At 70.2% G+C, this 57671-nt stretch carries 49 protein-coding genes and 3 pseudogenes (2 of these 52 cut by a window edge); 29 read left to right on the top strand and 23 right to left on the bottom strand.

The window, feature by feature from the left end; genetic code table 11:
- Positions 1 to 1588 carry the 5' portion of an acyl-CoA dehydrogenase family protein gene (locus tag ACWCPN_RS20340; protein ID WP_451207913.1) on the bottom strand. 350 nt of this gene lie to the left of the window's left edge, so 1588 of the gene's 1938 nt are visible here — the first part of the coding sequence; the start codon lies at positions 1586 to 1588; the stop codon falls past the left edge of the window.
- Positions 1589 to 1900: 312 nt separating this feature from the next.
- Between ACWCPN_RS20340 and ACWCPN_RS20335 the strand changes: the two are divergent.
- Positions 1901 to 2107 (top strand): annotated as a pseudogene (locus tag ACWCPN_RS20335) (LacI family DNA-binding transcriptional regulator); the annotation flags it as partial.
- A gap of 156 nt (positions 2108 to 2263) precedes the next feature.
- Here the strand turns inward: ACWCPN_RS20335 and ACWCPN_RS20330 are convergent.
- The 3 genes from ACWCPN_RS20330 to ACWCPN_RS20320 all read right to left on the bottom strand — a co-directional run bounded on the left by ACWCPN_RS20330 (position 2264) and on the right by ACWCPN_RS20320 (position 7685).
- Positions 2264 to 3709, bottom strand: a complete 1446-nt coding sequence (locus ACWCPN_RS20330) for an aldehyde dehydrogenase family protein (RefSeq protein WP_199212204.1) — start codon at positions 3707 to 3709, stop codon at positions 2264 to 2266.
- Positions 3710 to 3847: 138 nt separating this feature from the next.
- Positions 3848 to 5419, bottom strand: a complete 1572-nt coding sequence (locus ACWCPN_RS20325; protein ID WP_365129474.1) for a PucR family transcriptional regulator ligand-binding domain-containing protein — start codon at positions 5417 to 5419, stop codon at positions 3848 to 3850.
- 139 nt (positions 5420 to 5558) lie between these two features.
- Positions 5559 to 7685: an ATP-binding protein gene (locus ACWCPN_RS20320; RefSeq protein ID WP_451207910.1), complete on the bottom strand. Its 2127-nt coding sequence runs from the start codon at positions 7683 to 7685 to the stop codon at positions 5559 to 5561.
- 287 nt (positions 7686 to 7972) lie between these two features.
- On the opposite strand from ACWCPN_RS20320, the gene gabT reads away from it, so the two are divergent.
- Positions 7973 to 9307 (top strand): 4-aminobutyrate--2-oxoglutarate transaminase, encoded by a 1335-nt coding sequence (gene gabT / locus ACWCPN_RS20315; RefSeq protein ID WP_451207907.1) that lies wholly within the window; start codon positions 7973 to 7975, stop codon positions 9305 to 9307.
- Between the two features lie 376 nt (positions 9308 to 9683).
- A pseudogene (locus ACWCPN_RS20310) lies at positions 9684 to 10343 on the top strand (phosphatase PAP2 family protein); the annotation flags it as partial.
- Here the strand turns inward: ACWCPN_RS20310 and ACWCPN_RS20305 are convergent.
- From ACWCPN_RS20305 to ACWCPN_RS20270, 8 genes are all read right to left on the bottom strand, one after another.
- A complete protein-coding gene (locus tag ACWCPN_RS20305) occupies positions 10285 to 12099 on the bottom strand; it encodes a chitinase (protein WP_451207904.1) in 1815 nt (604 codons plus the stop codon). The pseudogene ACWCPN_RS20310 and the gene ACWCPN_RS20305 overlap by 59 nt on opposite strands.
- 69 nt (positions 12100 to 12168) lie before the next feature.
- On the bottom strand, positions 12169 to 12642 hold the full coding sequence (locus tag ACWCPN_RS20300) for a hypothetical protein (protein WP_451207902.1): 474 nt from the start codon (positions 12640 to 12642) through the stop codon (positions 12169 to 12171).
- A 122-nt stretch (positions 12643 to 12764) separates the two neighbouring features.
- Positions 12765 to 14195, bottom strand: a complete 1431-nt coding sequence (locus ACWCPN_RS20295; RefSeq protein WP_451207899.1) for an NAD(P)/FAD-dependent oxidoreductase — start codon at positions 14193 to 14195, stop codon at positions 12765 to 12767.
- Positions 14196 to 14218: 23 nt separating this feature from the next.
- Positions 14219 to 15019, bottom strand: a complete 801-nt coding sequence (locus tag ACWCPN_RS20290; protein WP_451207896.1) for an ABC transporter permease — start codon at positions 15017 to 15019, stop codon at positions 14219 to 14221.
- A complete protein-coding gene (locus tag ACWCPN_RS20285; RefSeq protein WP_451207893.1) occupies positions 15020 to 15949 on the bottom strand; it encodes an ABC transporter permease in 930 nt (309 codons plus the stop codon). It lies immediately after the preceding gene.
- Between the two features lie 2 nt (positions 15950 to 15951).
- The gene (locus tag ACWCPN_RS20280) at positions 15952 to 17115 is read right to left on the bottom strand and encodes an ABC transporter ATP-binding protein (RefSeq protein WP_199212200.1); all 1164 of its coding nucleotides are present in this window, start codon (positions 17113 to 17115) and stop codon (positions 15952 to 15954) included.
- Complete coding sequence (locus ACWCPN_RS20275; RefSeq protein WP_451207889.1) at positions 17112 to 18359, bottom strand: ABC transporter substrate-binding protein; 1248 nt, start codon at positions 18357 to 18359, stop codon at positions 17112 to 17114. Before ACWCPN_RS20275 ends, ACWCPN_RS20280 begins: the two co-directional genes overlap by 4 nt.
- A 49-nt stretch (positions 18360 to 18408) precedes the next feature.
- The gene (locus tag ACWCPN_RS20270; protein ID WP_451207886.1) at positions 18409 to 19947 is read right to left on the bottom strand and encodes a gamma-aminobutyraldehyde dehydrogenase; all 1539 of its coding nucleotides are present in this window, start codon (positions 19945 to 19947) and stop codon (positions 18409 to 18411) included.
- A gap of 237 nt (positions 19948 to 20184) precedes the next feature.
- On the opposite strand from ACWCPN_RS20270, the gene ACWCPN_RS20265 reads away from it, so the two are divergent.
- Entirely contained in the window at positions 20185 to 20748 is a 564-nt protein-coding gene (locus tag ACWCPN_RS20265; RefSeq protein ID WP_451207883.1) for an NADAR family protein, read from the top strand.
- 37 nt (positions 20749 to 20785) lie between these two features.
- On the opposite strand, the gene ACWCPN_RS20260 is transcribed toward ACWCPN_RS20265, so the two are convergent.
- Positions 20786 to 21556 (bottom strand): DUF4190 domain-containing protein, encoded by a 771-nt coding sequence (locus ACWCPN_RS20260; RefSeq protein WP_451207880.1) that lies wholly within the window; start codon positions 21554 to 21556, stop codon positions 20786 to 20788.
- Between the two features lie 123 nt (positions 21557 to 21679).
- Here ACWCPN_RS20260 and ACWCPN_RS20255 point away from each other — a divergent pair.
- Positions 21680 to 22836: pseudogene (locus ACWCPN_RS20255) on the top strand (adenosine deaminase).
- Positions 22837 to 22898: 62 nt separating this feature from the next.
- Positions 22899 to 23585 (top strand): glycerophosphodiester phosphodiesterase, encoded by a 687-nt coding sequence (locus tag ACWCPN_RS20250; RefSeq protein ID WP_451207878.1) that lies wholly within the window; start codon positions 22899 to 22901, stop codon positions 23583 to 23585.
- 12 nt (positions 23586 to 23597) lie between these two features.
- Here ACWCPN_RS20250 and ACWCPN_RS20245 read toward each other — a convergent pair whose 3' ends face one another.
- Positions 23598 to 24122, bottom strand: coding sequence for a hypothetical protein (locus ACWCPN_RS20245; protein WP_451207875.1), 525 nt, complete (start codon positions 24120 to 24122; stop codon positions 23598 to 23600).
- 210 nt (positions 24123 to 24332) lie between these two features.
- Between ACWCPN_RS20245 and ACWCPN_RS20240 the strand changes: the two genes are divergently transcribed.
- Positions 24333 to 26732: an ATP-binding cassette domain-containing protein gene (locus ACWCPN_RS20240; protein WP_451207873.1), complete on the top strand. Its 2400-nt coding sequence runs from the start codon at positions 24333 to 24335 to the stop codon at positions 26730 to 26732.
- Between the two features lie 83 nt (positions 26733 to 26815).
- The gene (locus tag ACWCPN_RS20235; protein ID WP_451207870.1) at positions 26816 to 27949 is read left to right on the top strand and encodes an acyltransferase family protein; all 1134 of its coding nucleotides are present in this window, start codon (positions 26816 to 26818) and stop codon (positions 27947 to 27949) included.
- Between the two features lie 54 nt (positions 27950 to 28003).
- Here the strand turns inward: ACWCPN_RS20235 and ACWCPN_RS20230 are convergent, their stop codons facing one another.
- Positions 28004 to 29191: an ABC transporter substrate-binding protein gene (locus ACWCPN_RS20230; protein WP_451207867.1), complete on the bottom strand. Its 1188-nt coding sequence runs from the start codon at positions 29189 to 29191 to the stop codon at positions 28004 to 28006.
- Positions 29192 to 29363: 172 nt separating this feature from the next.
- Positions 29364 to 30803, bottom strand: a complete 1440-nt coding sequence (locus tag ACWCPN_RS20225) for a gamma-aminobutyraldehyde dehydrogenase (RefSeq protein ID WP_199212194.1) — start codon at positions 30801 to 30803, stop codon at positions 29364 to 29366.
- A gap of 205 nt (positions 30804 to 31008) precedes the next feature.
- On the opposite strand from ACWCPN_RS20225, the gene ACWCPN_RS20220 reads away from it, so the two are divergent.
- The 7 genes from ACWCPN_RS20220 to ACWCPN_RS20190 all read left to right on the top strand — a co-directional run bounded on the left by ACWCPN_RS20220 (position 31009) and on the right by ACWCPN_RS20190 (position 37775).
- Positions 31009 to 31530 (top strand): Lrp/AsnC family transcriptional regulator, encoded by a 522-nt coding sequence (locus ACWCPN_RS20220; RefSeq protein WP_351664264.1) that lies wholly within the window; start codon positions 31009 to 31011, stop codon positions 31528 to 31530.
- On the top strand, positions 31515 to 32897 hold the full coding sequence (locus ACWCPN_RS20215; protein WP_451207863.1) for an aspartate aminotransferase family protein: 1383 nt from the start codon (positions 31515 to 31517) through the stop codon (positions 32895 to 32897). Before ACWCPN_RS20220 ends, ACWCPN_RS20215 begins: the two co-directional genes overlap by 16 nt.
- A gap of 209 nt (positions 32898 to 33106) precedes the next feature.
- Positions 33107 to 33847: an ABC transporter ATP-binding protein gene (locus ACWCPN_RS20210; protein WP_199212192.1), complete on the top strand. Its 741-nt coding sequence runs from the start codon at positions 33107 to 33109 to the stop codon at positions 33845 to 33847.
- On the top strand, positions 33829 to 35232 hold the full coding sequence (locus ACWCPN_RS20205; RefSeq protein WP_451207860.1) for a hypothetical protein: 1404 nt from the start codon (positions 33829 to 33831) through the stop codon (positions 35230 to 35232). The genes ACWCPN_RS20210 and ACWCPN_RS20205 overlap by 19 nt, the downstream gene beginning before the upstream one ends.
- A gap of 111 nt (positions 35233 to 35343) precedes the next feature.
- Positions 35344 to 35751: a VOC family protein gene (locus ACWCPN_RS20200; RefSeq protein ID WP_199212191.1), complete on the top strand. Its 408-nt coding sequence runs from the start codon at positions 35344 to 35346 to the stop codon at positions 35749 to 35751.
- A 44-nt stretch (positions 35752 to 35795) separates the two neighbouring features.
- Complete coding sequence (locus ACWCPN_RS20195; protein ID WP_451207857.1) at positions 35796 to 36923, top strand: LOG family protein; 1128 nt, start codon at positions 35796 to 35798, stop codon at positions 36921 to 36923.
- A gap of 159 nt (positions 36924 to 37082) precedes the next feature.
- Positions 37083 to 37775 (top strand): LAETG motif-containing sortase-dependent surface protein, encoded by a 693-nt coding sequence (locus ACWCPN_RS20190; RefSeq protein ID WP_451207855.1) that lies wholly within the window; start codon positions 37083 to 37085, stop codon positions 37773 to 37775.
- 178 nt (positions 37776 to 37953) lie between these two features.
- Here the strand turns inward: ACWCPN_RS20190 and ACWCPN_RS20185 are convergent, their stop codons facing one another.
- The 4 genes from ACWCPN_RS20185 to rlmN all read right to left on the bottom strand — a co-directional run bounded on the left by ACWCPN_RS20185 (position 37954) and on the right by rlmN (position 43029).
- The gene (locus tag ACWCPN_RS20185) at positions 37954 to 38976 is read right to left on the bottom strand and encodes an ABC transporter ATP-binding protein (RefSeq protein WP_451207852.1); all 1023 of its coding nucleotides are present in this window, start codon (positions 38974 to 38976) and stop codon (positions 37954 to 37956) included.
- Entirely contained in the window at positions 38976 to 40577 is a 1602-nt protein-coding gene (locus ACWCPN_RS20180; RefSeq protein WP_451208055.1) for an ABC transporter permease, read from the bottom strand. The genes ACWCPN_RS20185 and ACWCPN_RS20180 overlap by 1 nt, the downstream gene beginning before the upstream one ends.
- A 47-nt stretch (positions 40578 to 40624) precedes the next feature.
- The gene (locus tag ACWCPN_RS20175; protein ID WP_451207849.1) at positions 40625 to 41710 is read right to left on the bottom strand and encodes a thiamine ABC transporter substrate-binding protein; all 1086 of its coding nucleotides are present in this window, start codon (positions 41708 to 41710) and stop codon (positions 40625 to 40627) included.
- A 212-nt stretch (positions 41711 to 41922) separates the two neighbouring features.
- Positions 41923 to 43029, bottom strand: coding sequence for a 23S rRNA (adenine(2503)-C(2))-methyltransferase RlmN (rlmN, locus tag ACWCPN_RS20170; protein WP_199212186.1), 1107 nt, complete (start codon positions 43027 to 43029; stop codon positions 41923 to 41925).
- Between the two features lie 808 nt (positions 43030 to 43837).
- On the opposite strand from rlmN, the gene ACWCPN_RS20165 reads away from it, so the two are divergent.
- On the top strand, positions 43838 to 45181 hold the full coding sequence (locus tag ACWCPN_RS20165) for an AAA family ATPase (RefSeq protein WP_451207845.1): 1344 nt from the start codon (positions 43838 to 43840) through the stop codon (positions 45179 to 45181).
- A 639-nt stretch (positions 45182 to 45820) separates the two neighbouring features.
- Here ACWCPN_RS20165 and ACWCPN_RS20160 read toward each other — a convergent pair.
- Positions 45821 to 46495 carry an HNH endonuclease family protein gene (locus tag ACWCPN_RS20160; protein WP_451207842.1) on the bottom strand — a complete coding sequence of 225 codons (675 nt, stop codon included), beginning with the start codon at positions 46493 to 46495 and terminating at the stop codon, positions 45821 to 45823.
- Positions 46496 to 46664: 169 nt separating this feature from the next.
- Here ACWCPN_RS20160 and ACWCPN_RS20155 point away from each other — a divergent pair, with 169 nt between their 5' ends.
- Both ACWCPN_RS20155 and ACWCPN_RS20150 read left to right on the top strand, forming a co-directional pair.
- On the top strand, positions 46665 to 47021 hold the full coding sequence (locus ACWCPN_RS20155; protein WP_451208052.1) for a DUF6233 domain-containing protein: 357 nt from the start codon (positions 46665 to 46667) through the stop codon (positions 47019 to 47021).
- Between the two features lie 324 nt (positions 47022 to 47345).
- Positions 47346 to 48926: a hypothetical protein gene (locus ACWCPN_RS20150; RefSeq protein WP_451207839.1), complete on the top strand. Its 1581-nt coding sequence runs from the start codon at positions 47346 to 47348 to the stop codon at positions 48924 to 48926.
- A 524-nt stretch (positions 48927 to 49450) separates the two neighbouring features.
- Here ACWCPN_RS20150 and ACWCPN_RS20145 read toward each other — a convergent pair.
- Together ACWCPN_RS20145 and ACWCPN_RS20140 are read right to left on the bottom strand one after the other, a co-directional pair.
- Positions 49451 to 50116, bottom strand: coding sequence for a YdcF family protein (locus tag ACWCPN_RS20145; RefSeq protein WP_451207837.1), 666 nt, complete (start codon positions 50114 to 50116; stop codon positions 49451 to 49453).
- Entirely contained in the window at positions 50116 to 50907 is a 792-nt protein-coding gene (locus ACWCPN_RS20140; protein ID WP_451207834.1) for a GntR family transcriptional regulator, read from the bottom strand. The genes ACWCPN_RS20145 and ACWCPN_RS20140 overlap by 1 nt, the downstream gene beginning before the upstream one ends.
- A gap of 162 nt (positions 50908 to 51069) precedes the next feature.
- On the opposite strand from ACWCPN_RS20140, the gene ACWCPN_RS20135 reads away from it, so the two are divergent.
- The 11 genes from ACWCPN_RS20135 to ACWCPN_RS20085 all read left to right on the top strand — a co-directional run.
- Complete coding sequence (locus tag ACWCPN_RS20135; protein WP_451207832.1) at positions 51070 to 51399, top strand: SCO3933 family regulatory protein; 330 nt, start codon at positions 51070 to 51072, stop codon at positions 51397 to 51399.
- Positions 51400 to 51401: 2 nt separating this feature from the next.
- On the top strand, positions 51402 to 52742 hold the full coding sequence (locus tag ACWCPN_RS20130) for an FtsK/SpoIIIE domain-containing protein (protein ID WP_451207829.1): 1341 nt from the start codon (positions 51402 to 51404) through the stop codon (positions 52740 to 52742).
- Between the two features lie 12 nt (positions 52743 to 52754).
- Complete coding sequence (locus tag ACWCPN_RS20125) at positions 52755 to 53420, top strand: DUF2637 domain-containing protein (RefSeq protein WP_451207826.1); 666 nt, start codon at positions 52755 to 52757, stop codon at positions 53418 to 53420.
- A gap of 20 nt (positions 53421 to 53440) precedes the next feature.
- On the top strand, positions 53441 to 53626 hold the full coding sequence (locus ACWCPN_RS20120) for a mobile element transfer protein (protein ID WP_451207824.1): 186 nt from the start codon (positions 53441 to 53443) through the stop codon (positions 53624 to 53626).
- A 15-nt stretch (positions 53627 to 53641) separates the two neighbouring features.
- Positions 53642 to 53950 (top strand): SpdD protein, encoded by a 309-nt coding sequence (locus ACWCPN_RS20115; RefSeq protein WP_451207821.1) that lies wholly within the window; start codon positions 53642 to 53644, stop codon positions 53948 to 53950.
- Between the two features lie 3 nt (positions 53951 to 53953).
- Complete coding sequence (locus ACWCPN_RS20110; protein WP_451207819.1) at positions 53954 to 54499, top strand: GGDEF domain-containing protein; 546 nt, start codon at positions 53954 to 53956, stop codon at positions 54497 to 54499.
- 93 nt (positions 54500 to 54592) lie between these two features.
- Entirely contained in the window at positions 54593 to 54772 is a 180-nt protein-coding gene (locus ACWCPN_RS20105; RefSeq protein ID WP_451208049.1) for a hypothetical protein, read from the top strand.
- On the top strand, positions 54772 to 54978 hold the full coding sequence (locus tag ACWCPN_RS20100) for a hypothetical protein (protein ID WP_390654004.1): 207 nt from the start codon (positions 54772 to 54774) through the stop codon (positions 54976 to 54978). Before ACWCPN_RS20105 ends, ACWCPN_RS20100 begins: the two co-directional genes overlap by 1 nt.
- A gap of 4 nt (positions 54979 to 54982) precedes the next feature.
- Positions 54983 to 56401 (top strand): replication initiator protein RepSA, encoded by a 1419-nt coding sequence (repSA, locus tag ACWCPN_RS20095; protein ID WP_451207816.1) that lies wholly within the window; start codon positions 54983 to 54985, stop codon positions 56399 to 56401.
- A 2-nt stretch (positions 56402 to 56403) separates the two neighbouring features.
- Positions 56404 to 56601, top strand: coding sequence for a helix-turn-helix transcriptional regulator (locus ACWCPN_RS20090; RefSeq protein ID WP_384212255.1), 198 nt, complete (start codon positions 56404 to 56406; stop codon positions 56599 to 56601).
- Positions 56601 to 57671, top strand: partial view of a tyrosine-type recombinase/integrase gene (locus tag ACWCPN_RS20085; RefSeq protein WP_451207812.1) — the 5' portion only. The gene runs 192 nt beyond the window's last position; the window shows 1071 of its 1263 coding nt (coding positions 1-1071); it begins with the start codon at positions 56601 to 56603; its stop codon lies off the right edge, out of view. The genes ACWCPN_RS20090 and ACWCPN_RS20085 overlap by 1 nt, the downstream gene beginning before the upstream one ends.

Below are 57671 nucleotides of genomic sequence, written 5' to 3'. Positions count from 1 at the left end.
TGGTCTCCATCCGGCCCTGCCAGCGGGACATGGCGTAGAAGGTGGAGCGGGCCAGCTTGCGGGCGTGCCGCTCGACGTAGCGCAGATGGCCGGAGAGATCGACCTCGCGCTTGAACTCGCCGTACGAGGACGGCAGCTGTCCGGGACCCGCGACCAGCTTCGGCAGCCACTTGGCGTAGAAGACGCCCGCGTTCGCGCCTGCCCTCGCCTTGTCCGAGAGGGTCTTCTCGGGGTCGATGAGGTCACCGGCGACCGAGAGGTGGGCGTCCACGGCCTCGCGGGCGATCAGCAGGTGCATGATCTCCGTGGAGCCCTCGAAGATGCGGTTGATGCGCAGGTCGCGCAGCATCTGCTCGGCGGGGACGGCCCGCTCGCCGCGCGCCCTGAGGGACTCGGCGGTCTCGTAGCCGCGGCCGCCGCGGATCTGGACCAGCTCGTCGGCCATCAGCCAGGCCATCTCGGAGCCGTAGAGCTTGGCGAGGGCGGCTTCGATGCGGATGTCGTTGCGGTCCTCGTCGGCCATCTGCGAGGACAGGTCGAGCACGGCCTCCAGGGCGAAGGTGGTGGCCGCGATGAAGCTGATCTTGGAGCCGACGGCCTCGTGCAGCGCGACCGGCTTGCCCCACTGCTCCCGCTCCGCCGCCCACTGCCGGGCGATCTTCAGGCACCACTTGCCGGCTCCGGCGCACATCGCGGGCAGCGAGAGCCGGCCGGTGTTGAGGGTGGTGAGCGCGATCTTCAGACCCGCGCCCTCCGGGCCGATGCGGTTGGCGGCGGGCACCCGGACCTGGTGGAAGCGGGTGACGCCGTTCTCGATGCCGCGCAGCCCCATGAAGGCGTTGCGGTTCTCGACGGTGACGCCCTCGGCGGTGGCCTCCACCACGAAGGCGGTGATGCCGCCCTTGTGGCCCTCGGACTTCGGCACCCGGGCCATGACGACGAGCAGGTCGGCGACGACGCCGTTGGTGGTCCACAGCTTGACCCCGTCGAGGACGTAGTCGTCGCCGTCGGGCACGGCCGTGGTGGCCAGGCGTGCCGGGTCGGAGCCGACGTCCGGCTCGGTGAGCAGGAAGGCGGAGATGTCGGTGCGGGCGCAGCGGGGCAGGAAGGCGTCCTTCTGCTCCTGGGTGCCGAAGATCTTCAGCGGCTGCGGTACGCCGATCGACTGGTGGGCGGAGAGCAGGGCGCCGACCGCGGGGCTGGCGGAGCCGGCCAGGGCCAGCGCCTTGTTGTAGTAGAGCTGGGTCAGGCCGAGACCGCCGTACTTCGGGTCGATCTTCATGCCGAGGGCGCCGAGTTCCTTCAGGCCCGCGATGACCTCGTCGGGGATGCGGGCCTCGCGCTCGATGCGGGCGGAGTCGACCGTCGACTCGCAGAAGGCGCGCAGTTCGGCCAGGAACTCCTCGCCGCGCCGTACCGACTCGGCGTCGGGGAGCGGGTGGGGGTGGATGAGGTCGAGCCGGAAGCGGCCGAGGAACAGTTCCTTGGCGAAACTCGGCTTGTGCCAGTCCTGTTCCCGGGCGGCCTCCGCCACCTGGCGGGCCTCGCGTTCGGTGACGTTGGTGCGTTGGGTGGTGGGGGCGGACATTGAGGCTCACCTCGCCGCGAAGAGGGATCATTGAGGGTCGTTCGTTACCGACCGGTGCTACTGGATCGTTGGTACCCGAAACGGGGCGACCCCACCACCCCTCGCGCGCCGTTCAGGTGGAATGTCCACCGAAGGCCGGTGACGGCGAGGTGTAATGGTTTCGGGCGGCACCTGCCCGTCGATGCATCGCTGTCGGAGCGCTTCGACGGTCCGTGGGCCTCTCCTCCCACTGCGGCCACTGTCGTACCACCCGCACTCGCCGTTGTCGGCACCGCGCCGTGTCGAAGCGCTTCACGGGGCCTGGAAAGCCGGATGGTCACTCTCGCCGAGGTCGCCAAGCACGCCGGAGTCTCGGCGAGCACGGTGAGCTACGTCCTCAGTGGCAAGCGGTCCATCTCCGCCACCACCCGGGAACGGGTCGGGCAGAGCATCCGGGAGCTCGGCCACCACCCGAACGCCGGGGCCCGCGCCCTGGCGAGCAGCCGGTCGAACATCGTCGCGCTGATGGTCCCGCCGCGCAGGCGGTCCTCGCGGCCCTGTGCCCGGAGGGAACGGCACCGCACGCGTGCCGCGTTCCCCGGTTCGCCGGCTGAGCCCGCTTCCGGCCCGGGGAAGCGAGACGGCCGGAGCCCCCGCACAGTGGGCTCCGGCCGTGTCGCCGACCTGTTGGTCAGGTCAGAGCGCGAGCCCGGTGAGGACCAGCACGCGCTCGTATGTGTAGTCGTCCATCGCGAACCGCACGCCCTCGCGGCCGACACCGGACTGCTTGGCGCCGCCGTAGGGCATCTGGTCGGCGCGGTAGGACGGCACGTCGCCGATCACGACGCCGCCGACCTCGAGGGCGCGGTGGGCGCGGAAGGCGACCTGCAGGTCGTGCGTGAACACACCCGCCTGGAGGCCGTACTTGGAGTCGTTGACGGCGGCGAAGGCCTCGGCCTCGCCGTCCACCTTCCGCACGGTGAGGACCGGCCCGAAGACCTCCTCGCAGGAGATCGTGGTGTCGGCGGGCACCTCGGTGAGGACGGTCGGCGCGTAGGAGGCGCCGTCGCGCTCGCCACCCGTGAGGAGCTTCGCCCCGGCGGCGACGGCCTCGTCCACCCAGGCCTCGACGCGCTTGGCGGCGTCCTCGCTGACCAGCGGGCCGACGTCGGTCTTGGCGTCGGACGGGTCACCGGTGACCTGGGCCTCGACGGCGGCGACGATGCGCGGCAGCAGGCGGTCGTACACGGCGGCGTCCGCGATGACCCGCTGCACGGAGATGCAGGACTGGCCGCCCTGGTAGTTGGAGAAGGTCGCGATGCGGGTCGCGGCCCAGTCCAGGTCCTCGTCGCTCGCGAAGTCGCCGAGCACGACGGCCGCGCCGTTGCCGCCGAGTTCCAGGGTGCAGTGCTTGCGCGGCACCGAGTCCATGATCGCGTAGCCGACCTTCTCCGAACCGGTGAAGGAGATCACCGGCAGGCGCTCGTCCTGGACGAGGGCGGGCATGCGGTCGTTGGCCACCGGGAGGATCGACCAGGAGCCGGTCGGCAGCTCGGTCTCGGCGAGCAGGTCACCGAGGATGAGGCCGGACAGCGGGGTGGCCGGGGCGGGCTTGAGGATGATCGGGGCGCCGGCGGCGATGGCCGGGGCGATCTTGTGCGCGCACAGGTTCAGCGGGAAGTTGAACGGCGCGATGCCGAGGACGACGCCCTTCGGGAAGCGGCGGGTCAGCGCCAGCCGGCCCTGGCCGCCGGCGTCGGTGTCCAGGCGCTGGGCCTCGCCGCCGTTGAAGCGGCGGGCCTCCTCGGCGGCGAACCGGAAGACGGAGACGGCGCGGCCGACCTCGCCCCGGGCCCACTTGATCGGCTTGCCGTTCTCGGCGGAGATGAGCTGGGCGATCTCCTCGGTGCGCTCGGCCAGACGCCTGCTGACGTGGTCGAGGGCGGCGGCGCGCACGTGGGCCGGGGTGGCGGCGAAGTCCTCGCGGACGGCGTACGCGGCGGCCACGGCCTCCTCGACCTGGGCCTCGGTCGGCACGCTGACCTTGCCGACGAGACGGCCGTCCCACGGGGACGTGACGTCGAAGGTGTCCTCGCCGGTGGCCTGGCGGCCGGCGAGCCAGAAGGCGTGGGTGGAAGTCATGTGAGTCGTCCGGCCCTTCCGCGTTGTGGGTGTGCTTTCGGTTCGAGGTCCACGGTAGGGCGGGGGCGGGCGGGGGTCGCTTGTCCGAGTCGTAGCAGTCGGGGATCGGGGTGTGCCGGTTTGGCGCGGTGGAGCCTGTCACTCCGTCGACGTCGTCTTCAGGGCCAGCCACAGTTCCATGCGGACGTCGGGGTCGTCGAGGCTGCGGCCGAGGATCTCCTCGACCCTGCGCATCCGGTACCGCAGCGTGTGCCGGTGGACACCCAGGTCCGCGGCGGCCGCGTCCCACTGGCCGTGCCGGGAGAGCCAGGCGCGCAGGGAGGCGACCAGGTCCCCGCGCCCCGTCGCGTCGTGCTCGTACAGGGGACGCAGCAGCCCGTCGGCGAAGGCCCTCACCGCGTCGTCGGCCAGCAGCGGCAGCACCGACCCGGCGGCCAGCTGGTCGTGCTCGACGAGCACCCGGCCGCGCCGCCGCGCCACCGAGAGCGCCTGCTCGGCCTGCTTGTAGGCGGCGGCCGCCGCGATCGGGCCGGCCGGCGCCGAGAGGCCGACCACCAGGTCCTCCTCCTGCGCCGCCCCCGGCTCGGGCACGGCCCGCGCGCCCTCCAGGGCCGACGCGTACCCGGTGCACGCGGCCACCGCCGCGCCCCCGTCGGCGACCAGCACCACCAGCCGCTCCCCCTCCGGCACCACGAGCACCGCCTCACCGGCGCGCGCCGCCGCGGCCTCGACCGTCTCCGCGAGCGTGCCCAGCGGGTCGCCGCCGGAGACGGACTCGGCGACGATCATCCGGAACGGCGCGTCGAGCAGCCCGCCGTACAGGTCGCCGGCGACCGCCCGGGCGTGGTCGGGCTCACCGGCGAGCAGCATGCGCAGCACCGCCGCGCCGATCCGCTGTTCGGCCGCGTGCAGCGAGCGGGAGCGCTCGGTGGTGAGGGTGAGCAGGGCGATCGCCGAGTGCAGCGCGTAGCGCTCGGCGGTGCCCAAAGCGGCCGCCGTCCCCACGGCGAGCGCGTCCCGCGGGCGCTTCCCCGTCCCCAGCGAGTGCAGCTCCACCCGGTCCTCGTTCTCCGGTCCGCCCACCACGGCGGAGGCCGGCGCGGGCCGTTCCCGCAGCCGCTCCACCTCGGCGGTGAGCCGGGCGGCGCGGCGGCCGGCCCACTCGGGCGCGGCGGCGACGACGGCGCCCGAGGCGTCGTACAGCGCCGCCCAGCCGTCGATCTGGGCGGCGAGCGCGGCGAGCAGTCCCTCGGGGCCGGCGGTCAGCGCCTGCCGGGTCAGCTCGCGCTGGGCGGCGAAGCCCGCCGTGACGGCCCGGTACTGGTCGGCGGCGATCGCGGCGGAGACGGCCTTGCTGATGGCGAGGAACGGGGTGCGGCGGGGCACCTCCAGCAGCGGCAGCCCCTCCTCCTCGGCGGCGTCGACGAGGGCCCCGGGGATCTCCTCGTAGTTGACGCCGACCGCGAAGCCGAGCCCGACCACGCCCGCCCCGGCCAGTCGCCGCACGTACCGGCGCATGGCCTGCGGATCCTCCGCGTCCAGCTTGAGCGCGGTGATCAGCAGCAGCTCGCCGCCCTCCATGTAGGGCACGGGGTCGGCCAGCTCGCTCACGTGCGCCCACCGGACGGGTACGTCGAGACGGTCCTCGCCCGCGCGCACGGTCAGCTTGAGCGCGGAGTGGTGGACGAGCGAGGCGAGGGTCGGGGGCATGGGGCCTTCAGGTCGTGGTGCACCGGTCGGACGGGTGTCCCGGTGACGGCCGGATCGGGATCATTTGGCCGCCGCGTATGAACAGCCTATGCCGATTCTGCCGCACCGTACGGTCCGCCGAGGGCCGTTCGGCCCGCCCTCAGCCCCGCAGGTCCACCAGCAGCGGCGGGGCGTGCTCACCCCGCACGGTCGTCAGCGACAGCACCGCGTGCCCGGGCGGCACCCCGTGCGCCAGCTCGGAGGCGGACCAGCGCTCACGCTCCACCTGGCGGACGGTGACGGCCCGGGCCGTGGGCGCCTGCCCGGTGATGACCCGGCGCAGCATGTGCACGGCCTTGCCGGCCGGGGTCTCGGCGATGATCTGCCGGTCGGTGACGTCCCGGGTCTCGGTCCACTCCTTGCCCCACACCTCGGCGAAGTCCTGCCCGTCCCAGGGGGTGAGCCCGGACAGCGCCATCCGGCATCCGGCGGAGCCGAGCAGCGGGCCGCGCAGCGGCCGGGGCACGTCGTCCAGGGTGCGCAGCGTCAGGACGGCGCCCGCGCCCGCCGACCGCAGCCGCTGGATGCCGCGGACCGCCTCGGGGGTGACCACGCCGGAGGCGTCGTCCAGCAGCAGGCAGGCGAAGAGCGACCGGTCCTCCCGCGCCGTCACACTGGCCGTGAACTGGGCGAGCACCAGCCGGGCCAGGATCCGGGAGGCGTCGGCGTGGCCGCGCTGCGGGAGGTCGATACGGACCCGCACCGGGTGGTCCAGGGCCTTCAGCGAGAACGGCCGGGACCCCCCGGAGGTGTCGAAGAAGGCGGCGAAGGCGGGCCGGTCGAGCAGCGCGACCCGGTCGGCGAGCACCGCGCCGACATCGCCCGGGTGGGCCATCTGGCGCTCGCGGGCGTCCAGTTCGCGCAGCAGCGAGGCGTGCCCGGTGTCGGTGAGCGCCTTGCGCAGGGCGGCCAGCGGGCCGGGGGTGCCGTCGAGGAGCTGGCGCAGCTCGGGCACGGAGGGGAAACGGCCGTGGACGGCCTGGAAGGGCCCGAGGAGCTGGGCGAGGACGGTGGTGGAGCGGCGGCTGTCGCTGCCGGGGTGCGGGTCGGCGAGGTCGCCCACGAGGGCCTCGGCGAGTATGGCGGCGGCCTCGTCCGGGTCGGTGGTGCCGCCGTACAGGTCGAGGTCGTAGACGGAGTCGGGGTGCCCGACCCGCACGACGACGTCGTAGGAGCCGTCCGGCCCGAGCCCGGCGCCCGCCGCGCCGACGACGACGAGCGCCGCCTGTCCGGCGAGCGCGTGCAGGCACAGCGACTCGGCGAGCGGCCGGACCACGGAGCCGGTCTTGCCGGAGCCGGCCGGGCCGACGGCGAGCAGGGAGGTGCCGAGCAGCTCGGGCCCGAGAGCGAGTCCGGCGCCCCGGTAGTGGTAGGGGTTGCGCGGGTCGTCGGCGGTGGTGCCGAGGCGCACCTGGCCGGTGACGAGGTCGTGCCGGGCCTGCCGGGCGGGCAGGTCGCGCTCGCCCGAGGGGTGCGGGCAGGCGGCGGCGCCGTCCTTCAGTACGGCGCCGGTGAAGGCGGCGAGGCTGTGCGCGCCGGACCGCACGCCCTGCCAGGCCCGGCTGATCCGGGCGTGGTCGACGTCGCGCATCAGCCCGGCCCGCGCGTCGGCGGCCAGCCGCGCCGCGGCGTCGTGCGCGCCGGAGGCCCGGAGCTGCGGCCATTCGGCGGGGTCCTGCTCGGGTGCGGGGGGCTGTTCGGTGGCGGGCGCGGCCGGGCGCCAGGCGGGCGGGCCGTAGCGCCGCCAGACCTCGCCCCAGCGGCCGAGCCGGCCGACGACGAGCATGATGACGACGGCGATGAGCGTGTAGTACGAGTACCAGAGGACGGCGTTGCCGACGGCGCTGTTGCCCTGGCGCCAGGAGTCCGGGGTGAACAGTTCGAGCGGCAGCACCCACCAGCCGCCGAGGTAGCCGTTCCACAGCAGGGACCACACCAGCCAGCCCACCAGGAACGCGATCAGCGCGCCGCTCAGCAGCTGCCGGGCGGGGATCAGCTCGGGCTCCTGCTCGGGTCGCGGCCGGTGCCCGAACCGCCACACGCCGGGCGCGGCCTGCGGCCTGGACGCCCGCAGCCAGGCGAGGAAGGCCGAGCCGTCCGGCCGCGGCGGCGCGCCCGGCGGAACCGGGGGCATCGGCGGCAGGGCGGCACCCTCCGGGGGCACCGCCGGACGCGGCACCGGATTCGCATGCGTGCCGCGCGCGTCCCGCGTCGCGTCGCTGTCCATGGCCGTTTCCCCCTGACCTGCCGTTCCGTCCACCGTCAGCGAGCCAATCTAACGCCCCGGGAACGGGAGTTCACCGCTTACGCGGCCGGGCGGACGGACGGTCCCGGCACATCCGTCACCCCTTGCTATGTCCACCACGGACAACGGGCTTCCCCGACAACGCCCACATGGAGCATGCCCACACCCCTTTGGCGGCCCTAACCTGCGAAGAAAGAGACAAGCGTCCGAAAAACGCACCGTCCGGAACCCCCGGGAACACCCGGTACGCAAGATCACAGGGAGCCCCCATGACCGCACTTCCGCAGGAGCGCCGCGTCGCCACCGCCATCCCCGGCCCGAAGTCGCAGGAGCTGCAGGCCCGCCGCACCGCCGTGGTCGCGCAGGGCGTGGGCTCCACGCTGCCGGTCTTCGTCACCCGCGCCGGCGGCGGCATCATCGAGGACGTCGACGGAAACCGCCTGATCGACTTCGGCTCCGGCATCGCCGTGACCTCGGTCGGCGCGTCCGCCGAGGCCGTGGTGCGGCGTGCGGGCGCCCAGCTCGCCGACTTCACCCACACCTGTTTCATGGTCACGCCGTACGAGGGCTACGTGGCGGTCGCCGAGGCCCTCGCCGAGCTGACCCCGGGCGACCACGCCAAGAAGTCGGCGCTGTTCAACTCCGGCGCCGAGGCGGTGGAGAACGCCGTCAAGATCGCGCGTGCGTACACCAAGCGCCAGGCGGTCGTCGTGTTCGACCACGGCTACCACGGCCGTACGAACCTGACCATGGCGCTGACCGCGAAGAACATGCCGTACAAGCACGGCTTCGGGCCGTTCGCCCCCGAGGTCTACCGCGTCCCGGTCGCCTACGGCTACCGCTGGCCGACCGGCCCGGAGAACGCCGGCCCCGAGGCCGCCAAGCAGGCCATCGACCAGATCACCAAGCAGGTCGGCCCGGACAACGTGGCCGCGATCATCATCGAGCCGGTGCTCGGTGAGGGCGGCTTCATCGAGCCGGCCAAGGGCTTCCTGCCGGCCATCCGCCAGTTCGCCGCCGACAACGGCATCGTGTTCGTCGCGGACGAGATCCAGTCCGGCTTCTGCCGTACCGGCCAGTGGTTCGCCTGCGAGGACGAGGGCATCGTCCCGGACCTGATCACCACCGCCAAGGGCATCGCCGGTGGTCTGCCGCTCGCCGCCGTCACCGGCCGCGCCGAGATCATGGACGCCGCGCACGCGGGCGGCCTCGGCGGCACCTACGGCGGCAACCCGGTGGCCTGCGCCGGTGCGCTCGGCGCGATCGAGACGATGAAGGAGCAGGACCTCAACGCCAGGGCGAAGAACATCGAGGCGGTCATGAAGGCCCGCCTCGGCGCCATGGCCGAGAAGTTCGACATCATCGGCGAGGTACGCGGCCGCGGCGCGATGATCGCCATCGAGCTGGTCAAGGACCGCGCCACCAAGGAGCCGAACGCTGAGGCCACCGCGGCACTCGCCAAGGCCTGCCACGCCGAGGGCCTGCTGGTGCTCACCTGCGGCACCTACGGCAACGTGCTGCGCTTCCTGCCCCCGCTGGTGATCGGCGAGGACCTGCTGAACGAGGGCCTCGACATCATCGAGCAGGCCTTCTCGCGCATCTGAGCGACCCGGTCGCACCTCTGCACAGTTCCTGCGGCAGGCCGTGTGAAGAAGGTGTGCGAGGTGGATGGCGGGACGCGATTGCGTCTGCCCAAGCGCCCCGGCCTGCCGTAGGTTCTACCCAGATGAGAGATACACCCCGCCCACAGGGGACTGTGGGCGATCTCAGGACGGGGCCTCCCCAGCTTCGACCTGGTCGTGCCCTCGCGCACACAACCGGGGCCTGACGGCTCCGGGATCTCCTCACCGATCGGACGGTCGCCGCCCCAAACCCCCCGGGGCGAGCGACGTTCCGGTCCGGACGGCCGCCCCGGAACCACCCCCCCTGTTCCTGGGCGGCCGACCTCCTTCCCGGCCGAAACCTGCCAGTCTGTCCCTCATGACTGTGCTCCTGGGTCTGTGCCTTCTCCTTCTCCTCCTGTTCGCGGCGATCACCTGGCAGGTCGTCGCCGGCGGTCCCCTGACACGGATGGACGAGCGGCTGAGCCGGGCCCTGGTCCACCCGGACCGGTTCTCCGCGGGCCTCTCCGACCTCGGCAACGTCGAGGTGGCGGTCCCCGTGCTGCTCCTGGCCGTCGGGTACGTCGCCTGGCGCGGCCGCGCCTCGGGCACGCACCTGTGGTGGCTGCGGCCGGCCGTCGCGGCCGCCCTGATGGCACTGGTCCCGGCGATCGTGGTCCCGCTGAAGGAGTGGACGGACCGCCCGGGAACACCCGTGGTGCCCCCGGGGACCGGCTACTTCCCGTCCGGCCACACGGCGACGGCGGCGATCGCGTACGGCTCGGCGACCCTGCTGCTGCTGCCCTGGCTCCGCACCCCGGCCGCCCGCCGGTTCCTCGCCGGCGGCTGCGCGGCCCTCGTGCTCGGCGTTTCCTACGGCCTGGTCCGCCGGGGCTGGCACTGGCCGCTGGACGTGGTGGCCAGCTGGTGCCTGAGCACCGTGCTGCTGGCCACCCTGTTCCTCGTTCCCCGTGTGGTGCTCAGCCGAAGTACGCGTCGAAGTTCTTCTGGAACTCCCAGTTCGCGTAGCGGTCCCAGTTCACCGACCAGGTCATCAGACCCCGCAGGGCGGGCCAGGTCCCGTGGGTCGCGTACGAGCCGCAGTTCGTCCTCTTCGTGAGGCAGTCCAGGGTCTTGGTGACCTCGGACGGCGAGACGTAGCCGTTGCCCGCGTTGACCGAGGCCGGCATGCCGATGGCGACCTGGTCGGGGCGCAGCGGCGGGAAGACGTTGTTCGCGTCGCCCGCCACCGGGAAGCCGGTGAGCAGCATGTCGGTCATGGCGATGTGGAAGTCGGCGCCGCCCATGGAGTGGTACTGGTTGTCCAGGCCCATGACCGGGCCGGAGTTGTAGTCCTGGACGTGCAGCAGGGTCAGGTCGTCGCGCAGGGCGTGGATGACCGGGAGGTACGCCCCGCAGCGCGGGTCCTGGCCGCCCCACTTGCCGGTGCCGTAGTACTGGTAGCCGTTCTGCACGAAGAAGGTCTCCGGCGCCATCGTCAGCACGAACTTCGAGCCGTACCTGGCCTTCAGGATCCTCAGGGCGGAGATCAGGTTGACGATCACCGGAGTGGTCGGGTTCCTGAAGTCCGTGTCGTTCGCGTTCAGCGAGAGCGAGTGCCCCTCGAAGTCGATGTCGAGGCCGTCCAGGCCGTAGTCGTCGATGATCTTCGAGACGGAGGCGACGAACGTGTCCCGCGCGGCCGTCGTGGTGAGCTGGACCTGGCCGTTCTGGCCGCCGATGGAGATCAGCACCTTCTTGCCGGCCGCCTGCTTGGCGCTGATCGCCGCCTTGAAGTCGGCGTCGCTCTCCACGTTCGGGCATTCGGTGACCGGGCAGCGGTTGAACCGGATGTCGCCGGAGGTGACCGAGGTCGGCTCGCCGAAGGCGAGGTCGATGACGTCCCAGCTCTCGGGCACGTCGGCCAGGCGGGTGTAGCCGGAGCCGTTGGCGAAGGTGGTGTGGAGGTAGCCGACCAGCGCGTGCGCGGGCAGTCCGGGTGTGCCGCCGCCGGAGCCGGCCGGGGTCGTCGCGGTCACGGTGGCCGACTTCGCGGACTCCCCCGCGTCGTTGACCGCGGTCACCTGGAAGGCGTACGCCGTCGAGGGCGTGAGCCCGGTGACGGTGGCCGAAGTGCCGCCGGCCGTCTGCACCCTGACCCCGTCGCGGTAGACCGCGTAGCCGGTGGCACCCGCCACCGCCGACCAGGACAGGGCGACGGAGGAGGAGGTGACGGTGCCGGTCCTCAGGCCGGTGGGCGCGGCGGGCGGCTGCTGCGCGCTCCCGCCCGGGCCGGTCAGGGAGATGTCGTCGGCGTGGTAGGCGCCGGTGCCGTACCAGCCGTGCGTGTAGACGGTCACCTTCGTGGTGGCGGCGCCGGTGGTGAAGGTGGTGGTCAGCTTCTGCCAGTCGGCGGCGGACTGGGTCCAGGTGGATACGTCGGTGGTGCCGGTGCCGGTCGCGCCGAGGTAGACGTAGGAGCCGCGTACGTAGCCGGACAGGGTGTACTGCGCGTTCGGCTGCACGGTCACCGTCTGCGCGCACTGGGCGTTGTCGCTGCCGGCCGGGGTGGCCCGCAGCGCCGCACCGCCGCTGTGCACGGGTGAGGTGACCGTGGTCCCGGCCGTGCAGGTCCAGCCGTCGAGGCCGGACTCGAAGCCGCCGTTGCGCGCCAGGTCCGCGTCGGCCGCGTGGGCGGCCGACGAGAGCGCGGTGACGCCGGGCACGGCCAGCAGCGCGGCCGTGAACAGGGCGAGGAGTGATCTGGGGCGTCGGTCGCGTCTGGCGCGGTCCACAAGGGCCTCCGGAGCGGGGGGAGTTGGAGGAGCGGAGCGCACTCAACTTGGTCCAGACCAATCCGGTTGTCAAGATGTCGGGTCGCTGTCCGTCCCTCTCCCGCCCCGGGCCAGCACCGCCGCCGCCTCGTGCATCGCCAGTTCCAGCAGCGCGGGGTCGGTCAGCGTCCCCGAGCCGTCCGGCTGCACCAGCCAGCGCACGGTCCGGGTCGCCCGTCCCGGGTACGGCACGACGATCCAGGTCCCGGACCCGGCGGTACGGATGCCGGTGCCCAGCCAGCGGGCCGCGGTGCCGGGCGGCACGAAGAAGCCGACCCGGCTGTCGCCGAAGTCGACGAGCACCGGGCCGGGCCGGTCCAGGACCCGGGTGAGCACGTCGAGCGTGGGATAGCCGAGCTCCCCCGGCAGGATCAGCACGTCCCAGGACCGGCCGGCGGGCAGCAGCGTGACACCGAGCGGATTGCGCTCCCATGCCCAGCGGCAGGCCTCGGGGTCCGGCGCGACGGCCACCAGCCACTCGATCGCCGTCTTGGCCGCACTCATCAAGAAGACCTCCTCGTTCCTGCGGACGCGGTCGCGTCCAGAAGGAAGAAGGAGGTCGTCCCTGGTGCATTACGCGGGTTGCGGCCCCTCTTTCGAGTGAGCCCGGTCACCCCGCGCCGGGTTCAGCTGTCGAAGCCGAGGCCCAGCCGGTCCATCGTGCGCAGCCACAGATTGCGCCGGCCGCCGTGCGCGTCCGCGCGGGCCAGCGACCACTTGGTCAGCGCGATGCCGGTCCAGGCGAACGGCTCGGGCGGGAACGGCAGCGGCTTGCGGCGCACCATCTCCAGCTCGGTCCGCTCGGTGCGCTCCCCGTCCAGCAGGTCCAGCATCACGTCGGCGCCGAAGCGGGTGGCTCCGACACCGAGACCGGTGTAGCCCGCCGCATACGCGACCCTGCCCTGGTGGGCGGTGCCGAAGAACGCGGAGAAGCGCGAGCAGGTGTCGATCGCCCCGCCCCAGGCGTGAGTGAAGCGGACGCCCTCGAGCTGCGGGAAGCAGGTGAAGAAGTGCCCGGCGAGCTTGGCGTAGGTCTCCGGGCGGTCGTCGTACTCGGCGCGCACCCGGCCGCCGTAGTGGTGGACGGCGTCGTACCCGCCCCACAGGATCCGGTTGTCGGCGGACAGCCGGAAGTAGTGGAACTGGTTCGCCGAGTCGCCGAGGCCCTGACGGTTCTTCCAGCCGATCGACGCCAGCCGGTCGGCGCTCAGCGGCTCGGTCATCAGCGCGTAGTCGTAGACCGGGACGGTGTACGAGCGCACCCGCCGCAGCAGGCTCGGGAAGATGTTCGTGCCGAGCGCGACCGAGCGGGCACGGACCGAGCCGTACGGGGTGCGTACGGCCATCCCGGCGCCGTACTGCTTCAGGGTGAGCGCGGGGGTGTGCTCGTAGACGCGCACCCCGAGTTCCACGCAGGCGCGCTTCAGCCCCCAGGCCAGCTTGGCCGGGTGCAGCATGGCCACGCCCCGGCGGTCCCACAGGCCGGCCTCGAAGGTGGGCGAGTTCACCTGCTCGCGCACCGCGTCGGCGTCCAGGAACTCGATGCCGTCGGCGAGACCCTTCGCCTCCAGTTCCCGGTGCCAGTCGCGCAGTTCCCGGGCCTGGTAGGCCTCGGTGGCCACGTCGATCTCACCGGTGCGCTCGAAGTCGCAGTCGATGCCGTGCCGGGCGACGGCGGCCTCGATCTCGTCGAGGTTGCGCCGGCCCAGCTCCTCCAGCCGGTCGATCTCGTCCGGCCAGCGGGTCAGGCCGTTGGGCAGTCCGTGGGTGAGGGACGCGGCGCAGAAGCCGCCGTTGCGGCCGGAGGCGGCCCAGCCCACCTCGCGGCCTTCCAGCAGGACCACGTCCCGCCGCGGATCGCGCTCCTTGGCGTTGAGCGCGGTCCACAGTCCGCTGTACCCGCCGCCGACCACCAGCAGGTCACAGGTCTCGGCGCCGGTGAGGGCCGGCTCCGGGCGGGGCTTGCCGGGGTCTTCCAGCCAGTACGGGACCGGCTGGGCTTCGGAGAGAGCGGAGATCCAGTTGTCTTTGCCACGACTCATGGCGCTCGGGGCCATGATTTCAACTCCCTACGGGGCTGCTACGCCTTCTGGCTGTTACGGCGGTTGGTGATGAGCATCGAGACCAGGACGAACAGCACGGCGACGAGGAACATGGCCGTACCGATGACGTTGATCTGCACCGGCGTTCCGCGTTGCGCGGAGCCCCACACGAACATGGGGAAGGTGACGGTCGAGCCGGCGTTGAAGTTGGTGATGATGAAGTCGTCGAAGGAGAGCGCGAACGACAGCAGCGCGCCCGCCGCGATGCCGGGTGCCGCGATCGGCAGGGTCACCCGCAGGAACGTCTGCACCGGACCGGCGTACAGGTCCCGGGCGGCCTCCTCCAGGCGCGGGTCCATCGACATCACACGCGCCTTGACCGCGACGACGACGAAGCTGAGGCAGAACATGATGTGCGCGATCAGGATCGTCCAGAAGCCGAGCTGAGCGCCCATGTTCAGGAACAGGGTGAGCAGCGAGGCCGCCATGACGACCTCGGGCATGGCCATCGGCAGGAAGATCAGCGAGTTCACGGCGGACCGCGCGCGGAAGCGGTAGCGGACCAGCGCGAAGGCGATCATGGTGCCGAGGAGGGTGGCCCCGACCGTCGCCCAGAAGGCGATCTGGAGACTGAGGGACAGCGAGCCGCACATGTCGGCGACACCGCACGGGTCCTTCCAGGCCGCCGTGGAGAACTGCTGCCACTCGTAGTTGAAGCGCCCCTTCGGCTTGTTGAAGGAGAACACGGTGACGACGACGTTCGGCAGCAGCAGATAGGCGAGCGTGAACAGCCCGGCGATGACCACGAGATGGCGCTTGAGCCAGGTGACGAAGGGCATTTAGACCAGATCCTCCGTCCCGGACCGGCGGATGTAGACCGTGACCATGAGCAGGATCGCGGCCATGAGGATGAAGGACAGCGCCGCGGCGGTCGGGTAGTCCAGGATCCGCAGGAACTGGGTCTGGATGACGTTTCCGATCATGCGGGTGTCGGTGGAGCCGAGGAGTTCGGCGTTGACGTAGTCACCGGTCGCGGGGATGAAGGTGAGCAGCGTGCCGGAGACCACGCCCGGCATCGACAGCGGGAAGGTCACCTTGCGGAAGGTGGTCCACGGCTTGGCGTACAGATCGCCGGCCGCCTCGTGCAGCCGCCCGTCGATCCGCTCCAGCGAGGTGTACAGCGGCAGGATCATGAACGGCAGGAAGTTGTACGTGAGTCCGCAGACCACCGCGAGCGGGGTGGCGAGGACGCGGTCGCCCGCGGTCCAGCCGATCCAGTTCGTCAGGTCCAGGACGTGCAGCGAGTTCAGCGTGTGCACGACCGGGCCGCTGTCGGCGAGGATCGTCTTCCAGGCCAGGGTGCGGATCAGGAAGCTGGTGAAGAACGGCGCGATCACCAGCACCATGATCAGGTTGCGCCAGCGGCCCGCCCGGAAGGCGATGAGATACGCCAGCGGGTAGCCGAGCAGCAGGCACAGGACGGTCGCGGCGGCCGCGTAGAGGACGGAACGCAGGAACTGCGGCCAGTACTCGGCCAGGGCGTCCCAGTACGTCACGAAGTGCCAGGTGACCTTGTAGCCGTCCTCCAGGGAGCCCGTCTGCACGGACGTGGAGGCCTGGTAGATCATCGGCAGCGCGAAGAACACGACCAGCCACAGCAGGCCGGGCAGCAGCAGCCAGTACGGGGTGAGCCGGCCGCGCCCGCGCGGGGGCTTCTTCGCCGGTTCGGCGGGGGCGAGGGGCGGTGGCGCCTCTTGCAGCGTCGTCATGGTCAGGCGGCCTCTTCCTCGACGGTCTCGACACCGGCGTCGATGTCCTGGGAGGCGTCGAGTCCGAAGGTGTGCGCCGGGCTCCAGTGCAGGACGACCTCGGCACCGGGGACCAGCCGCCCGTCGCGCTCGACGTTCTGGACGTAGACCGCGAGTTCGTCGCAGACGGGGCTGTCGATGACGTACTGCGTGGAGACGCCGATGAAACTGGCGTCGGCGATCCTGCCGGTGAGGCGGTTGCGGCCCTCGGGGATGGAGCCGGCGTCGTCGGCGTGGGTGAGGGCGATCTTCTCGGGGCGGATGCCGACCAGCACCTTGCCGCCGGCCGTCGCCGGGGCGGAACACCGCGCCCGGGGCAGCACCAGCTTGCCGCCGCCGGCCTTGAGGACGATGTCGTCGCCGTTCGTGGTGCCGACCTCGGCCTCGATCAGGTTGGAGGTGCCGAGGAAGTTCGCCACGAAGGTCGTGCGCGGGTTCTCGTACAGGTCGCTGGGCGCGCCCAGTTGCTCGACCCGGCCGGCGTTCATCACCGCGACCGTGTCGGCCATCGTCATGGCCTCCTCCTGGTCGTGGGTGACGTGCACGAAGGTGATGCCGACCTCGGTCTGGATGCGCTTGAGCTCGAGCTGCATCTGGCGGCGCAGCTTGAGGTCGAGGGCGCCGAGGGGCTCGTCGAGGAGGAGCACCTTCGGGTGGTTGATCAGTGCGCGGGCCACCGCGACCCGCTGCTGCTGGCCGCCGGAGAGCTGGTGAGGTTTCTTGCGGGCCTGCTCGCCGAGCTGGACCAGCTCCAGCATCTCCTCGACCTGCTTCTTCACGCTCTTGATACCGCGCCGGCGCAGGCCGAAGGCGACGTTCTCGAAGATGTCGAGGTGCGGGAAGAGGGCGTAGGACTGGAAGACCGTGTTCACGGGCCTCTTGTACGGCGGCAGGCGGGTGACGTCCTGGTCGCCGAGGTGCACGGTGCCGGAGGAGGGCTCCTCCAGGCCGGCGATCATGCGCAGGGTGGTCGTCTTGCCGCAGCCGGAGGCGCCGAGCAGGGCGAAGAAGGAACCCTGCGGCACGGTCAGGTCGAGCGGCTGCACGGCGGTGAAGCCGTTGTCGTAGGTCTTGCTGATACCGGAGAGGCGGACGTCGCCGCTGGTGTCTGTCGTCATGGTCGTCACGCCCCTGTGAGCTTCGCGAACTTCTCTTCGTAGGCCGTCTCTTCCTTCTGGCTCAGGGAGCGGAAGGAGTGCGACTTGGCCTGCATGGCCTTGTCGGGAACGATCAGCGGGTTGTTCGCCGCGTCGTTGTCGATCTTCGCAAGGTAGGGCTTCACACCGTCGACGGGAGTCGCGTAGTTGATGTACGCGGCCAGCTCGGCGGCCTGCTGCGGCTCGTAGTAGAAGTCGATCAGCCGCTCGGCGTTCGTCTTGTGGCGCGCCTTGTTGGGCACCAGCATGTTGTCGGTCGACGTCATGTAGCCGCTGTCCGGGATGACGAAGTCGACGTCCGGGCTGTCCGCCTTGAGCTGGACCACGTCCCCGGCCCAGGCGACGCAGGCGGCGATGTCGCCCTTGGTCAGGTCCGAGGTGTAGTCGTTGCCGGTGAAGCGGCGGATCTGGCCCTTGTCGACGGCCTTCTGGAGCCGGGCCGTGACCGCGTCGAAGTCGTCGTCGGTGAACTTCGCCGGGTCCTTGCCCATGTCGAGCAGGGTCATGCCGATGCTGTCGCGCATCTCGGACAGGAAGGAGACGCGGCCCTTGAGTTTCGGGTTGTCGAGCAGGTCGGAGACCGACTTCACCTCGATGCCGTCGAGCGCCTTCTTGTTGTAGGCGATGACCGTCGGGATGCCCTGCCAGGGGTACGAGTAGGCGCGGCCGGGGTCCCAGTCGGGGTCGCGGAACTGCGGCGACAGGTTGGTGTAGGCGTGCGGCAGGTTGGACGGGTCCAGTTTCTGGACCCAGCCCAGGCGGATCAGCCGGGCGGCCAGCCAGTCGGTGAGGACGATCAGGTCGCGGCCGGTGGCCTGGCCGGCGGCGAGCTGCGGCTTGATCTTGCCGAAGAACTCGTTGTTGTCGTTGATGTCCTCGGTGTACTTGACCGTGATGCCGGTCCGCCGGCGGAACGTCTCCAGCGTGGGGTGCCGCTTCCCGCTGTCGTCGACGTCGATGTACTCGGTCCAGTTGGAGAAGTTGACGACCTTCTCCTGGGCCGAGTGGTCCTGGGCGGACGTGCCGCCCTGGGTCTTGCCCGCGGCGGGGATGCCGCAGCCGCTCAGCGCCCCGAGGCCGCCGACCGTCAGCGCGCCGCCCGCGGAGGCGCGCAGCAGCGACCGGCGGGTCATCGCGGCCCTGCCGTTGCGCAGACTGCGCCGCATGGCGGCCGCTTGGGGCGGGGTCAGGCGGTCGGGCTCGTACTGCTCCATGCGCGTGGTGCCCTTTCGGATGGGGTCGGCCTGGTCGGGCCTGTCGTTGCTAGCGGTCCCCGAACACGGTGCGGTGCCAGTCCTTCCTGGCCACCGCGGTGTTGTCGAACATTACGTGCTTGACCTGCGTGTACTCCTCGAACGAGTACGCGGACATGTCCTTGCCGAAGCCGGAGGCCTTGTAGCCGCCGTGCGGCATCTCGCTGATGATCGGGATGTGGTCGTTGATCCACACACAGCCGGCCTTGATCTCGCGGGTGGCGCGCCCGGCCCGGTAGACACCACCGGTCCAGGCGGAGGCGGCCAGGCCGTACGGGGTGTCGTTGGCCAGCCGGAGGCACTCATCATCACTGTCGAACGGCAGGACGACCAGTACCGGGCCGAAGATCTCGGACTGGACGATCTCGCTGTCCTGGGCCGCGCCGGTGACCAGGGTGGGCCGGTAGTAGGCGCCCTTGGCGAGGTCCCCCTCGGGAGCCTCGCCGCCGGTCACCACGCGCGCGTAGCCGCGGGCCCGGTCCACGAAGCCGGCGACCCGGTCGCGCTGGGCGTGCGAGACGAGCGGACCGAGGTCGGTACCGGGCGCGAACGGGTCGCCGAGCCGCACGGTCTCCATGAGCGCGGCCGTCCGCTCCACGAAGGCCTCGTACAGCGGTCGCTGCACGTACGCGCGCGTGGCGGCCGTGCAGTCCTGGCCGGTGTTGATGAGCGCGCCGGCGACGGCCCCGTTGGCGGCCGCCTCCAGGTCCGCGTCGTCGAAGACGACGAAGGGCGCCTTGCCGCCCAGTTCCAGGTGGAGGCGCTTGACGGTGGCGGTGGCGACCTCGGCGACCCGCCTGCCGACGGCGGTGGAGCCGGTGAAGGAGGTCATGGCCACGTCGGGGTGGCCGACGAGGTGCTCGCCCGCCTCCCTGCCGGTCCCGGTGACGATGTTGATCACACCGTCCGGGATGCCCGCGTCCGTGGCGGCCTGCGCGAACAGCAGCGAGGTGAGCGGGGTCAGCTCGGCGGGCTTGAGCACGACGGTGTTGCCCGCGGCGACGGCCGGGAGGATCTTCCAGGCGGCCATCTGCAGCGGGTAGTTCCAGGGCGCGATCGATCCGACGACACCGATCGCCTCGCGCCGGACGTACGACGTGTGGTCGCCGGAGTACTCGCCGGCCGCCTGCCCCTGCAGATGACGGGCCGCGCCGGCGAAGAAGGCGGTGTTGTCGACGGTCCCCGGCACGTCGAACTCGCGGGTGAGCTTCAGCGGCTTCCCGCACTGCAGGGACTCGGCGCGGGCGAACTCCTCGGCGCGCTCGGCGAGCACGGCGGCGAACCGGTGCAGGGCGTCGGAGCGCTCACCCGGGGTGGCGTCCGCCCAGCCGGGGAAGGCCGCGCGCGCCGCCGCGACGGCCGCGTCGACGTCGTCGGCGCCGGCCAGGTCGTAGGTGTACACCTCCTCGCCGGTGGCCGGGTCGACCACGGTGTGGGTACGGCCCGAGGTGCCCTTGGTCAGCCGGCCGGCGATGAACTGCGCGCCGTCCGCGAGGCGGTCCTGGGCGGGAAATCGTTCCGGGGTGGTGGTGCTGCCCGGGTTGTGCATGTCGCTCTCCTCCGCCGTTCGTCCCGGCCCTTGGGGGGTGGGTGGCGTAGCTCCAGCTCGATTTGAGTGCCGATCCTGACAGAGGCGGTGCACTCCAACAAGTGATTCCGTTGTTGCCTTTTGGTTACGCGACGAAATCTGTCGACCAGGTGTCGAGTCGGCGCGGGCTGCAGTCGACATGCTGCTCCGCAGCGGGGGCCGGACGGAGTGTCAGTGGTGCGTGCCACACTGGCGTGCATGGGGAAGATCGACGGGGTGGAGGCCCTGATCAGGGAGGTCCGGGCCGGAGCCCGGGTCAGGTACCTGCACTTCTGGGGGCACCGGCCGCTTCCGGACGGCCGGATCGGCGCGAGCTGCCTGAGCCAGTGGTGGCCGTCACCCTTCGTGGTGGAGGGCGTCCGTTACGCGACGGCCGAGCACTGGATGATGGCGCGGAAGGCGCGGCTGTTCGGGGACGCGGAGGCCGAGCGCCGGGTGCTGGCGGCGGAGCATCCCGCCGAGGCCAAGAAGGCGGGGCGGCTGGTCCGCGGTTTCGACGAGGCGATATGGGAGCGGGAGCGCTTCCGGATCGTGGTCGAGGGCAGTGCGCACAAGTTCGCCGCGCACGCCGGTCCGGCCGCGTTCCTGCGCGGCACCGGCGACCGGGTCTTGGTGGAGGCGAGCCCCGTGGACCGGGTGTGGGGCATCGGCCTTGCGGCCGGCGACGAGGCGGCGTCCGACCCCGAGCGCTGGCGGGGCCCCAATCTGCTGGGGTTCGCGCTGATGGAGGCGCGCGACCGGCTCGCCGCGTCCGCGCGCTGAGCGCCGGGCGGCCCGGCCGGGCCGCCCGGGGCCGGGATCAGCCCCGCGTCAGCACGGGTGCCGACACCAGGGGCGCGGAGTTGTAGTACGGGTCATCGTAGTCGCTGTCGTGCTTCTTGTCCTCGTTGACGGCCATCACGATGGCGAACACGAGGAAGGCGACGGCGGCGAGGCCGATGATGATCCCGATGATGCCCGTGATGAAACCGGCCTGGGCCTGGCCGTGGTTGGTGGCCTCGCCCCGCTCGGCCCGCTTCTTGCCCTTGACGCCGAGCACCACGGCTATGACGCCGAGCACCATGGACACCACGCCGTAGAGGCAGAACAGGCAGATGGACAGGATGCCCAGCACCATCGCCGCGGTGCCCATGCCGTTCTGCGGGCCCATCGGCATGCCGGGCCAGCCGTATCCCTGCTGCGGGTAGGCGGGGTAGCCGTAGCCGCCCGGGGCGGCGGGGGCCGGGCCGCCGGGCGCGGCCGGCGGGGGCGGCATGGCGGACTCGGTCCAGCCCTGGGCCGGTGGCGGCGGCGGTGCGGGCGGACCGTAGCCCGGCGCGCCGAAGCCGGGGCCCGGCGCGGAGATCATGGTGGCCTGGTCGTGCACGGACGGCTGCGGCGCCGGCGGCTGCTGCGGACCGGCGGCCGGGGGCTGCGGGGGCTGGTCCTGCGCGGGGGGCTGCTGCGCGGGGGGCTGCGGCCCGGACGCCCCGGGCCGCGGGCCCTTCTCCAGCGAAGGCTTGCTCTCGGGCGGCGCCCACGGGTCGAAGCCCCCGCCCCCGCCTGCGCCCTGCTGTCCCTGGTCCGCCACGTCCCCGCCCCTCGATCGATGGTCAGGCCATGGTAAAGCGTCGTTTCCGCGGCCCCGCGCCGGGTCGTCGTTCCCCCGGGCGGCGCGGGCACCCCCGCCGGCCCGGCCTACGATGACCCCCGAATCACCGATCAGCCGATCACCCGCGCCCGGACCACGGATCTCGGTCCGCGGGCGCCGTTCCCGGGGAGGAACCCTTGACCGACCGCAGCGCCGCATCCCGCTCGGTACCCGCCGCCGGCACGCCCGACCGCGATCTGCACGCCTTCATCGCCGGACTGCCCAAGGCCGAACTGCACGTCCACCACGTCGGCTCCGCCTCCCCGCGCATCGTCTCCGAACTGGCCGCCCGCCACCCGGACTCCAAGGTCCCCACCGACCCCGAGGCCCTGGCCGACTACTTCACGTTCACGGACTTCGCGCACTTCATCGAGGTGTACCTGTCCGTGGTGGACCTCATCCGCACCCCGGAGGACGTCCGGCTGCTGACCTACGAGGTGGCCCGCGACCTGGCCCGGCAGCAGGTGCGGTACGCCGAGCTGACCATCACCCCGTTCTCCTCGACCCGGCGCGGCATCGACGAGACGGCCTTCATGTCGGCGATAGAGGACGCCCGCAAGGCGGCCGAGGCCGAGTTCGGGACCGTGCTCCGCTGGTGCTTCGACATCCCCGGCGAGGCCGGTCTGGAGTCCGCCGAGGAGACCGCCCGGCTGGCCACCGACGACCGGATCCGCCCGGAGGGCCTGGTGTCGTTCGGACTCGGCGGCCCCGAGATCGGCGTACCGCGCCCGCAGTTCAAGCCGTACTTCGACCGGGCCATCGCCGCGGGCCTGCACTCCGTCCCGCACGCCGGTGAGACGACCGGCCCGGAGACGGTGTGGGACGCGCTGACCGAGCTGCGCGCCGAGCGCATCGGTCACGGCACCAGCTCCGCGCGCGACCCCCGGCTGCTCGCCCACCTCGCCGAGCACCGCATCCCGTTGGAGGTCTGCCCGACCTCCAACATCGCCACCCGCGCGGTCGCCACCCTGGACGAGCACCCGATCAAGGAGTTCGTCCGGGCCGGCGTGCTCGTCACGGTCAACTCCGACGACCCGCCGATGTTCGGCACCGACCTCAACAACGAGTACGCGGTGGCCGCGCGCCTCCTGGAACTCGACGAGCGCGGGCTGGCCGGCCTGGCGAAGAACGCCGTCGAGGCCTCCTTCCTGGACGCGGCGGGCAAGGCGCGCGTCGCCGCCGAGATCGACACCTACACCGAGGCCTGGCTCGCGCCCTGAGGCCCTGGGCGCAACGCCGCCCGAAGCACTGCCCTTGGGGGGCGCCCCGCACAATGGGGGCCATGCAGACCGTGACCGCCGTGGCCCACCGCGGCGCCCCCTACCGCTTCCGCGAGAACACCCTCGACTCGCTGCGCTGCGCGCCCGGCCTGGGCGCGGACGCGGTCGAGATCGACGTACGGCTCACCCGCGACGGCGTCCCCGTGCTGCTGCACGAGGAGACGCTGGAGCGGCTGTGGGGGCACCGGCGGCCGCTGCGCTCGCTGTCGGCCGCCGAGCTGAAGGGGCTCACGGAGGGCGGGGTGCCCACCCTGGAGCAGGCGCTGGCCGCGACGGACGGCGGCCGGGTGATGGTGGACCTGTGCGGCCGGGTCGACCGCCGGACGGTGCGGGCGGTCATGGACGTCGTCCGGCAGAGCGGGGCCGGGGACCGGGTGTACTACTGCGCGGGCGCCGAGGCCATGCTCGCCGTACGGGCCGCCGATCCGGCCGCCGAGATCGCCCTGACCTGGACGACGCTCGCCCCGCCCAGGCCGGCGCTGCTGGACGCGGTGCGCCCCCGCTGGCTCAACTACCGCTTCTCCCTGGTCGACCGGGACCTGGCGGCCCGCGTCCACCGGGACGGCTACCTGCTGTCCGTGTGGACCCCGGACACCCGCCGCTCCCTGCGCCGGCTGCTCGGCCTCGGCGTCGACTCGATCACCACGAACCGTGTGGACACGCTGCACGCCCTGCGCGGCGGCGGCTGACCCGGCGCGAGGTCAGCCGGCGGGCACCGCGGCGGCGGCCGGCGTGGTGAGCGCCTCCAGCCGCTTGATCTTCTTCCGTACGACGTACAGCGGAAGGACGCCGATCACCCCGAAGGACATGTCGATCAGCGTCCACCAGAAGGGGATGCCGCGGACCGGACCGCACACGAGGGCGAGCGGGATGATCCCCGCGCAGGCGATCATCCCGAACTCGACGACCCAGATGTTGCGCACCGGGTCGCGGTAGGGGCCGTAGAAGGCGACCGCGATCACGAGGTGCGCGAAGGCCAGCCAGTCCGTGCCGTACAGCACGAACGGGTAGTCGGCGTCCACGGCGTCGAGCCCCTCGCGCACCCGGGTGATCCAGTCCATGAGCCCCGGCAGCAGTTCGGGGACGGACAGCGCCCGGAGTCCGGCCTCCGTCCAGCGCAGTTCGTGCACCAGCGCAAACGCGGTGGCCCCGCTGAGCACGAGGCACACGACGAAGACAACCAGCCAGACGCGGATGCCCCGGAGCAGGGCGGCTCTGTCGCTCATGGCGGCAGCGTACCCATGATTTGAACATGTTCAAAACTGCTTGGGGGCGAGAAATCCGCCGCCCGGTCAGGAATCGAGAAGCGCCGGGCCGGGGCGCGCGGCTAGCGTGCTGCCTGGACCGGGACCGGACGACGGAGCCGGGGACCGGGCCGGGCGGTGCCAGAGGGAACCGCGCGGGCGGCGCCCCCGACGGATGGAGACACGAAGAGCATGGGCACGAGGACGGACGCCACCCAGCAGCCTGCTTCGCACGTCGCCGACAGCCACGACCTGATCCGGGTGCACGGCGCGCGCGAGAACAACCTCAAGGACGTCAGCATCGAGCTGCCCAAGCGCCGGCTGACGGTGTTCACCGGTGTCTCCGGCTCGGGCAAGAGCTCACTGGTGTTCGACACCATCGCGGCCGAGTCGCAGCGGCTGATCAACGAGACGTACAGCGCCTTCGTACAGGGCTTCATGCCGACCCTCGCCCGGCCCGAGGTCGACGTGCTGGACGGGCTCACCACGGCGATCACCGTCGACCAGCAGCGGATGGGCGGCGACCCGCGCTCCACCGTCGGCACCGCCACCGACGCCAACGCGATGCTGCGCATCCTGTTCAGCCGGCTCGGGCGGCCGCACATCGGCTCGCCCAAGGCGTTCTCCTTCAACGTCGCCTCGATCAGCGGGGCGGGCGCGGTCACCGTGCAGCGCGCCGGGCAGACCGTGAAGGAGCGCCGCAGCTTCAGCATCACCGGCGGCATGTGCCCGCGCTGCGAGGGCCGGGGCACGGTCTCCGACATCGACCTCACCCAGCTCTACGACGACTCCAAGTCGCTGAGCGAGGGGGCGCTCGCCATCCCCGGCTACAAGGCGGGGGGCTGGAACCACCGTCTCTACAGCGAGTCCGGCTTCTACGACCCGGACAAGCCGATCAGCAAGTACACCAAGAGGGAGCTGCAGGACTTCCTGCACCGCGAGCCGACCCGGATGAAGATCGCGGGCATCAACATGACCTACGAGGGTCTGATCCCGCGGATCCAGAAGTCGATGCTCGCCAAGGACCGGGAGGCGATGCAGCCGCACATCCGGGAGTTCGTGGACCGCGCGGTCACCTTCACCACCTGCCCCGACTGCGGGGGCACCCGGCTGAACGAGGGCGCCCGGTCGTCGAAGATCGGCGGGATGAGCATCGCCGACGCCTGCGCGATGCAGATCAGCGACCTGGCCGCGTGGGTGCGCGGCATCGACGAGCCGTCGGTGGCGCCGCTGCTGGGGAAGCTGCGGCAGACCCTGGACTCGTTCGTGGAGATCGGCCTCGGCTACCTCGCCCTCGACCGGCCGGCGGGCACGCTGTCGGGTGGCGAGGCGCAGCGCGTGAAGATGATCCGCCACCTCGGCTCCTCGCTCACCGACGTCACGTACGTCTTCGACGAGCCCACCGCGGGTCTGCACCCGCACGACATCCAGCGGATGAACGAACTCCTGCTGCGGCTGCGGGACAAGGGCAACACGGTGCTCGTCGTGGAGCACAAGCCGGAGCTGATCGCGATCGCCGACCACGTCGTCGACCTCGGCCCCGGCGCCGGTACGGCGGGCGGCGCCGTCTGCTTCGAGGGCACCCTGGAGGGCCTGCGGGCCAGCGGGACGCTCACCGGCCGCCACCTCGACGACCGGGCCGCCGTCAAGAAGGCGGTGCGCGAGCCGACCGGCACCCTGGAGATCCGCGGGGCGTCGGCGAACAACCTGCGCGACGTCGACGTCGACATCCCGCTCGGGGTGCTCACCGTCGTCACCGGTGTCGCCGGGTCCGGCAAGAGCTCCCTCGTGCACGGCTCGATCCCGGCCGGCGCGGGCGTGGTGTCGGTCGACCAGACCCCGATCCGCGGCTCACGGCGCAGCAACCCGGCCACCTACACCGGGCTGCTCGACCCGATCCGCAAGGCGTTCGCCCAGGCCAACGGCGTCAAGCCGGCCCTTTTCAGCGCCAACTCCGAGGGCGCCTGCCCCACCTGCAACGGCGCCGGCGTCGTCTACACCGACCTGGCGATGATGGCCGGCGTCGCCACCACCTGCGAGGAGTGCGACGGCAAGCGGTTCGAGGCGTCGGTGCTGGAGTACCGCCTCGGCGGCCGCGACATCAGCGAGGTGCTGGCGATGCCGGTCTCCGAGGCCGAGGAGTTCTTCGGCGCCGGCGAGGCGCGCACCCCGGCGGCGCACCGCGTCCTCAACCGGCTCGCCGACGTCGGGCTCGGCTACCTCACCCTGGGCCAGCCGCTCACCACCCTGTCCGGCGGCGAGCGCCAGCGCCTGAAGCTGGCCACCCGCATGGGGGACAAGGGCGGCGTCTACGTCCTCGACGAACCCACCTCCGGCCTGCACCTCGCCGACGTCGAGCAGTTGCTGGGCCTGCTCGACCGCCTCGTCGACTCCGGCAAGTCGGTCATCGTCGTCGAGCACCACCAGGCGGTCATGGCCCACGCCGACTGGATCATCGACCTCGGACCCGGCGCCGGCCACGACGGCGGCCGCGTCGTCTTCGAAGGCACCCCGGCCGACCTCATCACCGCCCGGTCGACCCTGACGGGCGAGCACCTGGCGGCCTACGTCGGCGACGACGGGAAGAACTGAGCCCTCCCGCACCGCCCTTGTGCGGTGCGGCCTCCGCTCCCGGGCACGCGTTTAGCGCGTCCGGGAGCGGTGAGACGCACGGAATGCCGCACTCCGAGGTCAGGACGACGGCCGCCGGCGCGAGACCGGCCGACGCCGTGAGACCGGCCGGCGACGGTGCCGCGGGGACGCCCGCGCCCGCGCCCCGAACCGGTCACGAACCGCCCGCCCACCGCGACGCGTTCTTCGACAACGCGAAGTACCTGGCGATCGTCCTGGTCGCGATGGGACACGCCTGGGAGCCGCTGCGGTCGGAGAGCCGTGCGGTCAGCGCGCTCTACATGTTCGTCTACACCTTCCACATGCCGGCGTTCATCGTCGTCTCCGGCTACTTCTCCCGCACTTTCGTGGCCAGTGCGCGGAACATCAGGCGTCTCGTCACCGGTGTGGTGGTCCCCTACGTCCTCTTCGAGACGGCGTACACCTGGTTCACCCGGTGGACCGACGGCGTCCCCGGCCGGCCGGTCAGTCTGCTGGACCCGCTGTACCTGACATGGTTTCTGGCCGCCCTGCTGATCTGGCGGCTGACCGCCCCGATCTTCAGGAGCGTGCGCCATCCGCTGCCGCTCGCCCTCGGTGTGGCGGCGCTGGCGACCCTGTCCCCGTCCATCGGCAAGGACCTCGACCTGCAGCGCGCGCTGCAGTTCCTCCCGTACTTCGTGCTGGGCCTGTGCCTGAGGCCGGAGCACTTCCGGCTGGTGCGCCGCCGCCGGGTGCGTGCCCTCGCCGTGCCGGTGTTCGCGGGCGCCCTCGCCTTCGCCTACTGGGCGGTGCCGCGCGTGGACAACGCGTGGCTCTTCCACCGTTCCGCCGCCGTGGCCTTCGGGGTGCCCGCCTGGTACGGCCCCGTCATGACCATGGCCCTCTTCGGCTGCTCCGTGACGCTGACCGCCTGCTTCTTCTCCTGGGTACCCGGGCGCCGCCTCTGGTTCACCACCCTCGGCGCGGGCACGCTCTACGGCTATCTGCTGCACGGTTTCTTCGTGCAGGCGGCGAACCACTGGCACTGGTCCGACCACCGCTGGTCCCACACCGTCGTCGGCGGCATCACCGTCTCCGTGATCGTCGCCGCCCTGGTGACCGCGCTGTGCACCCCGCCCGTCCGGCGCGTCTTCCGGTTCGCGGTGGAACCGAGGATGGACTGGGCCTTCCGGCCGGCTCCCCTGGAGTCGCGCTAGGGGGTGTCTCCCCGGTCTTCGTGGATCAGGCCGCGGCGATCGGGGAGACGCCCCCTAGAGCCCCACGATCGTGTTCCAGCGCTTCGCGAGTTCCGGGCGTTCCGTGGAGGTGATGTCGCGGGCGACGGCGAGGCGTCCGCGCATCGTGGAGTCGGGGAAGATCAGGGGGTTGCCGGCCAGGGCGGCCGTGTCCTTGTCCCTGGACGCGGCCAGGACCTCCCTGGCGGCCGGGACGGGGCAGACGTAGTTGACCCAGGCCGCGAGCCGCGCGGCGACCTCGGGTTCGTAGTAGTAGTCGATCAGGCGCTCGGCGTTGGACTTGTGGCGGGCCCGGTCCGGGATCATCAGGGAGTCCGACCAGAGTTCGGCGCCCGACTCGGGGACGACGAAGCGGATGTCGGGGTTGTCCGCCTGGAGCTGGATGACGTCGCCGGAGTAGGCCTGGCAGGCGAGGACGTCACCGCTGACCAGGTCCTTGGTGTAGTCGTTGCCGGTGAAGCGGCGGATCTGGCCCCGGTGGACCTCCCGTTCCACCCGGTCGCAGACGCGGTGGAAGTCGTCCGTGGTCCACCGGGTGATGTCCACGCCGTCGCCCTGCATCAGCAGCGCGAACGCCTCGTCCAGTCCGGAGAGCAGGGTCACCCTGCCCTTCAGGTCGCTCGCCCAGAGGTCCGCCACTCCCCGGATCTCCCGGCCCAGCCGGCGGCGGTCGTAGGCGATGCCGGTGATGCCGGACTGCCACGGCACCGTGGACCCGCGGCCCGGGTCGAACGCGGGGGAACGCAGCAGCGGGTCCAGGTGCTCGGCGACGTTGGGCTGGCGGGAACGGTCCATCCGCTGCACCCAGCCGAGCCGGACGAACCGCGCGCACATCCAGTCGCTGACGACGATCAGGTCGCGTCCGGTGCGCTGGTGGTTCATCAGCGCGGGGCTGATCTTGCCGAAGAACTCGTCGTTGTCGTTGATCTCCTCCGTGTAGCCGACGGAGATCCCGGTGTGCTTCTCGAAGGCGTCGAGGGTGGGCCGCCGGCTCGTGTCGTCGTCATCGGTGTCGATGTACAGCGGCCAGTTCGCCCAGGTGAGCCGGCGGTCGGAGGCGGACTCGTCGGTCACGGACCGGTCGCCGGGCTCGACGTAGGCGGCGGGCACCCCGCAGCCGGCGAGGGTGCCGAGCGCGGCGGCGCCGGTGAGCGCGCGCAGCAGGGAACGGCGGGACGGGGCGGGCGGAGGAGTCCGGGTCACCCCGGCAGGATGCCGTCGCCGTGCGCGCAGCGGCAATTGACGGTGCGTCGAGCGGACCGGGCCCCACCCGACACCCTGTCCACCGGCGTCGCGGCCCCGCACGCACGCGGCCCCGGACGGGGAGGTGTCCCGTCCGGGGCCGCGCGTGCCCGGGGGCCGGGCGTCGGGAGCTCTACGCGTCGAGCGACGTCATCACGTGCTTGATCCGCGTGTAGTCCTCGAAGCCGTACGCCGACAGGTCCTTGCCGTAGCCGGACTTCTTGAAGCCGCCGTGGGGCATCTCGGCGACCAGCGGGATGTGGGTGTTGATCCACACGCAGCCGAAGTCGAGCTTCTTGGACATGCGCATCGCGCGGCCGTGGTCCTTCGTCCACACCGAGGAGGCGAGGGCGTACTCGACGCCGTTGGCCCACTCGACGGCCTGGTCCTCGTCCGCGAAGGACTGGACGGTGATGACCGGGCCGAAGACCTCGTTCTGGACGATCTCGTCGTCCTGCTTCAGGCCGGAGACGACGGTCGGGGCGAAGAAGTAGCCCTTGTCGCCGACCTGCTGGCCGCCGGCCTCCACCTTGGCGTGCGCGGGCAGCCGCTCGATGAAGCCGGCGACCTGCTTGAGCTGGTTGGGGTTGTTCAGCGGGCCGAAGAGCACGTCCTCGTCGTCCGGCTGCCCGGTCTTGGTCTCGGCGGCGGCCTTGGCCAGCGCGGAGACGAACTCGTCGTGGATGGACTCCTGGACCAGGACGCGGGTCGCGGCCGTGCAGTCCTGGCCGGCGTTGAAGAAGCCCGCCACGGAGATGTCCTCGACGGCCTTGGCGATGTCGGTGTCCTCGAAGACCACGACGGGAGCCTTGCCGCCCAGCTCCAGGTGGACCCGCTTGACGTCCTTCGCCGCGGACTCGGCGACCGACATGCCGGCCCGGACGGAACCGGTGATGGAGGCCATCGCCGGGGTCGGGTGCTCGACCATCATCCGGCCGGAGTCGCGGTCGCCGCAGATGACGTTGAAGACACCCTTGGGCAGGATCGAGCCGAGGATCTCGGCGATCAGCACGGTCGAGGCGGGGGTGGTGTCCGAGGGCTTCAGCACGACCGTGTTGCCCGCGGCGATGGCCGGGGCGAACTTCCACACGGCCATCATCATCGGGTAGTTCCACGGGGCCACCTGGGCGCAGACGCCCACCGGCTCGCGGCGGATGATCGAGGTCATGCCGTCCATGTACTCGCCGGCCGAGCGGCCCTCGAGCAGCCGGGCCGCACCCGCGAAGAAGCGGATCTGGTCGACCATCGGCGGGATCTCCTCGGAGCGGGTCAGCCCGGTCGGCTTGCCCGTGTTCTCCACCTCGGCCGCGATCAGGTCCTCGGCGCGCTCCTCGAACGCGTCGGCGATCTTCAGCAGGGCCTTCTGGCGCTCCGCGGGGGTGGTGTCGCGCCAGGCCGGGAAGGCCGCGGCGGCGGCCGCCATGGCGGCGTCCACGTCCGCCTGACCGGACAGCGGCGCGGTCGCGTACGCCTCGCCCGTCGCGGGGTTGACCACCTCGGTGGTCCGTCCGTCGGCGGCGTCCCGGAACTCACCGTCGATGTAGTTGCGCAGACGACGCAGCTCGGTGCTCACTGCCGGCCTCCTGATCTGGTTCGAGGGTTCGAGCTGTCCAGCCCGGCCAGCCGCTCCGGCTGTCCGAAGACTGAGACACCCCACCCTAATCGGCACGCCCACGTTTTCAACACCCCCGTCGCCACCTCTTCTGCGAAATCCGCAAGGTTCGGACTCGTAAACAACGAATTTCATCGCGACGGCCTTGCGAAACTGTCGAGACGTCGTGCACAGTGAGGCCGTGGCCAGTCGAAGCGCAGACCAGAGGGACTCGCCCCGCGAGTCCAGGAACGGCAACAGTCCCCAACTGGACGCCGTCTCCCTCGCCATCATCCAGCAGCTCCAGGAGGACGGCCGCCGGCCGTACGCCGCGATCGGCAAGGCCGTCGGCCTCTCCGAGGCGGCCGTGCGCCAGCGCGTCCAGAAGCTGCTGGACCAGGGCGTGATGCAGATCGTCGCCGTCACGGACCCGCTCACCGTGGGCTTCCGCAGGCAGGCGATGGTCGGGATCAACGTCGAGGGCGATGTCGAGTCGATCGCGGACGCGCTGACCGGCATGTCGGAGGTCGAGTACGTGGTGATGGCCGCGGGCTCGTTCGACATCCTCGCCGAGATCGTCTGCGAGGACGACGACCACCTGCTGGACGTCATCAACAAACGCATCCGGGCCCTGCCCGGCGTGCGCTCCACCGAGAGCTTCGTCTACCTGAAGCTCAAGAAGCAGACCTACATGTGGGGAACCCGATAACCGTGACCGAGAAGGACCTCAGCCGTACCGCGTACGACCACCTGTGGATGCACTTCACCCGCATGTCCTCGTACGAGAACTCCCCCGTCCCGACCATCGTCCGGGGCGAGGGCACCTACATCTACGACGACAAGGGCAGGCGCTACCTCGACGGTCTCGCGGGCCTGTTCGTGGTCCAGGCCGGTCACGGCCGCACGGAGCTCGCCGAGACCGCCTTCAAGCAGGCCCAGGAGCTGGCCTTCTTCCCGGTGTGGTCCTACGCCCACCCCAAGGCCGTCGAGCTGGCCGAGCGCCTGGCCCACCACGCCCCGGGCGACCTGAACAAGGTCTTCTTCACCACCGGCGGCGGCGAGGCCGTCGAGACCGCCTGGAAGCTCGCCAAGCAGTACTTCAAGCTGACCGGCAAGCCGACCAAGTACAAGGTCATCTCCCGCGCCGTCGCCTACCACGGCACTCCGCAGGGCGCCCTGTCCATCACCGGTCTGCCCGGTCTGAAGGCTCCCTTCGAGCCGCTGGTGCCCGGCGCGCACAAGGTCCCGAACACCAACATCTACCGCGCGCCGCTCTTCGGTGACGACCCGGAGGCCTTCGGCCGCTGGGCCGCCGACCAGATCGAGCAGCAGATCCTCTTCGAGGGCCCGGACACGGTGGCCGCGGTCTTCCTGGAGCCCGTGCAGAACGCCGGCGGCTGCTTCCCGCCCCCGCCCGGCTACTTCCAGCGCGTGCGCGAGATCTGCGACAAGTACGACGTGCTGCTCGTCTCGGACGAGGTCATCTGCGCCTTCGGCCGTCTGGGCACGATGTTCGCCTGCGACAAGTTCGGCTACGTCCCGGACATGATCACCTGCGCCAAGGGCATGACCTCGGGCTACTCCCCGATCGGCGCCTGCATCGTCTCCGACCGCCTCGCCGAGCCGTTCTACAAGGGCGACAACACCTTCCTGCACGGCTACACCTTCGGCGGCCACCCGGTGTCGGCCGCGGTGGGCCTCGCCAACCTCGACCTGTTCGAGCGCGAGGGCCTGAACCAGCACGTGCTGGACAACGAGGGCGCCTTCCTGCAGACCCTGCAGAAGCTGCACGACCTGCCGATCGTCGGCGACGTCCGCGGCAACGGCTTCTTCTACGGCATCGAGCTGGTGAAGGACAAGCACACCAAGGAGTCCTTCAACGACGAGGAGACCGAGCGCGTCCTGTACGGCTTCCTCTCCAAGGCGCTCTTCGACAACGGCCTGTACTGCCGTGCCGACGACCGCGGCGACCCGGTCATCCAGCTCGCCCCGCCGCTGATCTCCAACCAGGAGACGTTCGACGAGATCGAGCAGATCCTGCGCGCCACCCTCACGGAGGCGTGGACGAAGCTCTGAGCCTTCGGCGCGAGCCCGGATCATCCGACCGGATGATCAACACCGGCCCCGGTGCCGCCCGTTCGAGTGAGAACGGCGGCCCGGGGCCGTGTGCTGTCCGGGCTCCCGCGACGGGCTGCCTAGCGTGCCAGTGACCGATCGGCCCTGCCTTCGTTCACCCGGACGAGCGATCAGGCACGGGAAAACGGATCAGAACCGAGGTGTACGCCATGGAGGCCCCGCCGGACAACGACGTGCTCTGGGCACGCACCCTGCACTTCAGGCACCAGGACGGCTCCCCCGGTCTCGCCGGGGTCTCGCTCGGCGTGCGGGTGGGCGAGATCCTCGCCGTCGCCGGCCCGCGCGGCAGCGGCAAGACGACCCTGCTGCACTGCCTGTCCGGACTCCTCCCGGTGCGCGACGGCGAGGTCTGGTTCAACAGCTCGCCCGTGCACACCATGGGTCCGGCCGCCCGCGAGCGGCTGCGCCGCGACCACTTCGGCTGGGTCGAACCGGCCCCGGTGCTGGTACCGGAGCTGAACGTCTGGGAGAACACCGCCCTGCCCCTGATGCTGCGCGGCACCGGCCGGCGGCGCGCCAAGGTCGCCGCGCTGGAGTGGCTGGAGCGCCTCGACGCCGGCGAGCACGCGCGCAGGCACCCCCGGGAGCTCCAGCAGGCCGAACGCCAGCGGGTGGCCATCGCCCGCGCGCTCGCCCCGGGACCCACGGTCCTCTTCGCGGACGAGCCGACGGCCCCGCTGCACCGCGGTGACCGGGCGCATGTGCTGCGCACCCTCACCACGGCGGCCCGCTCGCACGGCATCACGGTCGTCCTGGCCACGCACGACGCCGACACCGCCGCCCTCGCCGACCGCACCGTCTCCCTGCTGGACGGGCGGCGGGTGCGGACCGTGCCGCTGCCGGAGGCCACGGAGACGGAAGGCCGGGCCGCGTGCTCGCTCTCCGTCTGACCCGCGCGGCCCGGCCCGCGGTACAGCTGCGCCGGCTACTGGTGACCGCGGCCTCGGCGGGCACCGGTTTCCTGCTGCTGTCCTCCCTCGGCTACGCGCTGGCCCGCCCCACGGCTGCGGGCGCGGCGGGGTCCAGGCTGGCCTGGTGCGTGGTGCCGCTCGCGGCCACGGTGTACCTCGCGCTCGCCGTGGCCCGCACGGATCCCGGCACCAGGCCGCGTCCGGGTCTGTCGGCGGTGGGGCTCGGCCCGGCGCGGCTGATGGCGGTCTCGGTCCTGACCACCGTGCTGTCCTGCGGCCTGGGCTCGCTGCTGGCGCTGCTGCTCTTCCTGCAACTGCGCGGCGACCTGGTGGGCACGCCCCTCGGCGGCGCGGCGGCCCGGTTCCTGGCCACCGACCGCTCCCTGCCGCTGCCCGCGGCGCTGACCCTGCTGACCGCGCTCCCGGCGCTCGCCGCCGCGGCCGTCGCGGTCGCCCTGCGGCCCCGGGACCCGCGCCCGCCGGCCGCCGCGCCGCGCCCACTGGGCCGCTTCGGCGCGTACGGCCACCCGGCGCCCCGGGAGACGTTCGGCTCGTACGGAAGGTTCGCGGCGCGGCCGCGCACCTCCGCGGCGACGCAGCAGGGCGCGCGGCCCCCCGCCGCCGGAGCCACCACCACGACGGCCGGCGAGCCCGAGCCGAACGGGGGCGAGGTGAACGGGACCGAGGTGAACGGGACCGAGGTGAACGGGACCGAGGTCCTGGACGCCGACGACGCCGGCGCCCTGAGCCGCCGGCCCTCCCCGGCCGCCGCCCCCGCCGGGCTCCCGTGGGGCATCTCGGCCGTCGCCTTGGGGCTCGCCGTGCAGGCCTACTCCGGCTGGCCCGCCACCACCCCCGCCCTCACCCACCTGCCCGCCGGGGCCGTGGGCGTCCTGGCCGGCTGGGTCCTCACCGCCGCCGGGCTCGTGCTGGCCGCTCCCGGCCTCACCCACCTCTGCGGACGCCTGCTGCAGTCCACCCGCCCGGGAGCGCTCCGGCTGCTGGCCGGCCGCGTGCTGATGGCGGAGGCCCCCCGGATCGGCCGGCCGCTCGGCGTGGCCTGCGCGGCCGTCTCCGCCGCCTATGCCATGACCGTGCTGTACCAGGGCCCGGCCGCGTCCCCCGGCCCGCTCACCGCGCTCGGCGCGCTCGTGGTCACCGGCTGCACCGTGGCGACGCTGCTGACCGCGGCCGTCGAGGCCCGTCAGTGCCGCGCCGAGACCACCGCCGCGCTGCTGCGGCTCGGCGCCCCGTCGGCGATGCTGCGCACCGCCGCCGCCCTGCGCGCGACCGTCCTGCTGGCGCTGTTCGGCCCGCTCACGCTGGCGCTCGCCCACCTCGCGGCGCCGGCGTCGGCCCGCTGAGACCCCGCGCCGGAGCCGGGCGGAAAAAAAATCACCGCCCGGCGATGAGTTCTCCCGCCGCCCGGGGTCCAACCCCCCGACAGCGGCGACCGCAGCCCAGGGAGGCACCCCGTGTACCAGCAGATGATCTTCGTGAACCTGGCCACCGACGACGTCGAGGCCTCGAAGAAGTTCTTCACCGAGCTCGGCTACTCGATCAACCCGCAGTTCAGCACCGAGGACTGCGCCTGCGTGGTGATCAGCGACACGATCGTCGCGATGCTGCTGAGCAAGCAGCGCTACGCCGACTTCACCAAGAAGGAGATCGCGGACTCCACCAGGACCAGCGAGGTGCTGATCTGCCTGAGCGCGGAGAGCCGCGAGAAGGTGGACGAGCTGGTCGACAAGGCGATCGCGGCCGGCGGCTCGGCGAGCGGTGACACCCAGGACCACGGCTTCATGTACGGCCGGTCCTTCGACGACCTGGACGGCCACTCCTGGGAGGTCGTGTGGATGGACCCGGCAGCGGTCCAGAGCTGACCCTTCCGGCCGGGCTCGCACACACGCACGCCTAGCATGGGCGGGTGGATCAGACACCCGCCCAGCCGCACCGAGCCGCCCACGACCGTGAGATCGAGTCCCTCGCCGAGTTCGACGAGGTGGTCACCGCGCACGGCTCACTGACCCGATTCCGCGTGCAGGCCGTCGATCTGACGGCACGTACGGAAGAACTGCTCACCGTCGACACCACGGACGCCGTCTTCCTCGGCTGCCCGATGGACCCCGAGGCCGCCGCGCACATCCGCTCGGCCGGCGCCCTGGTCTTCCCGCCCATACCGGGGCTCCCCTTCGATCCGTACCGCGGTTTCGCCTACACGCCTGACGAGTTGTTCGACTCGCTCGACGACGGCTACGAGGCGACTCCCGACGCACGGGCCTACGCCTGGTTCCAGCGCACCAAGGCGGACGGCGACGTCTTCGCCTCGATGCTGCGCGCCATCCACGACGACTCGGTCTCCGACTCCCTGGACGAACTCCTCACCGGCGCGCAGGTGGTGGGGGTCATGGGCGGGCACGCGATGGCCCGCGGCACGACGGAGTACGCGGGCGCGGCGCGGCTGGGCCGCGAGCTGACGCGCGCCGGGTTCACGGTCGCCACGGGCGGCGGACCGGGCGCGATGGAGGCGGCGAACCTCGGCGCGTACGCCGCGCCCTTCGCGGACGGCATGCTCGAGGAGGCGCTCCTGCTCCTCGCCAAGGCGCCGTCCTTCCGGCCGTCGGTCACCGAGTGGGCGCGGGCCGCCTTCGAGGTGCGCGAACGCTGGCCCGGTGGCGGGGAGTCGGTGGGCATCCCGACCTGGTTCTACGGCCACGAGCCGCCGAACGTCTTCGCCGCGCACATCGCCAAGTACTTCACCAACGCCATCCGCGAGGACGGCCTGCTGGCCCGCTCCACCGCCGGCGTGGTGTTCCTGCCGGGCGCGGCGGGGACCGTGCAGGAGGTCTTCGACAACGCGACGCCGAACTACTACGAGTCCCGCGGCGAGCCCACGCCCATGGTGCTGGTGGACGAGGAGCACTGGACGCGGCGGCTGCCCGCGTGGCCGCTGCTGCGGTCGCTGGCCGAAGGCCGGGCAATGGAGTCCCGAATCAGCCTGGTTGACCGGATCGAGCAGGCTCCCGAGGCGCTGAAACGTCTCCGCGGGCAATAAGCAGGTAAAGTCAACGGGCTTCACGGGCATATGCATTGACACTTCTTATGGAACGCTTATAGACCTGTGTGTCTCTTGGGGGTGCTGGGACCACGTCTCATCCATGTGCCTCAACTCCCCCGTTACCCCCCGCAGTTATGCACTCTGTAAAGGACAAACGTGTCCATAACTCGCCGTAACGCACGTCGTTCCGTGCGCATCCTGGGTGTCGCCTCCGCCTCCGCCGCGCTGGCGCTCGGTGTCGCCGGCCAGGCGCTCGCATGCAACATCAGTGAGTTCTCCGCCGAAGCCAAGTGCGACGGCGACAAGGGCGTCATCGTCGTCACCGACGTCGACTCCTCCGGCACCCCGGCCACCATCACGGTGTTCCGGAAGACCGACGCCGGTGAGACCCCGGTCGGCCAGCCGCAGGTGGTCAAGGGCTCCCGCGAAGGCGCCACGGTGACCTTCCAGGAGGACTGGAAGCCGAACGCGACGTACCGCATCCACGTCAAGACGGACCGGTTCAACGTCGACGAGGACATCAAGGACGGGCTGACGACCCCGGCCACGGCCTGCAAGAAGGAGGAGCCCTCCTCCCCGAGCGCGCCGGCCAGCCCGTCGTCGAAGCCGTCCCCGTCCGCCCCGGAGGAGTCCACCACGCCGGCTCCGTCGGCGTCGGAGAGCAGCACCGCCCCGGCGGGCACCTCGGACAACGCGCCGTCCCCGGCGGCCGGTGACTCCAACCTCGCCGAGACCGGTGCCAACTCCAACACCGGCATGATCGCCGGTGTCGCCGGCGCGCTGGTCGTCGTCGGCGGTGGCGCCGTCTTCTTCGGCATGCGCCGCCGTGGGGCGAAGAACGGCGGCTGACGCCCGACTTCGCACCCCCTGGTGCAGCACCGCGGCCCGTCCCCGTATCCCCGGGGGGCGGGCCGCGGTCATGTCCGGCCACTACCGTGCGCTCGCAACGGAGCGTCAACAGCGCCCGCCCAAGCGGAACTTCGGGACGGGCGGGCCAGGGCGTGCCCGCACCACGGGCACGCGGCGGTCAGCCGAGCACCACGATCTCGTCCGCGTCGAACGTGAGCCCCACCTCGGCCCCCGGCTCCGGCGCGGCCCGCAGCGCGCAGGCCGCCTCCAGGGGCGGGCCGCCGTCCCGGGGCAGCAGCCGGACGGCCACATGGGTGCCCCTGAAGGTGCGGGCGGTCACCGCGCAGGGCAGGCCCTCGTCCGCCGCCACGAGCCGCACGCCGGCGGGCCGCACCAGCAGCGGGTGGTCGCCCTGGGGTGAGCCGTCGGGGACGGGCAGCTTGCCCCAGGGGGTGTCCGCGGCGCCGTCGGAGACGGTCGCGGGAGCCACGTTCTCGAAGCCGAGGAACCGGGCCACGAACTCGTCCGCGGGCCGCTGCCAGACCTCCAGCGGGGTCCCGGACTGGGCGATCCGCCCGTCCCGCATCACCACCACCCGGTCGGCCAGCGCGAACGCCTCGCCCTGATCGTGCGTCACGGCGAGCACGGTGGTGCCCAACCGGCCGAACAGTTCGCGGAGTTCCACCACGAGCCGGTCCCGGAGCGAGCGGTCGAGCTGACCCAGCGGCTCGTCCAGCATCAGCAGCCGGGGCCGGGGCGCGAGCGCCCGGGCCAGCGCCACCCGCTGCTGCTCGCCACCGGACAGCCCCGCCACGGCCCGCCGGGCCGCCCCGGGCAGACCGACCATCTCCAGCAACTCCCCCACCGCGGTGTCCCGTTGTCCCTTGCCGACCCCGTGCATCCGCAGCCCGAAGGCCACGTTGCCGCCGACGTCCCGCTGCGGGAAGAGCTGGTGGTCCTGGAACATCAGGCCCACACCGCGCCGGTGCGCCGGTACGCCCGCCTGGTCCCGGCCACCGAGCAGCACCCGCCCCGAATCCAGCGGCTGCAGCCCGGCCACCGCCCTGAGCAGCGTCGACTTTCCGCTGCCGCTGGGCCCGAGCACACACACCACCTCGTGCTCGGCGACGTCGAGCCCCACCGCGTCGAGCACGGGCCGTCCGCCCAGGCGCACGGTCGCGGCCTCGAGGCTCAGCAGCATCAGAACTCCCCCGTCCGGTCCGTGCGCAGCCGCTCCAGGACGAGCAGCGCCGCCGCGCACACCACCATCAGAATCGTGGACAGGGCCATCGCCTGACCGTAGTTGAGCTCCCCGGGCCGGCTCAGCAGCCGGGCCACGGCGACCGGAAGCGTCGGGTTGTCGGGCCGGGCGATGAACACGGTCGCCCCGAACTCCCCCAGGGAGACCGCGAAGGCGAACCCGGCCGCGATCAGCAGCGCCCGCCGCACCAGCGGCAGGTCGACCTCGCGCCACACCCGCCAGGGCGATGCGCCGAGCACGGCCGCCGCCTCCCTCAGCCGGCCGTCCACCGCCCGCAGCACGGGCAGCATGGTCCGCACCACGAAGGGCGCGCCGACGAGCGCCTGGGCGAGCGGGACGAGGATCCAGGACTGCCTGAGGTCCAGCGGCGGCCGGTCCAGGGCGATCAGGAAGCCGAAGCCCACGGTGACGGCGGAGACGCCGAGCGGCAGCATCAGCAGAGCGTCGAATCCGCGCACCAGCCGTCCCGCGTCCCGGCGGGCCAGCGCGGCGGCGGCGAGTCCCCCGACGGCCAGGGCGATCACGGTGGCGGCGACGGCGTACTCCAGGGAGGTCCACACGGCGTGCAGCGGCGCCACCAGGAAGGTCCCGCCGTCGGCGTCGGTGAGGGCCCGGTAGTAGCCGAGGCCGGGCGCGTCCAGGGAGCGCTGCACGAGAACGGCGAGCGGGGCCACGAGCAGCAGCACGACGGTGAGCAGGACACCGGCGAGCAGCGCCCACTGCCCGGCGCCGCGCGGCCGGCGGGCGGTCACCTTGGGGTCCACCAGGCGCAGGGCGCTCTCGCGCCGCCGCACCGTCCAGGCGTGCACGGCGAGGATCGCGCCCACCGCGACGAACTGGACGAGGGTCAGGACGGCCGCCGTGGAGAGGTCGAAGACCTCGGAGGTCTGCCGGTAGATCTCCACTTCCAGGGTCGAGAACGTGGGGCCGCCGAGGATCTGCACCACGCCGAAGGAGGTGAAGGTGAACAGGAAGACCATCAGCGCGGCGGCGGCCACGGCGGGCGCCAGGGCGGGCAGGGTCACCTTCCGCCACGCCGTCAGCGGTGAGGCGCCCAGCATCCGCGCGGCCTGCTCCTGCCGCGGATCGAGCTGGGCCCACAGCCCGCCCACGGTCCGTACGACGACCGCGTAGTTGAAGAAGACGTGCGCCAGCAGGATGGCCCACACGGTGGTGTCCAGCCGGACGCCCCACAAGTCGTCGAGGAGCCCGCCGCGTCCCACCAGCGCGAGGAACGCCGTGCCCACGACGACGGTCGGCAGGACGAACGGGACCGTGACGACCGCCCGCAGCAGCTGTTTGCCGGGGAAGTCGAGGCGGGCGAAGACATGGGCGGCGGGCAGTGCGAGCAGCAGGGTGAGCGCGGTGGAGGCGAGCGCCTGCCAGGTGGTGAACCACAGCACGTGCCGGATGTCCGGCTGGGTGACGACGTCCGCGATCCGCCCGAGTCGCCAGGCGCCGTCCGCCTTCAGCCCGCGCGCCACGATCGCGGCGACGGGCCAGGCGAAGAACACGGCGAAGAACGCGACGGGCAGGGCCAGCAGCCCCAGCCGCGCCGCGCTCCCGCGCGCGGTGCCCTCGCGGGCCGCTACCTCAGTACGAGCGACGTCCACGACTTGACCCAGCTGTCACGGTTGGCGGCGATGGTGCCGGGGGCCATGGTCTCGGGGTCCTTGGCCTGCGGCCCGTACTTCGCGAAGTCCGGCGGGACCGCCGCGCCCTCGCGGACCGGGTAGACGAACATGTTGAGCGGCATGTCCTCCTGGAACTCCCTGGTGAGCAGGAAGTCCAGGAACGCCTTGCCGCCCTTGGTGTTCTTGGCGTTGCTCAGCAGGCCCGCGTACTCGGTCTGCCGGAAGCAGGTGCCCTGGGACACCCCGGTGGGGGCGGTGCTCGGCCGCTTCTTGGCGTAGATGACCTCGGCGGGTGGCGAGGAGGCGTACGACACCACCAGCGGCCGGTCGCCGCCGGCCTTCCTGCCCTCCGACGACCCGGAGAACTCCTGGTAGTAGGCCTGCTCCCAGCCGTCGACGACCTTGACGCCGTTGGCCTTCAGCTTCCTCCAGTAGTCCTGCCAGCGGTCGTCGCCGAACTTCGCGGCGCTGCCCAGCAGGAAGCCGAGCCCCGGCGAGGAGGTGGCGGCGTTCTCGGTGACGAGGAGGTTCCGGTACGCGGGCTCGGCCAGGTCGGCGAAGGACTGCGGCGGGGTCAGCTTGTGCTCGCTGAACCAGGCCTTGTCGTAGTTGACGCAGATGTCGCCGGTGTCGACGGGCGTGACGCGGTGCTTGCCCTGGTCGACGCGGTACTGGGGCAGCACCTGACCGGAGCCCTTCGGCTCGTAGGACTGGAACAGCCCGTTGTCGAGGGCGCGGGAGAGCAGGGTGTTGTCGACACCGAAGAAGACGTCGCCCTGCGGGTTGTCCTTGGTCAGCAGCGCCTTGTTGACGGCCTGCCCGGCGTCGCCGCTCTTGAGGACCTTGACCTTGTACCCGGACTTCTTCTCGAAGTCCTTCATGACGCTCTTCGAGACCAGCCACGAGTCGTGGCTGACGAGGGTCACGGTCCTGGAGTCCGCGGCGGAGCCCTTGGCGTCGCCCGACCCGCACCCGGTCAGCGCGGGCAGGGCGACGAGACCGAGCCCGGCGGCCACGGCCACGAGGGTCTTGTTGTGCACTGGATGTCCTCCTGGGGTTGGCCAGGAAGAGACGCGGCCCCGCCCGGGCTCCGCGAGGGAGTCCCGGGCAGGGCGCAACAGCTTGAGTGATGACCGAACTTCCTACCCAGAATGACCTGGGCGAGGTTCAGAGGGTCTGCGGCCCGATCGCCGCACTCTCAGCGCTGTGGCGCTCCCCTGTCGGAATATGCAGATGTGTTGGCGTGGCCAGATTATCGCTCGGTCGCCGCGAGCTGACCACAGGCCCCGTCGATCTCCTGCCCCCGGGTGTCCCGGATCGTGACCGGTACACCATGGGACGCGATGGCCTCCACGAACGCCTTCTCGTCCTCGGGCCGCGAGGCGGTCCACTTCGAGCCCGGCGTCGGGTTCAGCGGGATGAGGTTGACGTGCACGGGCTTGCCCCGGAGCAGCCGGCCGAGCCGGTCACCGCGCCAGGCCTGGTCGTTGATGTCCCGGATCAGCGCGTACTCGATGGACAGCCGGCGCCCGGACTTCGCCGCGTACTCGAACCCGGCGTCCAGCACCTCGCGCACCTTCCACCGCGTGTTCACGGGGACGAGGGTGTCGCGCAGTTCGTCGTCGGGGGCGTGCAGGGAGATCGCGAGCCGGCACTTGAAGCCCTCGTCGGAGAACCGGTGGATGGCCGGGACCAGCCCGACCGTCGACACGGTGATGCCGCGCTGCGACAGGCCGAGCCCGTCGGGAGCGGGGTCGGTCAGCGCCCGGACGGCGCCCACGACGCGCTTGTAGTTGGCGAGCGGCTCGCCCATGCCCATGAAGACGATGTTGGACAGCCGCGCGGGCCCGCCCGGCACCTCTCCGTCGCGCAGCGCCCGCATCCCGTCCACGATCTGGTGCACGATCTCCGCGGTGGACAGGTTCCGGTCCAGACCGGCCTGCCCAGTCGCGCAGAACGGGCAGTTCATCCCGCACCCGGCCTGCGAGCTGATGCACATGGTGACCCGGTCCGGGTACCGCATCAGCACGGACTCCACGAGCGTGCCGTCGAACAGCCGCCACAGCGTCTTGCGGGTGGTCCCCTGGTCGGTCGACAGATGCCGTACGACGGTCATCAGCTCGGGCAGAAGCGCCTCGCGCAGCCTGCCGCGCGCCGCGGCGGGGATGTCGGTCCACTCCGCCGGGTCGTGCGCGTACCGCGCGAAGTAGTGCTGCGACAGCTGCTTGGCACGGAACGGCTTCTCACCGATCTCGGCCACGGCGTCCTTGCGCTCGGCGGGCGTGAGATCGGCGAGATGCCGCGGCGGCTTCTTGGCTCCGCGGGGGGCGACGAAAGTGAGTTCTCCGGGCTTGGGCATGGTGGTACCAGTGTCGCAGATCCACTTGGGTGACCTGGGGCTGCCGGTTGCTACGACTGTTGGTAGTGGTCGTGGCTGGTCGCTGTTGGGCAGCCTCGGACGGCCCAGAGACGGCCCAGGGACAGTGCGTATAACTCGTTGACCTGGCTGTGGAGGTTGGGGTGATCACCCTATGGGTCATGGCAGCAGTGAGTGTGTGCTTCGCGCTAGGAGATGACGTCTCTGAGCGGAGGTCCCGGGCGAAGGCAGCTCAATCTCGAGTGGCCTGGCCGTGATCTCTGCCAGCCCCACGGCATCGGGCACACCCTGCGCACGAAGAAAAGGTCCCGAACGGCTGACGGCCCACGACCTCTCGGGTGATCCGGGTCCCCACGGGCGTAGCCTCGACGGTCGCCGCTCAGCTTCGCCCCACCATGTCTCACGAAGCAACTTGGGTGCGGGCAGTGCGTGGGTTCGTTGTACCTTCACCTGCGTCGGCGGTCCGTACGCGTCCGCCGTTGTCCGTTGGCGTTGTCACGCAACCGACCCGCACCCTGGCCACGACTTGGTGCGGTCTAGCTGCATTCGTCGTTCTGCAAGTGGCTGACTCATGCAACCTTGATCTGCTGTACCTGCTCAGCAGTGATGACCCCAGCTCCCACGGCCACGACCACGAGACCCATGCCGGCCACGTCGACTTGTCGCCTTGCCGACGGTGTCTCTCACAGAGGACAGATGTTTGATGGGCATCTATTGAGTTCAGCTCTACCAACCTGCCTCTTCTTCGAGCAGACTGTGATCTAACCTACTCACAGGGAGAAGTGAGGCAGTGGCTACCCGTAAGCGCAACAGTCACCCCGGCATTCAAAGTATTGCGATTGAGGGGTACAAGTCTCTTCGAACTCGCAAAGAGATTGCCACCCCACCGCTTACTGTAATCGCAGGCATCAACAGCTCTGGGAAATCCAGTATTATGCAACCCTTGCTTCTCCTGAAGCAAACAGTTGACGCCGCCTATGACCCGGGACCACTGCAGCTAGACGGCCCTAACGTTAGCATCACATCTGTAGATCAGATCTTGTCCCGTGGCGCTTCAGCCGCCAGCAGAGTGACAAGCTTTTCTGTGGAGTTGTGTGCTGACGGCCAGCGCACGAAGGCAAAGTTTAGTCGTGACGCCAACGGTAACCTGCGCGTCGCCGAGTACACGGCCCTCTTTGTGGCCGGGCAAAGCAAACCAGTCACCTTGAGGGAGGGGATGACGGACACCGCTCTTCGAAAGCTCCTCGCTTCAGAACTGAAGGGAAGTGATTTCCCCGCTTCTCTCCTAAAGAGGAAAGAGACCAAGCTTTCTGTTGTGCGGGACAGGTTCGTCCTGCAGGTGGGAGTTACGCTTCATGCTGGCGATTCCAGTGTTTCCATTCCTCTGACTTTCGGAGGAACGGAACTTTCCTCTGAGGTATCCAGAATCATCCACCTGCCTGCACTGCGAGGGAACCCCAAGCGCACCTACCGCACGGCCGCGATTGAAGGTCGCTATCCTGGAACTTTCGATACATACACAGCTGGCATTATCTCCTACTGGCAGAACAATGGACGCACAGAAAAGCTAAACCAGCTAAAAAGGGACCTTGAGGAGCTCGGGCTTACCTGGAAAGTCGAAGCACGACAGTTGGATGATACGCAGGTTGAGCTTCTGGTTGGGAGGTTGCCGCACGCACGACAGGGTGGCGCCAGAGACCTCGTAAACATTGCCGATGTAGGCTTCGGTGTTTCGCAAACGTTGCCCGTCGTGGTAGCGCTACTGGCTGCCGATCCAGGCCAAACGGTCTATCTTGAACAGCCCGAAATTCACTTGCACCCACGCGCTCAACTCCACTTTGCGAGACTGGTTAATCGCGCCCTAAAGAGGCGAGTGCGCGTGATTATAGAAACTCACAGCTCGCTCTTGATCAGGGCTGTCCAAACCATGATCGCGCGGGATGAGATGAGCGCCAGTGATGTTGCGCTGCATTGGTTCACCAGAAGCCTAGTCACGGGAGAAACCGAAATCGCCACCGCCGAACTTTCACCTGATGGTGCTTTTGGTGATTGGCCAGAGGACTTCGACGATGTGTATCTTGGATCTGAGGCCGATTATCTTAATGCTGCAATGGAGAAGGCGGCTAAGCTGTGAGCCGGATGGAGCGGACCATCGTTGTCGACGCATCCATCGCGCGATCGTCTGGGACGACTGAGCACCCGGTGTCCAAGGCGTGCCGAGAGTTTTTACAAGAGATGTATTCGGTGGGTCATAGGGTTGCATTTGACGCTGCGCTGTTGGCAGAGTGGCGGAAGCATCAATCGGGATTTGCACTCAGATGGTTTGGGCTGATGCAAAGTAGAAGGAGGGTAGTTTCTCTCCAATGCCCAAACACAGATAAGCGATATCTTGCAAAGCTAATAGCTAAGGCAAGTGCCCTAAGTGTCACGGAGCAGCAAGCGGCGCTTAAAGATGCTCATCTAGTGCACTGTGCATGGACAGCGGACGGCTTGGTGGGTTCCCTCGATGACACCGTCCGGAACATATTTACCTGCATCTCACAGAACTGCTCACGACTGGGCGGGATTGTTTGGGTGAATCCTTCCAAGGGAGATGAGGGTGCCACCGATTGGCTTAAAGCAGGAGCCAGGACCGAAGAGGATAGAAAGCTAAAGAATAGATCACTGGGTATGGATTGATGGGTGTAAGCCGGCCCCCTTTGTGAGCTCGGGATGGGGTGCAGCCGCAAAGCGACGAGCTGTTGGGGAGGCGGCTGCACCTCTCGGCTTGTGGTTAACGGGCCGTTGTGACGGTGAGCGGGACGTTCAGGCAGCGGCTGAGTACGTCAGAGAGCGCTACATGCTCGATGGTGTCGATGCCCAGCCCCCAGCGGATCTTGTCTGCGATCCAGTCCGTGACGTACTCGCAGCGATAGCCGTTGGCCGGCGGCAGCCAGGTGCTCGGGTCCTGGTCAGCCTTGCTGCGGTTGCTGGCGGCGGACACGGCGATCAGGGCCCGGTCGTCGCCGAGGTCGTTGGCGTACGCCTCCCGCTCCGCCGCCGTCCATGCTGAGGCGCCCGAGTCCCATGCTTCGGCGAGCGGAACGAGGTGGTCGATGTCGAGCCCTCGTGGCCCCTGAATGTACTGATCGTCGTAGGGCGAGTACCACTCGCCTCCGGTTAGCAGGCATCGAGCGCTCTGCTCTGGAGCGACCACGGCTTCCGTCTTCAGTACCTCGGCCCGAGTGTTGCAGCCGTCGCGGTCGGCGTCGGTCCAGTGCCGGAATTTGGTGCGGTCGTAGCCGGTGCGGTCCTCGTCGCGAATAGGGAGTTGAGCAAGGGCGTCGCGGACCGGGGCGGTGATCGTCTGACCGGGGGCGCGCTCGGCGGCGTCGACGGCGTGAGCAGTGGTGGGAGCGAGCAGGGCGGCGAAGGCGGAAGCGACGGCAGCGGTGCGTGCAAAGCGCACTGGGTGGTCCTCTCGAAGGTCACAGGCGGTGCGTGATCTTCGTATCGAGCCCACAGGGCGACGCGCCCGACGTTCAGGCAGTCCGTACTCCGATCGGTCGGTAAGTGTGATCGACGATCGTGATGAGGTGGCGGGCTGTGATGCCTCACTCGGCATTACGATCGAACATGTGAACGATTCAGCTCCGCTTACGCGCCTCGACATGCTGCGTTTCGCTCGCCGAGTGGTGCAGCAGCAGGCCACCCGCCAGCTCGCACTGATCGATCGGTGGATCGCTGATGAGGAGCGCCATGAGGCCGAGCGCCGGCAGGGTGAGGAGCGGCGTCCGCCGGAGCCGGAGTGGTTGATTCAATACGGCCTCAACCGGCGGAACCTCGACGCCGTGCACGTGGGCGGCTGCTGGGCGGCGAGGAAGAGCGGGCGGTGCAGACCGGCCACCCGGGAGCAGGCCATCGATGCACTTCGGCAGCAGGTACCGGCGTGCCCGCATTGTCGGCCAGACACGGCCTTGGGCCTCTTGGACTGACCGTTAGGTCTGGTCACGACTGCCGTAAATCCCTCGCTGACCGAGGGGGCAGCCATCATCGAAGGTCATCATTCATCGTCGTTGGCCGCCCTCAGAGTGCCCATAGGCGGCCCGGCGCCACGTTCGATGCCCCATCGTCCGGGCCGGGCTGATCGGACCGCAGGTCGAAACCTGTACCGCGGTCGCGGCGTCCCTGCGTACGCCGCCGATCCACTTGGGTGACCTGCGACTGTCGCTCAGTAGGGCCCAGGCTTGGGTGGGGTGCTATCTCCGCCTGGCCGCCGTTGTCAGTGTCGGCATCTAGCCTGGTGCGACAGTGCACCGATGAGCACGGATGCCCCGTGGACGCGTCCTTTACAGCGGGGAGCCGGCGCGCGAAAATATGCCAGAGGCGATGAACCAGGGGGGATCATGGCGCGCGTTTCCGAGTACTACAACCTTGGCCGCACCCAAGGCACGTTGGATTTCGTTGACGTCGACACGGTAAACGACATCCGGGTCTACGTAGACCCGGGATTGATCCGCTATCTTGAAGACGACTGGGGGAAGCAGTGCCTGAGAATGCTCGAGACGTTCTTCGACAGTGTCTTGGATTCAGTCCGCTCCAATGACAAGCGGCGAACCGTGTCCTTGCTGAGTCAGTTGCGTGAGCCTAATGAAACGCACCTAGGCATTTCGCGCGGCCCCAGTGCCGGACGAGGGTTCGGAAGTAAGATGGGTGCTGATTTCGCGGAGAAGCTTGCTCAGAGCGAAGCGGCGCGGACGGGCCTGATTCAGGATCTCGAAGACACGGCATTTTTTATTGGTGGTGTCGACATGGACATCATCTCTGATGTCACCACCAACATCATTCGTGGACCGCTGATTTCTTACACGCAACAGATGGCCGAACTTTTCGATATCGACCTTACGCCAGGTGTTGTTAGTGGACCAGTTTGGAATCCGAACTCTCTGGAATGGGAGAACGGATTCACGGACCTTCCGACTCCGGACGGCAACAAACTGCTCCTGGTGCCCAAAATGATCGTGCGGCGCTCCATGCACATGTCCAGGAACGAGTACTACAGGCATCATCTGGTTCCCGTTCTCCAGGAGGAGGAGGCTAAGACGGCCAGTCGGGGGCTCGCCCAAAGCGTTCGATCGAGCCGGAAGGTACTGGTCACTAAAAAGGAAATCGCGAAGAAGTACGGGAGTACGAAGCGTGACATTACGCGCGAAACGCTCAAGCGCCCTTCTGTTTATGAGCATTACCGGGAGCTCAAGAAGGAGGTACCCCCGCAGCCGCTCTCACACAAGGAGCTCTCGGAAACTGGCGACACTCCGATGCCGGACTACGAGGGGCTGCTGCAGGCAGTCCTTGACGTTCCAGCGGGGAAGGCTGACGCGACGCGCTACCACAATGCCGTCGAGTCCCTGCTAAGCGCGATTTTTTACCCCTCTCTCTCGATGTCGGAGAAAGAGTTGGAGATCCATGACGGCCGTAAGCGTATCGATATTGGGTACATCAATACGGCGCGAGATGGATTCTTTAGATACCTCGTCAGGCAGCGCATCCAAAGCCGTTACGTCTTCGTAGAGTGCAAAAACTACGGAAGCGACGTAACGAACCCGGAGCTCGATCAACTATCCTCGCGCTTTTCGACGTTGCGCGGCGAATTCGGCATTCTTGCGTGCCGCTCGTTCCAAGACAAGGATCTTTTCCTGCGCCGCTGCCGTGACACAGCCAGCGACGGACGTGGTTATGTTGTGGCGCTCGACGACGACGACCTCAAGAGACTGGTTGCTGACGTGGTGGCCGCTGTGAAGCCTGTTCCTGTGGACTTGTCTGAGCCAGAGCCTGCGCCAGTGCGTCCGGTATCTGACTATCCTCTGCTGCACGAAAGGCTGCGGCAGCTGCATGGGTAGAGCCAATCTCCGCACTGCCACGCCAGCGAACACCCGCGCGCCTCGCCTGCACCCACCACTCACCCCCTGCTCCCATCCCGTACGCCGTCGACCCACACACCGTGGAGCGGGCGTGGTTCATGGCGTCCAGGTGGAGCGCCCCGCTGGACGAACGACCTGGACGCCATGGGCCGCGTCTGCTCGGCTCCGCCTGGGTCGATGGTGTGCGGGATGGGAGCACCCCGCGCACGCCACTTCGGACCCGCGGCCGGAAATGGTCCCCCTCCATCCCGGTGCCGGCCGATCCCCCGCCGGAGGCACTGTCTTGACCGCAGGCCGCTCCGTGCGTGCTCGCCTCATGGCCTCCGGCCCTATCCACGTGTGGGCGCGCGTCGGCGCAGCGCGGGCGGAGCGGGCCGGAGGCAGGAGCGTCGCCCGCAGCGGAGCCGGGAAGCGCGCCCGGCGGAGCGGAGCGCAGCCGGGGCTTGATGAGGTAGAGAAACCTGTAACAGCTCTCGGACTGGTGGCTCAGGAAGCAGTGCTGCTTAGGCAGAGGGCTGGTCGGTAACCAGGAGTCGGCTGGTGAAGCCCTCGCGACACAGTCGGTCGTAGGCCTCGAGTACGTCGTCCGGCACGGGCTGGCTGATCATGAAGCCCTGCGCCGGGTAGATCAGCAGCCGCTGTAGCGCTCCCACAAGCATGTCGATTACCAAGCGGGCGTCCCCGATGGAGTCGACGTACTCGTCCAGTGTCATCGGACTGGACGCACTGAGGATCTCGACTGCGGGCCACAGCTTGCGCGCGGTGGCGTAGGCCCGCCTCTCCTCATACGGCTTGCTGATCAGCAGTACAGAGGACACGTCGACGCCGGCCTCTTCCAACAACTCTCGGGAGAAACGGATGTTCTCACCCGTATTCCTTGCGCGCGGTTCGACAAGGACGGCTGAATCGGGGATACCAAGCTCAAGTGCGCGCTCTCGGTAGTGCACAGCTTCGCCTCGGGGCATGCGCTCCCGCGTCGTGGGGCTGGTGGCTCCCGTGAACACAAGCAGTGGAGCCATGCCGCGCTTGTAGAGGTCTACCGCCGTCTCGGCTACACCCAGGTCGTGACTGCCCAGGCCGATGGCGACTGAGCACGGCCGCAGGGCGTGGCCCATCTGGTGGTAGTCCCACAGGCGTCGAGTGTCGGCCCATGCCTGTGCAGAGATCATCACTGCCCCTTCTTTTCCTTCGCCGAGTCGGGGACTTTGAAGTCGTACTCCCAGGCGAAGCGCGAAGCCGCGTGCACACCGATCGCGAACTCGACCACTGTGCCAGAGGCCGTGTAGGTCGTCCGGTGCAACTCGACGACGGGTTCGCCCGGGGGGAGCTGCAGGAGCTTCGCTTCATCGGGGGTGGGAGCTCTGGCGAACAGCTCTTCCTTCATGTGGTCGATCTCGTATCCCGCGTCATACAGCACTCGGAAGCCACCGCCGCGGCCGGCCGGTCCCGGAGTCGGGTCCACCAGCCGCGTGCCTTCGACATGCTCGGGCCGGTAGTAGCTGGTCAGGGTGTGGGTCGGCTGGTCGCCTTCCTTCACCAGCCGCGCTCTCGCGTATACATCGGCGCCCTCGGGGAGCCCGTGCGCAGCGGCGACGGCTGGCGGAGCCTCCACCCGGCTGACGGTCTGGGTCTGCTCATTCCTACGGTAGCTACGTCCAGAGGCCACACGGTCCGCAATGAAAGCTACCTCGTCGCCGTCGCGCCACTTGGCCTTGTCGTACCTGGCAATGCCGAGCCGCTTGAGCGGGACCCTTTCCCGAACGACGGTGCCGTGTCCGCGAGACGACGTCACCAGACCCTCGGCCTCCAGAGCCTTGTAGGCCTGGTGGACGGTGGACTTGGAGCCCTCGCCCTCAGCAACTAGCTCCCTGATCTGCGGAAGCTGCTGGCCCGGCGCGTACTCGCCCCGCTTGATCTGTTCAGCCAGCTTGTCCGCCAGCTCCCGCCATTTCGGCGTCATGGACTGACTCCTCTCGACACAACAAGTCAAGCACAGTCCCAGGACTGTTGACAGTCCTAGGACTGCGTGCCACAGTCTCCTCGAGTCGTTCGCAGTCCTAGGACAGCGGACAGGGAGGGCCTTCTTTGGGCTGCTCCGAAGTCTCGATACAGGGAGAACTTCATGCCGTCGTTCAAGATCGACCTTTCAACCGCTGTGGTGTTCGTGGCGACCGCGCCCGCGCCGAAGCTGGCCAACGCCAAGACCGGCGAGCGCGCGATGGACCGGGAGACCGGTGCGCCGCTCTCGACGGTAGGCCTGCTCGTCTCGGACGAGGGGGAGGGCAACCTCTATCAGGTCACTATCCCGGAGACGGGCTACCCCGAGGGGCTGGCACCGGGCCTTCCGGTCAAGGTCGTCGGGCTGAAGGCGCGGGACTGGGAGAACGAGTTCAACGGCCAGAAGCGCCACGGCATCTCGTTTCGCGCCGTCGCGATCACCTCGGCGGTCTGACCATGACGGACCTGTCCATGATGCTGGAGGCCACGGGCGCCCTCGCGGGCGTCGGCGGTCTCGGCTACGCGAAGGTCCGCGCTCCGCGCGTGTACTGGTCGCTGGTGGGACTGCCGGTCACTTGGGGTCGGTTCACCTTCACCTACCGCTCCACGATGGACGTGTGCGGCCTGACGGTGCAGCCGTCGCGCATGCGGGCCTTCATCGCCCGGAACGTGGCCCGGCGCGAGGTGCTTCCGGTCCCGCCGAAGGTGCGCCGGGTCCGGGGGACGTCGACGGGGCTGCGGGTGACGCTGCGGCTTCCCGCCGGCCTTGAACCGGCGGACCTGATGGCGGCCTCGGAACGGCTGCGGCATGCCTGGGGCGTGCACTCGGTGACCGTCGCCGAGACCAAGCCGGGGTATGTCGAACTGCGCATGACGGGCTATGACGTGCTGCGTCAGGTGCGGATGCCGCGTGGTTCTCGTCCCGATGGTCTGGTGGTGCCGGTGGCGCTGCGGGAGGACGGGACGGCGTTCGTCCGTGACTACCGCGCGATGCCGATGGCGCTGACGCTGGGCGCCAACAACTCAGGCAAGTCCGTGTATCAGCGGAATCTGATCAAGGGGCTGGCGCGGCTGCCGGTGGCGTTGGTCGGGATCGACTGCAAGCGCGGGGTAGAACACTCCGCCTTCGCGCCCCGGCTGTCGGCCCTGGCCACCACCCCGGACGACTCCGCCTCCCTGCTGGACGTCCTGGTGGCGGAGATGGAATCGCGGTTCGACGTGCTGAGTCTGCACGGGGTGTCGGACATGTGGGAGCTGCCCGAGCGGTTACGGCCGGTGCCGGTCGTCGTCCTGGTGGACGAGGTGGCCGAGCTGTTCCTGATCTCCTCGAAGAAGGATGAGGAGCGGCGGGAGCGGATCGTGACCGCGTTGATCCGGCTGGCGCAGATGGCCCGTGCGGTCGGGATCTACCTGGAGGTGTGCGGGCAGCGCTTCGGCTCCGAACTCGGCCGTGGGGCGACCATGCTCCGCGCCCAGCTCACCGGCCGGGTCGTGCACCGGGTCAACGACAAGCAAACCGCTGAGATGGGCCTAGCGGACGTCGCCCCGGATGCGGTGATGACCGCGAGCCTCATCCCGGCGGAACGCCCTGGGACGGCGGTCGCCACGGATTCATCTGGTGGCTGGGCGAAGATCCGCACCCCGCACACCTCCCGTGATGAGGCGAAGGCGGTGTGCCGGGAGTTCGCGCACCTCGTCCCGGACCTGCCCGCCCTCGACCCGTACCGCCCGCACGTGCGCGCCGAGGTTCCGGCGTCCGGTCCGTCGCTGGTCAAGCCGCTGCCGGTCACGGACTAGGGGGTGGTCGCCGTGAACCGCTCGATCCGCCCTGATGCCGTGCTGATCCAAGCTGTGATCGCCGGTGCTCTGTCCTTCGCGCACCTGCACGACCTGGCGGCGGCGGCCGGGCAGTCCGGATGGAAGGCTTGGGCCTACCCGGTCTCGGTCGACCTGTTGCTGGTCGCCGCCTGGCGTCGGCTGCGCGCCGGCCGCGACCGCTCCTCCTGGACCTGGTTCGCCATCGCCCTAGCGGCCTCGCTCGGTGCCAACGTCGCCACGGCCGGGATGCTCGACCTGCACCAGGTGCCCGCATGGCTGCGCATCCTCGTTGCCGGTTGGCCTGCCCTGGCCTTCCTCGGCGGAACCCTCCTCGTCCATGCCCCCACCCCGGACGACTCGGCCCCGACGGCGGATGAGGGACCGGCTGTGGAAGTCGAGATGGACCGCACCGACCAACCCGAGGAGTCGGCCCCGGTGCCTGTCCCGGTTCGCGCACCGGAGATCGCCCCGGCGCCGCCCAAGCCGCTCGCCACGGGTTCGGCCGTTCCGCCGGCACTCCTCGACCACGCCCGCTCGATCGCGGACGCCCACCGGTCCAGCACGGGTGAGCCGATCACCGCCGATGCGCTCACCGCCCGGCTCGGCCTGCCCGCCCCGACCTGCCAAGAGATCGCCGCGCAACTCCAGCTCACCTGACGCCAAGAGGGGATCTGCCCGTGCGCCCGAACCGCTTCTACAACGTGATCCGCGTCGGCCCGGTCAAGGTCGGCACCTACAACAACGGCCGTGGCCAGACCCGCCACGCAGCCTCGTGCACGGCCCCTGGCTGCGGCTTCTCCATCGACCACCGCGACCGCTCCGCCGCCGAACTCGCCGCCCGCACCCACCGCTGCAACGCCTGACAGGAGGAAGATCCCGTGTTCACACCGAAGTACCCGCCCCAGGACACCGCCCCCACGCCGAACGTCCCCCCGCGGCAGACGGCCACTGAGGTCCCCGCGGTTCACACCCCGGCCGTCCCGGCGGCGCCGGTCTCCCAGCGGCCGGCCGTCCAGCTCACCCCCGGTAGCGCACTCGCCCTCGCGGCCGGTGGCGGGGCCATGGTCCTGGTCGTCGGCGCGGTCCTGGTCTCGATGCTCCTCGCGGTCGCCATCACCGCCGTATCGGTCGCCGCGACCGCCGTCGTGCTCCGCTTCCTCATCACCGACCTGCGAAAGGGGCACTGAACGATGGAAACCCTGATCGCCGCCGCGTTACCCACGCTCGGCTGGGCCGTGCACGGTGGCCTGCTCGTGCGGCGCCTGGCCACCGCCCGCCGTGACCCGCTGACCGGCCTGCACACCCGCGCCGGATGGACCACCCGCGCCGAACACCTGCTGGCCAAGCACCCCGCCGCCGTGGTCCTCCTGATCGACCTGGACGACTTCAAGACCACCAACGACACCCACGGCCACGCCGCCGGAGACTCCGTCCTCACCGCGACTGCCCGCCGGTTGAACACCTGGGTCGGACGCGACGGCATCGCCGCCCGCCTCGGCGGAGACGAGTTCGCCGCGATCATCACCCACCCCCGCCGCGCTCCCAATCACGAGGCCCTACTGAGCGCCTTGAACCTGCCCGTGGAGCACAACGGCTGCACCCTGTCGGTCTCGGCCTCGGTCGGCCACTGCCACCGCGAGGAGCTGCCCGCGCCGACTCTCACTGACGCTCTTTCCGCCGCCGACTGGGCGATGTATGCGGCCAAGGGGCACGGCAGGCGCAACACCCGCCCATGACGGCCCCCGGAGCGGCCTCGGTCGCCAAACTTCCGCCGCTCCGGGCGCCTTCCCCCCTTCCAGATCCACCAGACCCGAAAGGGAAACCTCATGATGCCCCAGCACACCAGCAGTACGCGTGTCTGCCGTGACTGCGATGGCTTCGCCGCCGTCGCCATCACCACCGGTACCCGGCACCGCGACGGCGCCCGCGTCATCCTCCGCGTGACCTGCCCGGCCTGCAAGGGCATTGGCACCGCTCGCCTCGGGCGCCCGCAGGAGGTGACTGCCTGATGCCTCGCAACTGGAGCCGTGGAGTCGACCGCATCCACTACGAGGGGATTGACGGCGACTACGACCGCTTGAAGAAGACCGCCAAGGCGCACGAGCTGCACGACGGTCAGCGGGACACGAAACCGTCCCGGCCTGGCCGCACGGACCTGTCCGGGCCGACCAGCAGCGACGCCAGCACGCCGAAGAAGCGACGTTGGGGCCGGTGACCACGTGACCGACACCGCCACGATGGCGGGCCTGGACCCGGCCACCCTCGCCGACGTGCTGAGGCTGGCCGGGTCCACGGGCTTCGACCGCATCCAAGACCAGATCCGCCGCACCGGCGGCTGCACCGACCCCATCCGCCTCATGGGCTCGACCGTCACCCGCGACGCAGCCACCGGCCACGTCCTGCACTCCTATTCGACCGACACCGAACCCGGCGGCGTCCTCCGCGTGGCTTGCGGCAATCGGCGGGCCTCCCGCTGCCCGGCCTGCGCCTGGACCTACGCCGGGGACACCTATCACCTGATCCGCGCGGGCCTCGTCGGCGACCCTGACAAAGGCACCGCCGAAACGATCCGCGATCACCCGCGAGTGTTCGCCACTCTCACGGCGCCTTCGTTCGGCGCGGTCCACAACCAGCCCGGCAACCGGCCGTGCCGTTGCGGCATTCACCACGCTGAGGACGCACTCGAGCTGGGCACCCCGCTCGACCCCGAGTCGTACGACTACGCGGGCGCCGTGCTCTGGAACAACCACGCCTCCGACCTCTGGCGCTACTTCACGATCTACCTGCGCCGCGAGATCGCCAAAAGGGCTGGGCTCACCCAGAAAGCCGCCCGCGAACAGTCCCGGGTCTCCTTCGGGAAGGTCGCCGAGTACCAGAAGCGCGGGGCCGTCCACTTCCACGCCGTGATCCGCTTTGACGGCCCCGACGGGCCAGACGATCCGCCCCCGGCCTGGGCAACCCTCGACCTGCTCACCGACGCCATCCGCGCCGCCGCTGCCCGCGTCGCGGTCGACGTTCCTCCGGCCCGGTATCAGCCGGACCCCGATCAACCGGCACGAACTGAGCCCGCGCGCACGCTGCGCTGGGGCACCCAGCTCGACGTCCAGCCCATCGGCGCCTTCGGCCACGGCGAGGAGATCACCGAGCAGGCCGTCGCCTCCTACGTCGCCAAGTACGCCACGAAAGCCGCCGAGACCACCGGCACCGTCGACCGCCGCATCGGCAACAAAGAGGCCCTGGCCCTCCTCGGCGTCCCCGAGCACCCGGCCCGGCTCATCTCCGCGTGCCTCGACCTGCACCCGCTCTACCCGGATCGGAAGTTACGAGACTGGGCACACATGCTCGGCTTCCGCGGCCACTTCTCCACCAAGTCCCGCCGCTACTCCACCACCCTCGGCGCCCTCCGCCAAGTCCGCGCCGACTACCGCGCAGCCCAGCAACGCCAAGCCCTTGGCCTGCCCGACCCCGACGATGAGGAAGCCACCACCCTCACCCTCGCCCACTGGGCCTACGCGGGTCACGGCCACACCCCGGGTGAGTCCTGGCTCGCCGCCAACATTCGCCGCGACATCCAGCACAACCGCGAGATCGCCCGCGAAGAACTGCCCGTCTTGCTCGCCGACGAAAGGGACTGCTGACCATGGCCTCAGAGCTGCCGAACCGGTTCCTGACCCCTGAGGACCTGGTCGAGATGTTCGAGCTTCCTAGCGTGGAGACGGTCTACCAGTGGCGCCGGAAGCACACCGGTCCCCGCGGCTTCCGTGTCGGCCGGCACCTGCGCTTCGACCCGCGCGACGTCCGGGCATGGGTGGACTCTCAGCTTGGGGAGGCCGCCTGATGGCTGGCCACATTCAGGACCGCTGGTACAAGACCGAGATCGGGCCGAGCGGCAAGCCGGTCAGGGTCAAGACCGAGCGTTACGGCACCGGCATGCGCTACCGCGCTCGGTACATCGGGCCGGACGGTACCGAGAAGTCCAAGAGCTTCCCAGACCGACAAAAGCGCCTCGCTGAGCAGTGGCTGACCGACATCGCGTCGGACATGTCGCGCGGGCAGTACATCGACCCGCGCGCAGCTCGAGTCACCTTCAAGGGCTACGCCGAGAAGTGGCTCAAGACGCACGGCATCGACCCGGCGAGTCAGGTCGTGGTCGAACAGCGGTTGCGCCTACACGCGTTCCGGCTGATCGGCTCCCGGCCACTGGATTCGTTCCGCCCGGAGCACATCCGCGGTTTGGTGAGCGCGCTGGAGAACGACCCGGCCGTAAGCGGCGGCTATGCGCGGAACATCTATGGCGACGTGCGCGCCGTGCTCAGTGCGGCTGTTGACGATGGGCTCTTGCCCCGTAACCCGTGCTCCGCGAAATCCGTCCGCCCGCCGGCCGTCGAGCAGCGGCGCGTGGTGCCGTGGCAACCTACCGAGATTCGCGCGGTCCGTGCGGCACTCCCCCAGCGCTACCGGCCCATGGTCGATGTGGGCGCCGGATGCGGGCTCCGTCAGGGTGAGATCGTCGGGCTCGCTGAGGACGCGGTCGACTTCGACGGCGGCACCATTCGGGTGGTCCGGCAGGTGAAGCTGATTCGGGGCAAAGCCGTGTTCGCTCCTCCGAAGTGCAACAAGGAGCGGGACGTGCCGTTGCCACCTTCGGTGGCTGAGGCTCTGCGGGCACACATGGACGCCTGCAAGCCGGTCGAGATCACGTTGCCCTGGCGCAAGCCGGACGGCCCGGAGGTATCGGCCCGTCTCCTGTTCACGAACACCGCGAGCGGCCTCGTCTGGCGCAGCAACTTCAACATCCAGGAGTGGAAGCCCGCCCTTGCGGCGGCTGGGTTGATCGCGGAGGCCGGGGCGGACGGTAAGTACGAGTCCGCTCGCGAGCACGGCATGCACGCCTTGCGGCACTTCTAC

This window comes from Streptomyces sp. NPDC002386 (genome assembly GCF_053593175.1).
The sequence above is the reverse complement of the archived record's forward strand: the minus strand, read 5'-3'. Positions and strand labels throughout refer to the sequence as shown.

Coding starts and splice junctions, on each gene's coding strand:
- ACWCPN_RS20110 (WP_451207819.1), top strand. CDS start 53,954: ATGGAAACCCTGATCGCCGCCGCGTTACCCACGCTCGGCTGGGCCGTG.
- ACWCPN_RS20290 (WP_451207896.1), bottom strand. CDS start 15,019: ATGCCCTTCGTCACCTGGCTCAAGCGCCATCTCGTGGTCATCGCCGGG.
- ACWCPN_RS20090 (WP_384212255.1), top strand. CDS start 56,404: ATGGCCTCAGAGCTGCCGAACCGGTTCCTGACCCCTGAGGACCTGGTC.
- ACWCPN_RS20105 (WP_451208049.1), top strand. CDS start 54,593: ATGCCCCAGCACACCAGCAGTACGCGTGTCTGCCGTGACTGCGATGGC.
- ACWCPN_RS20240 (WP_451207873.1), top strand. CDS start 24,333: ATGGGCACGAGGACGGACGCCACCCAGCAGCCTGCTTCGCACGTCGCC.
- ACWCPN_RS20245 (WP_451207875.1), bottom strand. CDS start 24,122: ATGAGCGACAGAGCCGCCCTGCTCCGGGGCATCCGCGTCTGGCTGGTT.
- ACWCPN_RS20100 (WP_390654004.1), top strand. CDS start 54,772: ATGCCTCGCAACTGGAGCCGTGGAGTCGACCGCATCCACTACGAGGGG.
- ACWCPN_RS20210 (WP_199212192.1), top strand. CDS start 33,107: ATGGAGGCCCCGCCGGACAACGACGTGCTCTGGGCACGCACCCTGCAC.
- ACWCPN_RS20265 (WP_451207883.1), top strand. CDS start 20,185: ATGGGGAAGATCGACGGGGTGGAGGCCCTGATCAGGGAGGTCCGGGCC.
- ACWCPN_RS20185 (WP_451207852.1), bottom strand. CDS start 38,976: ATGCTGCTGAGCCTCGAGGCCGCGACCGTGCGCCTGGGCGGACGGCCC.
- ACWCPN_RS20330 (WP_199212204.1), bottom strand. CDS start 3,709: ATGACTTCCACCCACGCCTTCTGGCTCGCCGGCCGCCAGGCCACCGGC.
- ACWCPN_RS20275 (WP_451207889.1), bottom strand. CDS start 18,359: ATGGAGCAGTACGAGCCCGACCGCCTGACCCCGCCCCAAGCGGCCGCC.
- ACWCPN_RS20320 (WP_451207910.1), bottom strand. CDS start 7,685: ATGGACAGCGACGCGACGCGGGACGCGCGCGGCACGCATGCGAATCCG.
- ACWCPN_RS20235 (WP_451207870.1), top strand. CDS start 26,816: ATGCCGCACTCCGAGGTCAGGACGACGGCCGCCGGCGCGAGACCGGCC.
- ACWCPN_RS20135 (WP_451207832.1), top strand. CDS start 51,070: ATGCCGTCGTTCAAGATCGACCTTTCAACCGCTGTGGTGTTCGTGGCG.
- ACWCPN_RS20270 (WP_451207886.1), bottom strand. CDS start 19,947: ATGCACAACCCGGGCAGCACCACCACCCCGGAACGATTTCCCGCCCAG.
- ACWCPN_RS20285 (WP_451207893.1), bottom strand. CDS start 15,949: ATGACGACGCTGCAAGAGGCGCCACCGCCCCTCGCCCCCGCCGAACCG.
- ACWCPN_RS20130 (WP_451207829.1), top strand. CDS start 51,402: ATGACGGACCTGTCCATGATGCTGGAGGCCACGGGCGCCCTCGCGGGC.
- gabT (WP_451207907.1), top strand. CDS start 7,973: ATGACCGCACTTCCGCAGGAGCGCCGCGTCGCCACCGCCATCCCCGGC.
- ACWCPN_RS20295 (WP_451207899.1), bottom strand. CDS start 14,195: ATGGCCCCGAGCGCCATGAGTCGTGGCAAAGACAACTGGATCTCCGCT.
- ACWCPN_RS20325 (WP_365129474.1), bottom strand. CDS start 5,419: ATGCCCCCGACCCTCGCCTCGCTCGTCCACCACTCCGCGCTCAAGCTG.
- ACWCPN_RS20145 (WP_451207837.1), bottom strand. CDS start 50,116: ATGATCTCTGCACAGGCATGGGCCGACACTCGACGCCTGTGGGACTAC.
- rlmN (WP_199212186.1), bottom strand. CDS start 43,029: ATGCCCAAGCCCGGAGAACTCACTTTCGTCGCCCCCCGCGGAGCCAAG.
- ACWCPN_RS20140 (WP_451207834.1), bottom strand. CDS start 50,907: ATGACGCCGAAATGGCGGGAGCTGGCGGACAAGCTGGCTGAACAGATC.
- ACWCPN_RS20150 (WP_451207839.1), top strand. CDS start 47,346: ATGAGCACGGATGCCCCGTGGACGCGTCCTTTACAGCGGGGAGCCGGC.
- ACWCPN_RS20300 (WP_451207902.1), bottom strand. CDS start 12,642: ATGAGTGCGGCCAAGACGGCGATCGAGTGGCTGGTGGCCGTCGCGCCG.
- ACWCPN_RS20250 (WP_451207878.1), top strand. CDS start 22,899: ATGCAGACCGTGACCGCCGTGGCCCACCGCGGCGCCCCCTACCGCTTC.